Here is a 55351-nt window from a genome sequence, read left to right on the forward strand (position 1 = left end):
CCACCCCCGCCGACATCGACCGCATCACCGATGCCATCGACACCGCGCTGGCACGGGTGATGGGATAGGGCGGCGCGGTCTGCCGACCGAACCACTCCGGGAAAACCGCCTTCGGCCATGAAAAATCCCCGCGCGATGCGCGGGGATCAGGGATTGTGCCAAGAACCGTCTTACGTCCGGTCACGATCCAGATCGGTCCTTCCCGAAAGATCGGTCCGGTTGAGGTCGGTCCGGTCGTCCTCAACCTCCACCTCGGTGCGGCGCACGGTGTCCGAGATCGTCTCGCGGTGGGTGTCGCTGGTCTTGCGCAGGCCGATTTCCTCGACCACGCGGGCTTCCTTCTGGACCACGGCTTCCTCGCGATACTCCTCGGCCTCCAGCGTGCGGTCCTGGAAGGCCACGTCCCCCGCATCGACGGCGCGGTCCACCGGGCGGCGCTCGATCTCGACGCGCTCCTCGCGCAGTTCGACGCTTTCGTTGACCGGCTGCTCGACCGTATAGGCCCGGACGCGGACCCGGCCATGGGCGGCTTCGCGCTTGCCGACCCGCAGGCGTTCCTCGATCACGGGGATCGTTTCCTCGGTGCCGGCACGGGCGGTGTCATAGTCGCGCGTGACATCGCCGCCCGTCTGCAGGCCCGCCCCTTCATAGCCCGCGGTCGTCGTGCCGCCGGCTTGGCCCACCCGGGTTGCATAGGAGCTTGCCTCGTAGCCGCCCCAGCCTTCGGAACGCCAGCTTTGCTCGCGCTCGTCAAGGTTGACGCTGCCTTCGTCGTCCAGGATGTCCAGGGCGGTCTCGTATTGCGAGGCGGCAAGGCCGGTCACTGTCACCAGATAGCCGCCGCGCGACAGGCCCTCGGCATAGGTATAGCGGTCCTCGTCGGGGAAGAAGAAGTCGCCAAGGCTGTCCCAGAAGCCCTTGTCACGATCTTCGGTGCCGACGCTCGTGGTGCCCGTGCCCGTGCCCGAGCCGCCCGCGACCATCCGGATGCTGGCCGAGGGGATGCCTGCCTGCACAAGCTGATCCACGGCACGCTGCGCATCTGCCTGGCTGTCAAAGAGAGCCGAAACGGAGGTCGTCCCCGCAGTGGTGCCGACTTCGTTGTCATAGGTCATCTTGATCGTCCTTGTTGTGGGATTGGGCCGGATCGGCATCTTCGCCCCGGGGCGGAAGACGGTCGATCTCGACGGTCTGGCGACGGGTGGTCGTCGGTATCTCGATGGTTTCCGTTTTCTCGACGCGGCGAACATGAACTTCCTCGCGAAGATACAGTTCCCGCGTCACGACAAGCCGTTCCTCCACCACGGGGATGATGGTCAGCTCTCCCTCGGTCCGGATCTCGGGCACCGCGTCGATCTTGCGACCGACCGGAACCCTGGCCACCTCCACGTCCACACTGGACAGCTGGGCGGGAAGGATCTGTTCGACGGATTCGGTCCGGGTGGCGATTCTCACCCGGCCGGTGGCGACCTTCTGGCTTGTCAGAGACACCGTCTCCTCGATGATCGGAAGGGTTTCCGTTTTCTGATCGTCGGGCATGTCGTCCCCCCGGTAGCCGGCAAGACACAACGGGATGCCCGCACCATCCGTTCCCTGACATCGGTGTTATCGGCAGATTGCGGGGCAACGGTCCTGACGCGCGGGCACCTGCAGGCGGCACGCCGCCAGCCGTCGCCGAGGGGAAAAGTTAGTGGCGGTTCGCTCGAAGCCCGGTTAGGAAACAAATACCTTCAAGTTTTCATCATGGATATGACGGACCCCGGAAAAGAGCCGATCTTGCAAGGCGGCGGAGAATGCGGTGCGCTGCTGCGCGGGCTCGACTGGGCCCGGAATCCGCTTGGACCTCCGTCGGCCTGGCCGGCCGAACTGGCCGCGCTGGTGGGGATCGCGCTGGCCTCGGCCCAGCCGATGCTGATCGTCTGGGGACCACAGCAGATCACGCTCTACAACGATGGCTATGCCGCCATGTGCGGGCAGCGCCATCCCGCCGCCCTTGGCCGGCCCTTCAAGGAGCTGTGGTTCGACATCTGGGACCAGGTCGGGCCGATCATCACCGCCGCCTATGAGGGCAAGAGCACCTCGATGGACGACATCGAGTTCACGATGCACCGCAACGGCTATCCCGAAAGGACGAACTTCGCCTTTTCCTATACGCCCGTGCGGGACCGCTCGGGCGCCGTCCTGGGCATGTTCTGCCCCTGCACCGAAACCACCCCGGTGGTCGCCCTTCGCGACGCGCAGCGGGTCGAGCGCAGCGGTTTCCTGCAGATCTTCGAGGTGGCGCTTGGCGCGGTCGCACTTCTCAGCGGGCCCGACCACATCTTCCGCTTCGCCAATACCGACTACCTCCGCCTTGTCGGCAATCGCGACGTCATCGGGAAACCCGTGCGCGCGGCCATGCCCGAGGTGGTGGCCCAGGGCTTCATCGACATCCTGGACCGGGTCTACCGGACGGGCGAATCGCATGTGGGCCGCCATGTCCCCGTCATCTTGCAAACCCACCCCCGCGCGGTCGCCAGGCAGCATTTCGTGGATTTCCTGTATCACCCGATCCGGGGCGACTCCGAGGCGATCAACGGCATCTTCGTGCAGGCCATCGATGTCACCGAACGGGTGGACGAGGACCAGCGGCGGCAGATGCTGCTGGGCGAGTTGAGCCACCGGATGAAGAACCAGCTGGCCATGATCCAGGCGATCGTCAACCAGACGCTGCGGTCCGCCGACGACCTCGCCTCTGCCGCCAAGGTGCTGAGCGAACGGATCCGGGTTCTCTCGGGCGCCCATGACATCCTGATGGAGGGACGCACCAACAGCACCACGGTGGATGAAATCGTCCACAGGACCCTCAGCCTGCACGACCATGGCAGCGAGACACGCTTCCGGATCGAGGGTCCCGCGCTGGCCATCGCGTCCCGCCCGGCCCTGTCCCTGGCACTGATCCTGCATGAGCTTTCGACCAATGCCGCCAAATATGGCGCGCTGTCCAATGACGCCGGGGTCGTCCGCATCGCCTGGAAAACCCTCAGATCGCCCCAGAAAGGTGAGCGGTTCGTCCTGACCTGGGCCGAGGAAGGAGGCCCCCTGATATCGCAGCCGGAAACCTTCGGATCGGGTTCGCGCCTGATCGGGGCCGGCCTGTCAGGGACCATCGATTGCGAGGTGGCGACCGACTATGCGCCCCAAGGCCTGCGCTGCGAGATCAACGCGGATCTGGAAAGCGTCCAGTCCTCGGATTGACCCCGGGGGTCCTTGGGCGGCACGCATCCCCGACGTGCCGCGTTGGGCCGTGACCAAGGACGGATGGGGCCGATGTGCAACCTGTATAACCTGACGACCAACCAGCAGGCAATCCGCGACATCGCGGGGGTCATGCGCGACAGCCTGGGCAATCTGGAACCCAGCCTGGACATCTATCCCGACCGAGAGGCGCCGGTCGTGCGCAACACGCCCGAAGGCTGCGAACTGGCCCGGCTGACCTGGGGGATGCCGACGCCGCCGCAATTCCTGAAGACGAAGGACGCGCCCGATACCGGCGTCACCAATATCCGCAACACCCGAAGCCCGCATTGGCGGCGCTGGCTGGGAGTCGAGAACCGCTGCCTGGTGCCCGCGACAGCCTTTTCGGAATACGGGCAAAAGCCCGACCCGGTCACGAAGCGCAAGCCGCTGTACTGGTTTGCAACGGACGAGACGCAGCCCTTGTTCTTCTTCGCCGGAATCTGGACCCCCTGGCACGGCACGCGGGGATCGATGAAGACCCCGCGCCCGGGCGAGCATCAGCTTTTCGCCTTTCTCACCTGCGAGCCGAATGCGGTCGTGAAGCCGATCCATCCCAAGGCCATGCCGGTGATCCTGACCAGCCCCGAGGATATCAAGACCTGGATGACCGCCGACTGGCCCGTCGCCCAGGCCTTGCAGCGTCCGCTGGCCGATGATGCCCTGACGTTGGTGGAACGGCCCCTTACTGCCTGATCGGCTGCGGGGGAAAGGGGCGGCTGAGGCCGGACGCACCGGCAAGGCCAAAACGCCAGGGCAGATCCTGCGCCCTGCTGATGCCGATCCGGGGGCCGACCAGCAGGTCGGGCCTGGCGGCGGACAGGGTGATGGACAGATCCGTCGTGTCGAAAGGGGCGCCGTCGTCCTCGGGGCGGATGCCAAGCGCCTGCGTCAGCCGCCCCGGTCCGCTGCACAAGGGGGCGCTGCCCCGCCGCATCTTCATCAGGTCGATGCCCGTCGTGGGGGCCAAGGCCCGGATCAGCACCGCCTCTCCGGGGCGGGCGACCACGTTGAAGCACAGGTGGATGCCATAGGACCGGTAGACATAGGCATGTCCTGCCGGTCCGAACATCGCGGCATTGCGCGCCGTGGGGCCGCGAAAGCTGTGGGATGCCGGATCGTCGCGGCCATAGGCCTCGGTTTCGATGATGGTTCCGCCCGTGCCGCGCACCAGAAGCCGCGCACCGACCAGGCGGCGCGCCAGATCCACGGCCCCCAGGCCCGAGATCTGTTCGGCGAAGGGCAGGCGGGTCATGGCATCACCTTCAAACCTCGGGGCGCGTCACCACAAAGGCGGCGATTGCGGTGCAGACCATCGCCTGCGTCGCCACCACCCACAGGGGCATCCCGGCGACCAGGCTGAAGCCCACGCCGCAGGCCATGGCCAAGGTCGCCCAGACTTTCGCCAGGCGGCCGATGGCGCCGCGTTCGCGCCAGGCCCGGACAGGGGGGCCATAGGTAGGATGGTTCATGATCCGCCGCTCCAGCCGGGGGCTGCTGCGGGCGAAGGCAGCGGCGGCGAGCAGCAGGAAAGGCACGGTCGGCACGACGGGCAGGGCGATCCCGATAATGCCCAGTGCCAGCGCAACCATGCCAAGGACATACCACAGCCGCCGCCGCATGGGTCAGGCCGCCAGTTCGCGAAGGATGGCGTTCAGCAGGGGCCTGCCGTCGCGAGTGGTGCGCAAGCGGCCGTCCCGGCATTCGACCATGCCCAGATCCGTCAGCCTTGCAATGGCGTCCCCGTCCAGCGGGCCGCCGGCCAGACGGGCATAACGGGCCAGATCCAGCCCCTCGGTCAGTCGCAAAGACATCAGCAGGTATTCGGTTGCCTGTTCATCCAGAGGGACCAACGCGCGCAGCGATTCCCCTGTTCCCTGCGCCTCGACGGCACGCAGCCATTCGCCGGGCGCGCGATGCGCCTCGGTGGCGTAACGCCCGGACGGCAGCGTGATCCGGCCATGCGCGCCGGGGCCGACCGCCACCCAATCGCCCTGCCGCCAATAGACCAGGTTGTGACGGCTTGCCGAACCGGGGCGGGCGTGGTTCGAGGTCTCGTATCCCGCCATCCCCGCCGCCTCGCAGAGGTCCTGGGTTTCCAGATACATATCGGCGGCCAGATCGTCGTCGGGCAGGTCGCGCAGTTTGCCCGCGGCCGCACGGGCGCCAAAGGCGGTGCCGGGCTCGATGGTCAGCTGGTAAAGCGACAGGTGATCCACGGCCATCGCCAGCGCCTCGGCCAGTTCCGCCCGCCAGGCCTCGGGCGTCTGGCCTTGGCGCGCATAGATCAGGTCGAAGCTGACCCGGTCGAACGAGGCACGCGCCACGTCGAAGGCCGCCCGCGCCTCGGCCACGGAATGCATCCGGCCAAGGCGGCGCAGGTCGGTGTCGTTCAGCGCCTGGATGCCCATGGACAGGCGGTTAACGCCGGCTTGGGCAAAGCCCTGGAAGCGGGTGCGTTCCACGCTGGTGGGATTCGCCTCCAGCGTGATCTCGATATCGTTGGTGAAACCCCAAGCGGCGCGGGCAGCGCGCAGCACGGCATCAACGGTTTCCGGCTCCATCAGCGACGGGGTGCCGCCGCCAAAGAAGATGCTGCCCAGGTGACGGCCGGGCAGTTCCTGTGCCAGCCGGGCGATCTCGGACGACAGCGCGGCGGCCCAGCGGGACTGGTCCACCCCCGCCACCACATGGCTGTTGAAGTCGCAATACGGGCACTTGGCCGCGCAGAAGGGCCAGTGGACGTAAAGGCCGAAGCCCCCCGCCCGCCAGTCCGCATCCACGAAGCTGTCCTGCCCCGGCATCATCATGCGCGCATCGCCGTGGCTTCGATCTCGACCTTCATCTCGGGCCGGATCAGGCCCGCGATGACCATGGTGGCGGCGGGGCAGATCTCGCCCAGGGCCTCGCCAAGGGCCGGGGTGATCGCCTCGACAAGGGCGGCGTCGGTGACGGTGTATTGCACCCGGACGATGTCGGCCGGCGCGAAGCCCGCCTGGGCCAAGGTAGCGAAGATCGTGCGGAAGCAATTCCTGGCCTGTTCGCAGGGATCGTCGGGCATCGTCATGGTGGCATAGTCGTATCCGGTGGTGCCGGACACGAAGCACCAGTCGCCCTTCACCACCGCGCGGCTGTAGCCCATGGTCGCCTCGAAGGGCGATCCGGTCGAGATCCTATGCAAAGCTGCCCCTTATCATCTGCTCCACCGCCCGCGCCCGGTGGCTGAGGCTGTTCTTCATGTCGGGGGACATCTCCCCAAGGGTCACATCGTGCCCGTCGGGCATGAAGATGGGGTCATAGCCATGGCCTTCAACCCCACGCGGGGGCCAGACGACCTGGCCGGGCAGGACTCCCTCGAAGACCTCGTCATGGCCGTCGGGCCACATCAGCACCAGCGTGCAACGGAACTCGGCGCTGCGGGGGGCGGGGGCGCCCTTCGCTTCCAGTTCGTCCCAGGTGCGCTGCATCGCCATCCGGAAGTCGCGGCCATTGCCGGTTTCCGCCCAGTCGGCGGTATGGACGCCCGGCGCGCCGTCCAGCGCATCGACGCAGATGCCGCTGTCGTCCGACAGGGCGGGCAGGCCGGTCGCCTCGACGGCGGCGCGGGCCTTGATGCGGGCGTTGCCGACAAAGGTGGTCTCGGTCTCCACCGGCTCGGCCAGGCCCGCCTCGGCGGCGCCCACGACCTCGACGCCGTAGGGGGCCAGCAGGGCGCGCATCTCGGCCAGCTTGCCGGCGTTGTGGGTGGCGACCAGCAGGCGCGTGCCGTCGAATTTCCTCATGCCACGGCGGCCTTTTGCGCAGTGACCAGGTCGGCCATGCCGGCCTCGGCCAGGTCCAGCAACTGGCCCATCTGGTCGCGCGAGAACGTCGCGCCTTCCGCCGACATCTGCACCTCGATCAGCCGGCCCGCGCCGGTCAGCACGAAATTGCCGTCCGTGCCGGCCTCGCTGTCCTCGGCATAGTCCAGATCCAGCACCGCCTGGCCCGCATAGATGCCGCAGGAAACGGCGGCCACGTGGTCCATGATCGGATCGGCGGTGATCGCGCCCGCCTTCAGCAGCTTGTTGACCGCCAGCCGCAGCGCGACCCATCCCCCGGTGATCGAGGCGCAGCGGGTGCCGCCATCGGCCTGGATCACGTCGCAGTCGATGGTGATCTGGCGTTCGCCCAGGGCGACCCGGTCCACGCCAGCGCGCAGGCTGCGCCCGATCAGGCGCTGGATTTCCTGGGTGCGGCCCGACTGCTTGCCCTGGGCCGCCTCGCGCCGGTTGCGGGTGTTCGTGGCGCGCGGCAGCATCCCGTATTCCGCCGTGACCCAGCCAAGGCCGGTGCCCTTCAGGAAGCGCGGCGGCGTTTCCTCCAGCGAAGCGGTGCACAGCACATGGGTATTGCCGACGCGGATCAGGCACGACCCTTCGGCATGGGCCATCACGCCGGTTTCGATTGAAATCGGACGCATTTGGCTTAGATTCCGGCCAGACGGGCGCATGGTCATTCCTTTTCGTGAAGATCGCAGCCCCATACCGCCCCAGCGGCCCATCACGCAACCCTTCGAGGGACATGGACCAGAACACGCTGCTGCAGGACCTGAACGACCGTTCGCGCGAAATCTTCCGCCGCGTGGTCGAAACCTATCTGGAAACAGGCGAACCGGTCGGCTCGCGCACGCTGACCCGCGCCTTGTCCGAAAAGCTGAGCGCGGCCACCGTGCGCAACGTCATGCAGGATCTGGAGCTGATGGGCCTTCTGGACAGCCCGCATGTCTCGGCCGGGCGGATGCCCTCGCAGCAGGGGTTGCGGCTGTTCGTGGACGCCATGATGGAGGTGGACACTGTCAACACGACCGACCGGGCGGCCATCGACCAGACGCTGGGCAATGACGATCCCGACACGGGCGTGTTGCTGGACCGGGTCAGCACGGCGCTTTCCTCGATCACGCGCGGCGCCTCGCTGGTGCTGATGCCCAAGCACGAGGCGCCGATCCGGCACATCGAGTTCGTGAGCCTCGGCGTCGATCGGGCGCTGGTGGTGCTGGTCTTTGCCGACGGCCATGTGGAAAACCGCCTGTTCACCCCGCCCGTGGGCCAGACCCCGTCTTCCATGCGAGAGGCCGGGAATTTCCTGAACGCCATGGCCGAGGGCAGGACCCTGTCCGAACTGCGCGGCCATATCGCGCGCGAGATCGCGGCCCGCCGGCAGGAACTGGACGTGCTGGCCGCCGAGCTGGTCCAGTCGGGCATGGCGCTGTGGGATACCGAATCCTCGGATCCGCGCCTGATCGTGCGGGGCCGCGCGAACCTTCTGGACCAGGAAGTCGCCGATCTGGACCGCATCCGGGTGCTGTTCGACGACTTGGAACGCAAGCGCGACATCGTCGAGTTCCTGGAACTGGCCGAAAAGGGCGACGGGGTGCGCATTTTCATCGGCTCCGAGAACAAGCTTTTTTCGCTTTCGGGTTCCGCTCTGGTCGTTTCCCCCTATATGAATGCCGACCGGAAGATTGTAGGCGCGGTGGGCGTCATCGGACCGACGCGGCTGAACTATGGCCGCATCGTGCCGATTGTCGATTACACGGCGCAGCTGGTCGGGCGCGTGCTGTCCGGCCGGAAAGGATGAAAACACGATGAACGATCAGAACGAACAGCCCCTTGACGACATCCTGGCGGATCCGCTGGCCGATCCCGCCGATGAGGTCGCGGCCCTCAAGGCCGAGCGCGACGAATTCCGCGACAAGTTCATGCGCGCCCTGGCCGATGCCGAAAACGCCCGCAAGCGCGCCGACAAGGACCGCCGCGATGCCGAGCAATATGGCGGATCGCGCCTGGCCCGCGACCTTCTGCCGGTCCATGACGCCCTGACCCGCGCCCTGGACGCCGCGGGCGAGGAACAGCGCGCCGCGGCCGCCGCCCTGATCGAGGGTGTCGAGCTGACGTTGCGCGAACTGTCCAACGTCTTTGCCAAGCACGGCATCAGCGTGATCACCCCCAAACCGGGCGACAAATTCGACCCCAGCGAACACGAGGCCATGTTCGAGGCCGCCGTCCCCGGCACCATCGCCGGAGAGATCATCCAGGTCATGGACAACGGCTTCCGCCTTCATGACCGGCTGCTGCGTCCCGCCAAGGTCGGCGTGTCCTCCACCCCCGCCAGTTGAGGGCTTTCGCTACAACCTTCCGCTGACTTGCCGAAAACTCCCGATGGCGCGACGTTGACAGGACGTTCGGTTCATCGGGAGGGAAGGACCATGGCCAGCACCGAGGGGGTGAAGATTCACCCCGCCGTGGATAACGGCATCAAGCAAGGAAATCCCAGTTTTGCGGGTGGGACATTGACCTGCAAATGCGCGACCAATCCGGTCAAGGTGCGGATCACCGCCCAGACCGCGCATAACCACGTTTGCGGCTGCACCAAGTGCTGGAAGCCCCAGGGCGCCATCTTCAGCCAGGTCGCGGTCGTGTCGCGCGACGCGGTCCAGGTCCTGGAGAATGGCGACAAGCTGCAAGTCGTCAACAAGGACGCGCCGATCCAGCGTTACGCCTGCACGGGTTGCGGCGTGCACATGTATGGCCGGATCGAGAACAAGGACCACCCATTCTACGGACTGGATTTCGTGCATACCGAATTGTCAAAGGACGAAGGCTGGTCGGCCCCCGAATTCGCCGCCTTTGTCAGCTCGGTCATCGAATCCGGTGTCGATCCGTCGCAGATGGACGGTATCAGGGCGCGTTTGCGCGAGCTTGGGCTGGAGCCCTATGATGCCCTGTCGCCGCCGCTGATGGATGCCATCGCGACCCATGTCGCCAAGCGATCGGGCGCGCTGGCCGCTTGACGGCGGCTGCGACCCTGAACATCAACCCGGGGGGCCGCCACGCGGCCCCTGTGGCTTTGACCGCCCCGACTGCTGACCGAACGTCCGAACGGATAGGAGATTGACGATGAAAACCCGTGCCGCCGTAGCCCTGGAGGCGGGCCGACCGCTGGAAGTGATGGAGGTCAACCTCGAAGGCCCGAAAGAGGGCGAGGTGATGATCGAGATCAAGGCCACCGGCATCTGCCACACCGACGAATTCACCCGCTCGGGCGACGATCCGGAAGGCCTGTTCCCGGCGATCCTGGGCCACGAGGGCGCGGGGGTCGTGGTCGAGGTCGGCCCGGGCGTCAAGTCGGTCAAGCCGGGGGATCACGTGATCCCGCTTTATACCCCGGAATGCCGCGAATGCCCGTCCTGCCTGTCGGGCAAGACCAACCTTTGCACCCGGATCCGCGCGACGCAGGGCCAGGGCCTGATGCCGGACGGCACCAGCCGCTTCTCGATGCCGGATGGCACGCCGATCCACCACTACATGGGCTGCTCGACCTTCTCGAACTACACCGTGCTGCCGGAAATCGCGGTGGCCAAGGTCCGCGAGGACGCGCCCTTCGACAAGATCTGCTATATCGGCTGCGGCGTGACCACCGGAATCGGCGCGGTGATCAACACCGCCAAGGTCGAGATCGGCGCCAAGGCGGTGGTCTTTGGCCTGGGCGGCATCGGGCTGAACGTGATCCAAGGCCTGCGGCTGGCGGGCGCCGACATGATCATCGGCGTGGACCTCAACAACGACAAGAAGGAGATGGCCGAGCGGTTCGGCATGACCCACTTCGTCAACCCGAAGGAAATCGACGGCTCCATCGTCCAGCACATCGTCGAGATGACCAAGACCCCCTTCGACCAGATCGGCGGCGCGGATTATTCCTTCGACGCGACCGGCAGCACCAAGGTGATGCGCGACGCGCTGGAATGCACCCATCGTGGCTGGGGCCAATCGGTCATCATCGGCGTGGCGGCGGCGGGCGCCGAGATCAGCACGCGGCCCTTCCAGCTGGTCACCGGCCGGGTCTGGAAAGGCACGGCCTTCGGCGGGGCGCGCGGGCGTACGGACGTTCCGAAGATCGTCGACTGGTACATGGACGGCAAGATCGAGATCGACCCGATGATCACCCACACCATGCCGCTGGAAGACATCAACAAGGGCTTCGACCTGATGCACAAGGGCGAAAGCATTCGGTCGGTCGTCCTTTACTGATCGTTCATCCCTGCATAGGTAAAAGAACGGCGGGGCCGCTGGTCCCGCCGTCACTATCTGAAACGAAGGAGCAGGCCGATGCGTCACCAGTGGCTGGACGATGACGACGACGACGAACCGGAAGAAGACGACCGGCGCCACGAGGGCGAGAAGGACGGCGGCCTGGGCCTTCCCGAAGGCGACAAGATCGGCAAGCTGTATTTCAAGTCGCGCACGGTGATCGTCGCGGGCACGATCAACGACAAGCTGGCGCAGCGCACGGTGGCCCATCTGCTGGCCCTGGCCGAGGATTCGGACCGCCCCATCAACATGCTGATCTCGTCCCCCGGCGGGCATGTGGAATCGGGCGACATGATCCATGACGTGATCAAGTTCATCCGCCCGACGGTCCGCACCATCGGGTCGGGCTGGGTGGCGTCCGCCGGCGCGCTGATCTTCGTGGCGGCCAAGAAGGAAAACCGCTTCTGCCTGCCCAACACGCGCTTCCTGATCCACCAGCCCTCGGGCGGGATTGGCGGCACCTCGACCGACATGATGATCCAGGCGGAGCAGGTGCGCCTGATGCGCGACCGGCTGAACCAGATTTTCGCCGACGCCACCGGCCAGCCGGTCGAGCGGATCGAGAAGGACACGCAGCGCGACTTCTGGCTGAACACGCAAGAGGCGCTGGATTACGGCCTTCTGGGCCGCGTGATCCGCAGCGTGGACGAACTGGCATGACAGGTGCCGGCGGGGTCACCATCCGCCCCGCCACCACCGCCGACCACGACGCCATCTGGGCGATCCTGGAGCCGGTCTATCGCGCGGGGGAAACCTATTGCATCCCGCGCGACATTTCCCAGGCGGACGCGCTGGCCGACTGGTTCGCGCCGCCCTTCGCCGCCTTTGTCGCCGAACGGGACGGCCGGGTCCTTGGCACCAGCCATGTCGGCGCGAATCGTCCCGGCGGCGGATCGCATGTGGCGAACGCCTCCTTCGCGACCCATCCCGAGGCACGCGGCAAGGGGATCGCGCGCGCCTTGGTGGAACACGCGAAATCCTGGGCCAGGGCGCAGGGCTTTGCGGCGATGCAGTTCAACTTCGTCGTCTCGACCAATGCCGATGCCCTCCATTTGTGGCAGAAGGCCGGATTTGCCATTGTCGGCCGGCTGCCGGGTGCGTTTCTTCACCCTCGGCTTGGGCCGGTCGATGGGCTGGTCATGTTTCAGAAACTGGAGGTGTCGGATGACGCTTGAAACCCTATCGGAAAACCGCAGCTTCGGCGGCACGCAGGGCGTTTATCGCCATCACTCGCAATCGACCGGCACCGACATGACCTTTGCGGTCTTCATGCCGGAACTGGTGGCGAACGAACGCGTGCCGGTGCTGTGGTACCTGTCCGGCCTGACCTGCACCCATGAAAACGCCATGACCAAGGCCGCCGCCCAGCAGTGGTGCGCCGAAGCCGGCATCGCCATCATCTTCCCCGACACATCGCCGCGCGGCGAGGGCGTGGCCGATGACGAGGCCTATGACCTGGGCAAGGGCGCGGGCTTCTATGTCAACGCGACCCAGGACCCCTGGGCCCCGCATTTCCAGATGTGGCAGTACATCGTCCACGAACTGCCCGAACTGGTGGGGAACAACTTCGCCATCGACCGCGACGCCATGGGCATCACCGGCCATTCCATGGGCGGTCATGGCGCGCTGACCATCGCCATGACCCATCCCGAACGCTACAAGTCGGTCTCGGCCTTCGCGCCCATTGCCAACCCGACGGAATCCGACTGGGGCCAGAAGCAGCTGACGGCCTATCTGGGCAATGACCGGTCCAGCTGGCGCGCCCATGACGCGACCATCCTGATGACCGAACGGGGCTATCCGGGCGAGGTGCTGATCGACCAGGGCAGCGCCGACCAGTTCCTGGACAAGCTGCGTCCCGAAGCCCTGGCCCAGGCCATGATGGCGCGGCGCCAGCCCGGGCAGTTCCGCATGCAGCAGGGCTATGACCACAGCTACTTCTTCGTGCAAAGCTTCATGGCCGATCATGTGATGTGGCACGCCGAAAGACTGCTGTAGGGCGCTTGCCGATCCTTCCCGACCGTTCTGGCATTTGACCCTAAGACTTTAGGGGTAATTGCCGGAACGGCAGATTGACGCAAAAGGGTGTCCGCCAAAGAGTAGCCTTCGGACGGCACGGGAGGAGGAACCCGTGGCCCGCTTCCAACAGCGGAGGAACACATCCATGAAAAGATTGCTGAACAGCACGGTCGCCGTGCTGCTTCTGACGGGCGCTGCGGGCTATGCCAACGACAGCGTGCTGGCCGAAACGGCCAAGCCGGAACAGTGGGCAATCCAGATGGGCAATTACGCGAATACGCGTTATTCCGAACTGGACCAGATCAACCGCGACAACGTGGGCGACCTGCGCGTTGCCTGGACCTTCTCGACCGGGGTGCTGCGCGGCCACGAGGGCGGACCCCTGGTGATCGGCGACGTGATGTATGTCCACACGCCCTTCCCCAACAACATCTTCGCGCTTGATCTGGCCAACGACGGCAAGATCCTCTGGCGCTACGAACCCCAGCAGGATCCGGAAGTCATCGCGGTCATGTGCTGCGACACCGTGTATCGCGGCGTGGCCTATGCCGACGGGCTGATCCTGTCCCACCAGGCCGACACCACGCTGGTCGCGCTGGACGCCAAGACCGGCGAGGTCAAGTGGCAGGTCAAGACCGGCGATCCGGCCATCGGCGAGACGAACACCGCGACCGTGCTGCCGGTCAAGGACAAGGTGATCGTGGGCGTCTCGGGCGGCGAATACGGCGTGCGCGGCCGCGTCACCGCCTATAGCCTGGCCGACGGCAAGGAGCTGTGGAAGGCCTATTCGACTGGCCCGGACGAGGAAATGCTGGTCGATCCCGAAAAGACCACCCATCTTGGCAAGCCGATCGGCAAGGACAGCAGCCTGAACAGCTGGGAAGGCGACCAGTGGAAGATCGGCGGGGGCACCACCTGGGGTTGGTATTCCTATGATCCGGACCTGAACCTGATCTATTACGGCACCGGCAACCCCTCGACCTGGAACCCGTCGCAGCGGCCGGGCGACAACAAGTGGTCGATGACCATCATGGCCCGCGACGCCGACACCGGCATGGCCAAGTGGTTCTATCAGATGACGCCCCATGACGAATGGGACTTCGACGGCGTCAACGAGATGATCCTGACCGACCAGGAGATCGACGGCCAGCCGCGCAAGCTGCTGACCCATTTCGACCGCAACGGCCTGGCCTATACGCTGGATCGCGAAAGCGGCGAACTGCTGGTGGCCGAGAAGTATGACCCGGCGGTGAACTGGACCACCGGCGTGGACATGGATCCGAATTCGGAAACCTATGGCCGACCGGCCGTGGTCGCCGAGTTCTCGACCGCGCAGAACGGCGAGGACGAGAACACCACCGGCATCTGCCCCGCGGCCCTTGGCACCAAGGACCAGCAGCCGGCGGCCTATTCGCCCAAGACGCAGACCTTCTACGTGCCGACGAACCACGTCTGCATGGACTATGAACCGTTCCGCGTCGCCTATACCGCGGGCCAGCCCTATGTCGGCGCCACCCTGTCGATGTATCCGGCGCCCGAAAGCCATGGCGGCATGGGCAACTTCATCGCCTGGGACAACGTCGAGGGCAAGATCAAGTGGTCCCTTCCCGAGAAGTTCTCGGTCTGGTCCGGTGCCCTGGCGACGGCTGGCGACGTGGTCTTCTATGGCACGCTTGAAGGCTTCCTAAAGGCGGTCGATGCCGAAACGGGCAAAGAACTCTACAAGTTCAAGACCCCGTCCGGGATCATCGGCAACGTGATGACCTATGTCCATGGCGGCAAGCAGTATATCGGCGTCCTGTCGGGCGTCGGCGGCTGGGCCGGCATCGGTCTGGCAGCCGGTCTGACCAACCCGAACGAAGGCCTGGGCGCCGTGGGCGGCTATGCCGCGCTGTCGGACTACACCGAACTGGGCGGCCAGCTGACCGTGTTCGAGCTGCCGGGCGAAGCCTCGGCCTCGGCCGAGCCGGAGGCTGAACCCGCACCTGCCGAAGGTGGCACCAGCGGCTAATACTTTCGGCCCGCTAACGCAAACTTGCTCTGTGAAACGGTCCCCCCGTGGTTAAGCTGCGGGGGGATTTCTACCTGCAGAGGACAGGTAATCGGAACTTTGGGAGGAATGACAGCATGAAAGCCATCACCAGCCTCACGGCGCTGGTCCTTGGTGCGTCCCTGGCCGCCACGGCCCTGGCGCAGGATACGACGACCCAGACCCCCCCTCCGGCCGAGGCAGGCGCCGGTGCGGCCGCCGCGGTGGAACCCGCGGCAACTCCCGGAGCGGCGGCTGGAAAAACCGACGCCCCTGTCGAGATGACCGAGGGGCAGACCACCCTTCCCAACGGCATGGACATCACCCCTGTCACGCAGGAAAACGGCCGCTGGTACAATGCCGAGGGCATTCCGACCTTCAAGATCGACGGCAAGGTCGTCGATTTCGCGACCTTCAACGGCTTCCGCCGCTATCATGCCGAATGCCATGTCTGCCACGGGCCGGATGGCGAGGGCTCGACCTATGCGCCCGCGCTGAAGAACTCGGTCCTGCGGATGGATTATTACCAGTTCCAGGAGGTCGTGGCCTCGGGTCGTCAGGGCACGAACTCGGTCATGCCGGCCTTCGGGACGAACAAGAACGTCTGGTGCTATGTGGACGACATCTATGTCTATCTGCTGGCTCATGGGACCGGAGAGATCGGTCGTGGGCGTCCCGCGGAACGCGGCGAGAAGACCGACGAATACAAGGCGCAGGAAGAATCCTGCATGTCGATGTAGGATGCGCAGGCTTTCAAAGCTGACGCTGATCCTGGCCCTGGCGGGTGCCATGCCCGCCGGGGCTCAGGTGGCCGACCTGCGGTCCACCACGCAGTTCCGTGTCTGCGCCGACCCGGCCAATGCGCCGATGTCGGTCCGCGACGGGTCGGGGTTCGAAAACAGGCTGGCCCAGGCCTTTGGTGAATGGCTGGGCCTGCCCGTGACCTATACCTGGTTTCCCTCGGGCATGGGCTTCATCGCCAAGACGCTGCGCGAGGGGAAATGCGATGTTGTCATGGGCTATGCCCAAGGCGACGAGCTGGTGCAGAACACCAACCACTACTACACTTCGGTCTACGGGATCGTGACCCGCAAGGACAGCGATCTGGCCGGGATCGACCACCTGTCCGACCCGGCGCTGAAGGATCATCCCATCGGCGTGGTCGCCGGCACGCCGCCCGCCACGGTGATGGCGCAGGCCGGGCTGGCCAAGGACATGCGCGGCGTCGACCTGTTCGTCGACCGCCGGGTCGAGGATCCGGTCGGAGAGTTGATCGCCGGCGTCAAGGATGGCACGCTGCATGCAGCCGTGGTGTGGGGTCCCCTGGCCGGGCCGCGGGTCAAGGACGATCCTGACCTGCAGTTCACGCCCCTGCTCAAGGAAACAGCCGGACCCAAGATGTTCTACCGCATCACCATGGGCGTCCGCTTGCCGGAACAGGAATGGAAGCGGGAGCTCAACAGCCTGATCCGCCGCCACCAGGACGAGATCAACGCCATCCTGCGCGATGCCGGCGTGCCCCTGGTCGATGACTATGGCAAGGAACTTGTCCAATGATCCGCGCGGTCCTGCTGGCGCTTTTGTTGGCCGGACCGGCAGCCGCCCAGGTCCCCGAGCCTGACGGCTATCGCGGAGAGCCGTATCGCGCCCCGGTTCCCGCGACCTTGCAGGGCGCGACCGTCATCGACGGCGCGCAGGCGGTCCGTCTGCACGCCGAGGGCGTGCCCTTCCTGGATGTGCTGCCCCGCAAGACCCGGCCCGAAGGATTGCCCGAGGGCACGATCTGGCGCGAGCCCCTGCACGAAACGATCCCCGGTGCGGTCTGGCTGTGGGACACCGGCTATGACAGGCTGGCCCCGGCCGAACAGGCGCGGCTGGAGCGCGGCCTCGCCGAGGCGTCAAAGGGCGATCCCGCCGCGCCGGTGGTGATCTTCTGCCGCAGCGATTGCTGGATGAGCTGGAATGCAGCCCGCCGTGCCGTGGCCCTGGGTTACACCGCCATCCACTGGTTTCCCGGTGGGATCGAGGGCTGGCAGGCCGCAGGGGGCGCCTCCCTGGTCAAGGCGACACCTGTCGTCCCGTGAACTGCCCGAAGGCGCGTGGGCCCGAGGGCATGTCGATTTCCGCCGTGATCGCCAGGCTTTCGGCATCGATGAGGACCAGCGTATCGGAATCCCAGTTGGCGACCGCAAGGGCGTCGCCGCCGGGCAGGGGGCTGATGCCCTCGGGATAGTCGCCGATGGGGATTTCGTCCAGGACGCGCAGGTCCTGGGGATCGAAGACCGTCAGGGTGCCCGCATACTGGTTCGTGACGAAACCCCGCCCCCCGGCAAAGGCCAGGGCATAGGGATGGCTGCCGGTCGGAATGCTGCCCATCAGCCTGCCCGTGACGGGATCGATCACGGAAACCGTGTCGCCCTGCACATCCGCCGTCCAGAACCGCCCGTCATGGAAGGTGATTCCGAAGGGGTGCGCGCCCGCCGTCTTGATGCGGTGCAGCAGCCCGCCCGTTTCGGCGTCGAAGATGCTGACCGCGTCGTCGTCGCGATCCGCCGTCGCCACCAGGCGGCTGTCGTCGCTGACGGCCACTCCGGCCGGCGCGGCCCCGGTCGGCACGTCCCAGACAGTCTGCAGCTCCCGGTCCAGGTGCAGCAGCCGCGCGCCGAACCAGTCGGTCACGAACAGCCCGCCCTGCGGCGCCGCCGCCAAGCCGAAGGCGCCTTCGCCCAGGTCCCGGCTGGCCGTCAGACCGCCCGCCTCGTCCAGAACATGAAGCCGCCCCGTTTCCGCCGCGACCACATAGGCGCGGCCCGTGGCGGGATCATAGGCCACTGGCGCGGGCTTGCCCGCGATCGGCGTCTGCGCCAGGACCTCCCCCGTGGAGGTGTCGACCAGCGTCACCATTTCGGCATTCTGGCTGGTCACGAACGCCAGGTCCCCCGCGAGGGCGGGGGATGCGGCCAGCAGGGTCGCCAGCGCCGCGCGTCTCACTCGGCCTTGCCGAAACGCTCGACCAGGGCGTCGAGACCCGCCTTGTAGACATCGTTCACCGCGGCCATGGCGGCATCGTCGTTCAACTCGGCCGGGGGATCGTTGTTCGGATAGCCGCGATAAAAGCCGCCCTTCCAGACCACCTCGGCCTTGCCCTCCTTGTCCTTGACCTGCAGGGTCGAGGAATAGTTCGTCACCGGCAGAACCTCGACCGCGACATCGGTGATCATGTATTTGTATTGCCGCTTCCCGAGGTCGAGCGACATCAGCTTTTCGGTCACGATCGGATCGCCGCTGTCCGCCTTGACATGCAGGATGCGGGTCGATTCCTCGGGCACGTCGGCGGGCGCGCCCGCGGGGGTGATTTCGGTGCTGGCGAAATAAGGGTGCCAGCTCATGTCGTCGAACTTGCCGATGACCTGCCACACCTCGTCGGGGGTGGCGTCCAGAACGACCGTCTGTTCGGTCTTCAGCCGCGCCGGTCCGTGCGCCTCGGCGCCCACGGCGAAGGCCAGCACCGCGGCGGCGGCCAGGCCCAGCATCCTGTGCATCATCTGCTTTCTTCCCTTCCAAGTCCCGGCCCGACCATGCGCCCGGCACGCGGCCCGCGTCCATAAGACCTAAGACTGATCCAAATCTTCCCGACCGGGGCGGGAACATAAACCGTCTTGCGGCAACCCGATCCGCGACCCAACATGCCGGCAGGGAGACGAAAAATGTTCAAGGCAATCATGGGACTTGTGGCTGGTGCTTGCGCACTGGCCGGGCCGGTCATGGGCCAGCAGCAGCCCGGGATGCAGCAAATCCGGACCGCAGTCCTGCGCGTGGACGCGCCGGGCCCGCCGCCGATTTCCCGGCTGGACTTGCCGGTCGCGGATCTGGGCTTTGCCGGCGCGCGGCTGGCGATTGACGACAATGACACCACCGGCCGCTTCATGGGCCAGGATTTCGAGGCCGTCGAGGTGACGGCAAGCCCCGAGACCGCCGCGGCGGAACTGGACAGGATCCTGGCCGACGGCATCCAGTTCGTCGTCGTTCTGGCCGATGACGCGACCACGCTGGCCCTGGCCGACCAGGCGGGCGACCGCGCCATGCTGCTGAACGCCCGGGCCCGGGGCGACAACCTGCGCGGGGCCGACTGCCGCGCGAATACCATCCATGTCGCGCCCAGCCATGCCATGCTGGCCGATGCCCTGGCGCAGTTCCTGATGTGGAAGAACTGGCCCGACTGGCTGCTTGTCCACGGCAGCCACCCCGAGGACGAGGCCCTTGCCGCCGCATACCGGCGCTCTGCCGCCAAGTTCGGCGCGACCATTGTCGAGGAGCGCGTGTTCGAGGATACCGGCGGCGCCCGCAGCACCGATTCGGGCCATGTCCAGGTCCAGGCGCAGATGCCGGTCTTCACGCAGCGGGCGCCGGAATACGACATCCTGATCGCCGCCGACGAAAGCGACATCTTTGCCCCCTATCTGCCCTATCTGACCTGGGATCCGCGTCCCGTGGCCGGATCTGCCGGTCTGGTGCCGCGCACCTGGCACCCGGCGATGGAGGCCTGGGGCGGCACCCAATACCAAAACCGCTTCGAGAAGATGGCCAACCGCCTGATCCGCGAGGAGGATTACCAGGCCTGGCTGGCCCTTCGGATCGTGGGCGAGGCCGCGACCCGGACCCGGTCCGCCGATCCGGCCACCTTGCGCGAATTCATCCTGTCGGACCAGTTCGACGTGGCGGGCTTCAAGGGCCAGAAGCTGACGGTGCGGGACTGGGACCACCAGGTCCGCCAGCCGATCCTGCTGACGACCGGCGTGCTGACAACCTCGGTCAGTCCCCAGGACCAGTATCTGCACCAGACCAGTGCGCTGGACACCCTGGGCATCGACCGTCCCGAAACCGAATGTTCCTTCCCGGAGGTTCCATGAAGCATCTTCTGACCCTCGCCCCCGCGCTGGCCCTTCTGGCGGCGGAGCCGGCGTTGGCCAACCGCGTCTTCGTCAGCAATGAAAAGGGCAACGATGTCACGGTCCTCGACAGCGAGACGCTGGAGGTCCTGGGCACCTATCCGGTCGGCAACCGCCCGCGCGGCATCACCATCTCGCCCGACGGGACCGAGCTTTACGTCTGCGCGTCCGACGACAATCTTGTCCGCGTCTTTGATCCGAACACGATGGAGGAGATGCACACGCTTCCTTCGGGTCCCGACCCGGAACTGTTCGTGCTGCATCCTTCGGGCAATCCGCTTTATATCGCGAACGAGGACGACAACCTGGTCACCGTGGTCGATGTGAAGACCAAGCAGGTCCTGGCCGAGATCCCCGTGGGGGTCGAGCCCGAGGGCATGGGCGTCAGCCCGGATGGCAAGATCGTCATCAACACCTCGGAAACGACCAACATGGCGCATTTCATCGACACCGAAACCTTCGAGATCGTCGCCAACGTGCTGGTCGATTCCCGCCCCCGCTTTGCCGAATACAACCACGACGGCACCAAGCTTTATGTCAGCGCCGAGATCGGCGGCACCGTCAGCGTGATCGATCCCGCCACCCAGCAGATCACCAGGAAGATCACCTTCGAGGTGCCGGGCGTGCTGCCCGAGGCGATCCAGCCGGTGGGCGTGCGCGTGACGAATGACGGCAAGAAGGTCTTCGTGGCGCTCGGCCCCTCGAACCGGGTGGCGGTGATCGACGGCGAGACGGACGAGGTCAAGGACTACCTGCTTGTCGGGCAGCGCGTCTGGCAGATGGCCTTCACCCCGGACGAGAAATACCTGTTCACCACCAATGGCAATTCGAACGACGTGTCGGTGATCGACGTCGCCGCCGAGGAAGTGGTCAAGTCCGTCCCCGTGGGCCAGCAGCCCTGGGGCGTCGTGGTCGCGCCCAACTGACGCAGCCCACCCGTTTCACAAGGAGAAATTTCATGACCCGACTGCTGACCATCCTGATGATCATGGCCGGCCTGTCCGTTCCCGCGGCCGCCCAGGACACCGCGACGACCGAAGGCGCCGCCGCGGCCGAGGCCGCGCCTGCCGGGGCGGCGGAGGAGGACGAGGAGGAGGAAGGCGAAGCGGGCGGCGAGGCTGCGGCGACCTATGACGCCAAGGGCAAGTTCGACTATGGCTTTTCCGGCATCATGGCGCGCGACAACCGCACGGATCTTGCGCCCCTGACGCTTGCCTCGGGCCAGCCGGTGGCGGGCGGGGCCTATACGCTGAAATCGGGCGGCTTCTACCGCATCGCCATCAATGCCGATGGCAGCCAGGAACTGGCGCTATCGGGCGGCGACTTCTTCCGCGCCATCTGGATCAACGAGATCGTCATCAACGATATCGAGATCCGCCCGATGGGCGTCCACAGCATCGAATTCGACAATGCGGGCACCGCGACCATCAGCTTCGTTGCCGTCACGCCCGGACGCTATACACTGTCGGTGCCCGGATCCTCGGGCGAAAGCCAGCAGGCCGTGTTCAACATCCAGTAAGGGGACCGATGCCCACACGAATCCTTCGCGGTTGCCACCGGTGCGGCGCTTGACGGACGCGATGCAGGGGCCGGGAAGCGGCCCGTCCTCTGCCGCGGACAGGGCGGATGCGCTGCGCATCACCGACCTGTCGCATCGTTTCGGCAGCGTGCAGGCCCTTTCGGATGTCTCGCTGTCGGTGCCGCGCGGTAGTTTCACCGCGCTCTTGGGCGTGAACGGCGCGGGCAAGACCACGCTGTTCTCATTGGTGACGCGGCTTTACAGCAACGTGTCGGGCCGGATCGAGGTCGCGGGACATGACCTGCGCCGCCAGCCCGCGCAGGCCATGGCGCGGCTGGGGGTGGTCTTCCAGAGCCGCGCCCTGGATGCGGACCTGACGGTCGCGCAGAACCTGGCCTATCACGCCGCGCTGCACGGGATCGGGCACAGGCAGGCGCGCGAGCGGACCCGGCAGGTGCTGGCGCAGGTGGGTCTGGACCAGCGGGCGGGCGACCGCGTCTCGGCCCTGTCGGGGGGGCAGCAACGCCGGGCCGAGATCGCCCGCGCCCTGATCCATCGCCCCGACCTGCTTCTGCTGGACGAGGCGACGGTGGGCCTGGACGTGAAATCGCGGGCCGAGGTTCTGGCCCTGACCCGCCGCCTGATCGCGGTTGAGGGCGTCTCGGCGCTCTGGGCCACGCATATCATGGATGAAATCCAGCCGGACGACGACCTGGTGATCCTGCACAAGGGCCGTGTGCTGAGCAGCGGCAAGGCCGCCTCCATCGCCGGGCCCTCCGGGCTGACGCAGACCTTCCTGTCCATGACCGGGGCGGCGGCATGATGGAACGCCGCTTTCCCGCGAACGCCTGGGCCACGGCCTTTCGCGGCATCGCCTGGCGCGAAACGCTGCGCTTTGTCCAGCAGCGCGGGCGCTTCCTGGCGGCGCTGGTGCGTCCGCTGGTCTGGCTGTTCATCTTCGCCGCGGGCTTCCGCGCCGTCCTGGGCCTGTCGATCACGCCGCCCTACCAGACCTATGTCCTGTACGAGGTCTACGTCACCCCCGGCCTGGTGGCGATGATCCAGCTGTTCAACGGGATGCAGTCGTCGCTGTCGATGGTCTATGACCGAGAGACCGGCGCAATGCGGACGCTGCTGGTCAGCCCCTTTCCCCGGTGGTTCCTGCTGGGATCGAAGCTGATGGCGGGGGTGATCGTGTCGATCATCCAGGCCTATGCCTTCCTGGCGATCGCCTGGTTCTGGGACATCCGTCCGCCGGCCTGGGGCTATGTGGCCGTTTTCCCGGCGCTGATCCTGTCGGGGCTGATGCTGGGGGCGCTGGGGCTGTTCCTGTCCTCGGCCATCCGCCAGCTGGAGAACTTCGCCGGAGTCATGAACTTCGTGATCTTCCCGATGTTCTTCGCCTCGTCGGCGCTTTACCCGCTGTGGCGGATGCAGGAAAGCTCGCCCCTGCTGCACGACATCTGCGCGGCGAACCCGTTCACCTATGCGGTCGAACTGATCCGCTTCGCGCTTTACCTGGAATGGAACGGGCAGGCCCTGGCGGTGGTAGCAGGATGCCTTGCCGCCTTCTTCGGCGCCGCCGTCTTCATGTATGATCCCGCCAAGGGCCTCTGGTCCCGCAGGAAGGAGAGGGGATGAGAACCATTGTCGCATTCGCGCTGATGCTGGCTGCCGGGCCGGCCCTGGCTGCCACGGGCGCCGATCCAACCTGGCCCTGCGTGCAGCGCAAGCAGCCGCATCTGTCGCTGGGCCAGCTCTGGACCGGGCCTGTGCCCGACGACCGCATTGCCGAGTTGGCCCGGGACCCGCAGATCGACGCCCTTGCGGCCCGCCTGGAACAGCGCCGCCTGCCGATGGAGCAGGCGGAAGCCGCCATAGCCGACTTCGCGGCCCAGGCCGACGACGCCCGGCTGACCGCGCTGATGGTGGCGATCTTCAACAAGATCGAGCCCGACCGATCCGCGCTGATCGCGGGCATCGCCCGCTATGGCCAGAGCCAGGTCGATCTGGCCCGCCGGATCGAGGAACGCCGCGCCGCCATGGCCGAACTCGAGGCTGCCGCCGATCCCGATTTCGACGCCATCGACGCGGCCGAGGAGGCGCTGGACTGGGAACAGCGCATCTTCACCGAACGCCAGCAGTCGCTGACCTATGTCTGCGAGACCCCGGTGATCCTGGAACAGCGCGCCTTTGCGCTTGGCCGGGCGATTGCCGGACATCTGGGGAACTGAGGCCCGACCTGCATCTGCCGCGCGAAACAACGGAACGTATGCGTTTCGCGCCCGCCGCACGGCGGTGCCGGCGGAAACGGTTCAACCGGTGACCGCCCCGCCCGGCGCATCCCAAGGGCGCAGGTCTGCCTCCATCCACGTGCCATGGGCGGCGTTCGGGAAGACGATCCAGTCCTCGCCAAAGCGGTCGGCGTGATCCTCGGCCAGCCTGTGCTGTTCATCCAGGGTCGCGCCCGCGAAGCAGCCGTGGAAATCGTGCAGCGTATCGCCCAGGTGCAGGATGATGCGGTGGTTCTTTTCGACGGCGGCGCGGCGTTCGGCTTTGGGCGGGCCGAAGAGCAGCACCCGGTCGGCATGGACCTGCGGCAGGCCAAGGCGCGACAGGGTGGCGATGGTCGCCAGCTTGTTTTCCTCGAACCGGTCCGAGACGTAGAAGATCGTCACCCCAAGCCGGTCGGCCAGATGGAAGAAGTCTGCCGCCCCGGGCAGCAGATGCGGCGTGCCCTCGCGTTCCCACAGCTTCCAGGTCTCGAACCCGTCCGATCCCTCGCCCAGGGACATCGCATGGGCCATGACGGCGGTGTTGTCCACGATCGTCTCGTCGATGTCGCTGACGACCGCCAGCCCCTTGCCGGTTCCGTTCGCCTCGACCGCCCCCTTCAGCCGCAGCGTGGCCAAGGCATAGCATTGACGTTGCAGCGCCTTCACCTCGGCCGAGCGTTGCTGATAGCGGATCGCGATGGCGCGCTCCGAAGGGTGATGGCGGGGCGGGGTTGTCATGGGCGAATCCTGTCCTTGCGGGACAGGAACACTAGAACCGCCGCCCCGCGCCGTCAAACCGCCTCGTCAAGCCGCCGCTGCCGCCACGGGCAGGCGGGCCGGGGCCTCGCGCACGGGCAGGTGGATCAGCGCGCTGAAGGCGCCGACACCCACGCCGACCCACCAGACCAGCGTATAGTCGCCATGGGCGTCATACAGCGATCCGCCCAGCCAGACGCCCAGGAAGGATCCGATCTGGTGGGACAGGAACACGAAGCCATAAAGCGTCCCCATGTAGCGCAGCCCATAGATATGGGCGACCAGCCCCGAGGTCAGCGGCACGGTCGCCAGCCACAGCGCGCCCATCACCAGCGAGAAGACGATGACGCTGGCGGGCGTGATCGGCAGCAGGATGAAGGCCGCCGCCGCAATGGTGCGCAGGGCATAGATCCCCGCCAGCAGGTATTTCTTGGTGTAGCGCTTGCCCAGCCAGCCCGACCAGATCGAGCCCGCGATATTGGCGAGGCCGATCAGGCTGATCGCCGCCGCGCCCAGGGCCGAGGTCGTGGTGATCCCGATCGCGGCCAGCGTCCCCATCGGGCTGATCGGGCCGCACATCTCGGTCACCATGGCGGGGAAATGGGCGGTGATGAAGCCAAGCTGGTAGCCGCAGGAAAAGAAGCCCGCGAAGATCATCAGGTAGGAGGGGTCACGGAAGGCGCGGTTCAGGACGCTGCCCAGGCTTTCCTCAAGCTCGTGCCGGGTGGCGGGCTTGCCGTCGCCCAGCATCGGCAGGAAAGCCATGCAGGCCAGCACCATCACGCCGAAGATCACGAACACCGTCTGCCAGGCATAGAAACCCAGCAGGACCTCGGCCAGGGGGGCGCCGAAGACCTGGCCGGCCGATCCGGCGGCGGTGGCGATGCCCAGGGCCAGGCTGCGGTTCTCGTCGCTGGCCGCGCGGCCCACGACCGCCAGGATCACGCCGAAGCCCGTGCCCGCAATGCCGAAGCCGACCATCACCTCCAGCAACTGCATCGTCGCGGGTGTTGTCGCGAAGGCCGTCAGGACCAGCCCCGCCGAATAAAGGATCGCCCCCAGGATGATCGCCCAGCGGTCGCCCCAGCGTTCGGCCAGCGCGCCGAAGATCGGCTGCCCGATGCCCCAGGCCAGGTTTTGGATGGCAATGGCCAGCGAGAAGTCCGCGCGCGGCCAGCCGAAATCCTCGGCCACCGGGATCTGGAAGACGCCGAAGCTGGCCCGCAGGGCAAAGTTGATCAGCAGGATCAGCGATCCGCCGATCAGGATGGGCGTGAACAGGCGGGAATGGGCGGACATGGCGGAACCTGCGCGGCGAAAGGTCGCAGGCAGCGTTGAACCGGTCCACCCTGAAGATCAAGCCCCGGCGGTGTGATGTGATCCATCAACCGCCGTGATGGAAACGCCCGCCGGAGCCGCTTGCCGCGATCAGTTGCGCCGCGCCATCTCGTTGTTGATCGAGAATTTAGACGCGGGGATCGAGCCGCCCTGGCGCATATCGCCCAGGATCACGGTGGTCTTCTGACCGCTGTCGTCGGTCACGACCCATTGGCGCAGCTGCGTCGGCCCGCCGGTGAAGACCATCTGGATATTTCCGTATTGCGGATTCTGAGGGTCCTGTGCCGTCACGACCGTGGCGTTCTTCGATTCGGTATGCGCCGTCACCATGTTGGCGCGGCCCAGGTTCACGTTGGCGTCCAGGATGATCGACAACGGCGTTTGCGACAGCGGATACTGCTGCGGCCCGCTGGATTTCGGATCGAATACCGCCACGTTCCCGCCCGATGCCATGACCAGGGTGTTGTCGTTGTTGTATTCAAATCGCACCCGCCCGGGACGGTGGATATAGACCGTGCCGGTCGAGATCGAGCCATCGGGATTGACCTGCGTGAACTCGGCCGTGGCCGTCTTCAGGCTGTTCAGATAGCGCGACAGTTCGTTCAGCGGAATCCGCTCGGCCAAGGCCGGGAAGGCAAGGGCAAGAACAAGGGCGGGCGCAAGGGCGAGTGATCTGATGTTCATGCGGGCGATCATATCCTTTCCGGGTCCGGATGCACATCACGTCTGGCGGATGGTGCCGCAGCGAACGCTCGCATCAGCGTGAGGGTTCCTGCCGCACGGCGGTTGAACGGAACACATCACGAACATATATTCGCCCCATGGCACCGCGAACCCTTCAGCAGAAGCTTGCGATCCTGTCGGACGCGGCGAAATACGACGCCTCCTGCGCCAGCAGCGGGACCACCCGCCGCGATGCGCGCGACGGCGGGATCGGATCATCAGGCGGCATGGGCATCTGCCATGCCTATACGCCCGACGGGCGCTGCATCAGCCTGCTGAAGATCCTGATGACGAATTTCTGCATCTACGACTGCGCCTATTGCATCAACCGCGTCAGCAGCAATGTCGAACGCGCCCGCTTCACGCCCGAGGAGGTCGTGACGCTGACCCTCGAATTCTATCGCCGCAACATGATCGAGGGGTTGTTCCTGTCATCGGGTATCATCCGCAGCCCGGACCAGACGATGGGCGACATGGTCCGCATCGCCCGGATGCTGCGTGTCGATCACGGCTTCAAGGGATACATCCACCTCAAGACCATCCCCGACGCATCCCCGGAACTGGTGGCCGAGGCCGGGCTTTACGCGGATCGGCTGTCGGTCAACATCGAACTGCCGCAGGACGCCAGCATTCGCGAACTGGCCCCCGAAAAGCGCCCCGAGACGATCCGCGCCGCCATGGCCGATGTCCGCCTGTCGCGAGAGGCCGCGAAGGAAAAGACCCATACCGGCAAGCGCCCCCCGCGTTTCGCGCCCGCGGGGCAGTCCACACAGATGATCATCGGCGCGGACGGGACGAGCGACCGCGACATCCTGAAGACCTCGGCCAATCTTTATTCCGGCTATGACCTGAAGCGGGTCTATTATTCGGCCTTCAGCCCGATCCCGGATGCATCCGCCGCCCTGCCGCTGATCAAGCCGCCCTTGATGCGCGAGCACCGGCTGTATCAAGCCGACTGGCTGATGCGCTTCTATGGCTTCGAGGCCGAGGAGATCGGCGCGGCCCACCCTTCCGGTTTCCTGGATCTGGCGATCGATCCCAAGCTTGCCTGGGCCTTGGCGAACCGGGCGCAGTTTCCGGTGGATGTGGCGAGGGCGTCAAAGGAAATGCTGCTGCGCGTCCCCGGCTTCGGCACCAAGACGGTGACGCGCATCCTGGCCGCGCGGCGCAACGGTCCGGTGCGATACGGCGACCTGCTGCGCATGGGGGCGATCATGTCCAAGGCGCAGCCCTTCGTGACGCTGCCCGACTGGCATCCGGGCGCGCTGACCGACAGCGCGAGCCTGCGCGCGCGCTTCGCGCCCAAGCCCGAACAGTTGCAACTGCTGTGATCCGCGCCGACCTGCCCCGCTTTGGCCGTTTCCAGGCTTGGCGCGAGGCCGCCCGGCAGCTCGCCAGCAACCGCGTGGCGGCGGGCGATGTGACCTGGGCCGATGAGGACACCCCCGCCGAACTGTTCGGCGCCCACCCCATGCCTCCTGCCGGCCCCCATCCGGTCACGGCCACCAAGGATTTCCTGAGCCTCGCCCAGACCGTCGCCAGCCATTCCGACCCGGAACGCTGGGCGCTGCTTTATGCCGCGCTGATGCGGCTGCAGGAAGACCGGGGCTTTGTCGCCAATCCCGCCGATCCACTGACCGACCGCCTGTCGCGCATGGCCAAATCCGTGCGCCGCGACATCCACAAGATGCACGCCTTCGTGCGCTTCCACGAACTGCCGGGAAGCGGCCCGCGCCGCAGCTTCGGCGCCTGGTTCGAGCCCGAGCATCCGATCCTGGAAGCAGCCACCCCCTTCTTCGCCAGGCGCTTCGCCGACATGGACTGGCTGATCGCCACGCCCGAGGGCATCGCCCGCTTTGACGGCGCCATCAGCTATGCGCCCCCCGCGCCGCGCCCGGATTTCCCGGCGGATGCCAGCCACACGCTGTGGCACATCTATTTCGCCAATATCTTCAACCCCGCCCGTATCAAGACCGATGCCATGCGGTCCGAGATGCCGCGCAAATACTGGAAGAACCTGCCCGAGACCGCGCTGATCCCCGAGATGCTGGCCGATGCGCCGCGCCGGGTCCAGGCCATGCGCGAGGCAGGCGCGACGGACGCCCCGGCCTTTGCCGCCCGCGTGACGGCGCGGATCCGGCAGATCCCCGACGACCGCCCGCCCGAGACGCTGGAAGCCGCGCGTGACCAGGCCATGCGCTGCACGCGCTGCGATCTGTGCCACGCCGCCACCCAGACCGTCTGGGGCGAGGGCGATGCCGCCGCCCCCCTGATGATCGTCGGCGAGGCGCCGGGCGATCACGAGGATCTGCAGGGCCGCCCCTTTGTCGGTCCGGCAGGCCAGTTGTTGCGCCAGACCATGGCCGCGGCGGGCCTTGATCCCGCACAGGCTTGGATGACCAATGCGGTGAAGCATTTCAAGTTCACTCCGCGCGGCAAGCGCCGCATCCACCAGAACCCGGCGGCGGGCGAAATCCGGCATTGCAAATGGTGGCTGGACCTTGAACGCCAGATGATCGCGCCGCGCCTGACCGTGGCGCTTGGCGCGACGGCGGCCTTTGCGCTGACCGGCAACCGCCTGCCGCTGACCCCCCGGCGCGGCGGGGTGGAAACGACCCTGGACGGCGGCCCGGTGCTGATCACCTGGCATCCCAGCCTGATTCTGCGCCTTGATCCCGGCCCGGCGGCCATGGCGCGCGAACAGTTCGCCGCCGACCTGTCCCAGGCCGCGCGTCTTGCGGCTGAAGCAGCCTAGAGCGCCTGTCCGGTCAGCAGACGCGGCATCGGATCGACCGACAGCCCCGCCGCCTGCCGCATGAAGCCGCGCCGCAGGGCCGGGGCCGCGCTGACAAGCCCCATGCCGATGCCACGCGCTGCCGACAGCAGCGGATTGTCGCTGGCAAAGGCCCGGTTAACTGCGTCCATGCCAAGCGCCAGCGATGTCGCGTCGAAGCGCCGCCAGCCCTGATAGCGTTCCAGGACCAGATCGGACCCGATATCCTCGCCCCGTCGCGCGGCATCGACCAGCACCTCGGCCAAGGCCGCCACGTCGCGCAGGCCCAGGTTCAACCCCTGGCCCGCGATCGGATGCACTCCGTGAGCCGCATCGCCCACCAGGGCGACGCGATCGGCCGCATAGCGGTCGGCCAGCGACAGGCTCAGCGGATAGGTGAAGCGTGCGCCTGCCAGTTCGATCCGGCCCAGGTAGTCGCCAAAGCGCGGGCGCAGCACGTCCAGGAAGGCATCGTCCGGCAGGGCGGCGATGGCACGGGCATTGTCGTGGGTTTCCGACCAGACGACGCTGCTGCGGTTGCCAGGCAGCGGCAGGATCGCCAGCGGGCCGGTCGCCATGAAATACTGCTGCGCGATGCCCTCGTGCGGACGTTCATGCGCGATGGCCGCGACCAGCGCCGTCTGGCCGTAGTCCCAACCCCGCCGGCGAATGCCCGCGCGCGCGGCCACCCCCGATCCGCGCCCGTCGGCGCCGACCAGCAGCCGGGCGCGCATCCGGCGGCCATCGGACAGCACCGCCTCGACCCCGCTGGCCGAAACCTCGTGCCCGGTGACTGAGAGGCCAGGCAGGTGCTGCACCCGGTCCTGCATGGCGGCCAGAAGGGCGCGATACAGGAACCGATCCTCCAGCATGTAGCCGACCGGACCTTCCTCGATTTCGGCGCTGTCGAAATGCAGGAAGAAAGGCGCGGCCCCTTCGCCCGGTTGGCCTTGGGACGCCTTGACCTGCCGGATCGGCTGGCTGTCGCCCGCCAGCCCGGCCCAGAGCCCGAGCGCCTTCAGCAGCCGTTGCGAGGCGATCGCCAGCGCATAGGCGCGCCCGTCGAAATTGTCGCCCGCGCGCGCATCGGCGGGGCGCGGATCGACCACGGCCACGCGCAGGCCGGCGCCCGCCAGCGCAAGGGCCAGCACCGGGCCATTCAGCCCGCCCCCGGCGATCAGGATATCGGTGTCATGTTCCATGGCCGCGATCATGCACGGGGGCAGGGGGAAGTCCATGCGGCGATCCGCCCGGCAAGGCGTTCTCGGCCGCCAGGATCGCCGCCAGCCCGGCGCGATAATCGGGATAGCGCAGCCTCACGCCCAAGTCTTCCTTGATGCGCCGGTTCGAGACCCGCTTGCTGTCGGTGTAGAAGGACCGCGCCATGGGCGTCATCTGGGCCTCGTCGAACGGGATTTCGGGCGGCGGCGGCAGGCCCAGCAGTTCCGCCGCATGGGCCAGCACGTCCTGAGGCGGGGCCGGGTCGTCGTCACAGACGTTGTAGGCGGTTCCCGGCGCCGGGTGGTCGATGGACGCCAGAAGAACCCGGGCGATGTCCTCGGCATGGATGCGGGAAAACACCTGCCCCGGCTTGATGATCCGCCGCGCGGTGCCGTTCCTGACCTTTTCGAACGGCCCGCGACCGGGGCCATAGATCCCGGCGAGGCGAAAGATGTGCAGGGGCAGCCCGGCCCCCTCGGCCAGGGCGCGCCAGTTCCCTTCGGCCCGGATGCGGGCCTGGCCGCGCGGGCCGGAGGCGTCCAGCGCGCTGTTCTCGTCCACCCAATCCCCGCCGCGGTCGCCGTAAACCCCGGTCGTGGACAGATAGCCCAGCCAGCGCGGCTTGGCGCGCGCCAGATCGTCGCGGAACGCCGCCAGCACCGGATCCCCTTCCGGCCCGGGAGCGATTGACAGAAGGATCGCATCGGCGGCCGCGATCTCGCCCTGCAGCCGCGCCTCCTCGCCGGGCCAGAGCAGCGGCACCGCACCCGCCGCCGCCACCCGGTCGGAACCCGCGCGGGTCGTGCCCGTGACCTGCCAGCCACGCTCCCGCAGCAGCGGGGTCAGGAAAGCGGCCGAATAGCCGTGACCGAAAACAAGCATCTTCATGACGCCAGCGTAACGGCGCATGGGCCGCAGCGCCAGACGCTTGCCTGCCGCGGGCCGGGCTGGCAGGGTCGGGGGAAAGCAAGGACAAGGACGATGGACACGGATTCCCGTTACCTGCCGGTCGAGACCCCCGACGCCCCGGGCCGCCAGCAATTCACCGATGCCGCCGCGGCCGTTGCGCGCCTGCAGGCCCTTTACACGCAGGCGACCGGCTTTCTGCTGGAACGCTTCACCAGGGCGCTGGAGGGCCACCGCCCCGTCGCCCGATATCGCGCCTTCTATCCCGAACTGCGCCTGACCGTGCCGACCCACCCCAAGGTCGATTCGCGCCTGTCCTTCGGCCATGTCGTGGCGCCGGGCAGCTATTCCGCGACCGTGACCCGGCCCGACCTGTTCGGCAACTACCTGACTGAACAGATCGGCCTTCTGATCCGCAACCACGGCGTGCCGGTGACGGTCGGCGTCAGCGACACGCCGATGCCCGTCCATTTCGCGGTCTCCGCCCAGAGCGACCTTGCGGTCCCGCAGGAGGGGGTGCTGGATTTCTCGCTCCGCGATGTCTTCGACGTTCCGGACCTGAACACCATGAACGACGACATCGTCAACGGCGTCGCGGGACCGATGCCCGACGGCTCGCTGCATCTGGCGGGCTTCACGGCGCAGCGGATCGACTATTCCCTGGCGCGGTTGCAGCACTATACGGCCACGGCAGCCGGCCATTTCCAGAATTTCGTGCTGTTCACCAACTATCAGTTCTATGTGGACGAGTTCGAGGCCTTCGCCCGCCGCGTCCTAGGCAACCCCAACCTGGGCTATGACAGCTTCGTGGCCCCCGGCAACCAGGAGATCTCGGACCCCGACGCCCCGCTGGCGACGCTGGCCAAGATGCCGCAGATGCCGACCTATCATCTCAAGCGCGCGAACGGGCAGGGGATCACGCTGGTCAATATCGGCGTCGGCCCGTCCAATGCGAAGACCGCCACCGACCACATCGCCGTGCTGCGGCCCCATGCCTGGCTGATGGTCGGTCATTGCGCGGGGCTGCGAAACAGCCAGTCGCTGGGCGACTTCGTCCTGGCCCATGCCTACCTGCGCGAGGATCACGTCCTGGACGACGACCTGCCGGTCTGGGTGCCGATCCCGCCCCTGGCCGAGGTGCAGGTCGCGCTTCAGGAAGCCGTGGCCGAGGTGACGCAGCTTGAGGGATATGAGCTGAAGCGCATCATGCGCACGGGGACAGTCGCGACCATCGACAACCGCAACTGGGAACTGCGCGACCAGTCCGGCCCGGTTCATCGGCTTTCGCTGTCGCGTGCCGTGGCCCTGGACATGGAAAGCGCCACCATCGCCGCCAACGGCTTTCGCTTCCGGGTGCCCTACGGCACGCTTCTTTGCGTCAGCGACAAGCCGCTGCATGGCGAACTGAAGCTGCCGGGCATGGCCACCGACTTCTACCGCACGCAGGTCGCCAACCACCTGCTGATCGGCATCCGGGCCATGGAAAAGCTGCGCGAGACACCGCTGGAGCGGATCCATTCGCGCAAGTTGCGGTCCTTCAACGAGACGGCCTTCCTTTGACCCTGCGTCAACCGGCCGGGCATCGCCTGCTTTCGCAAGAAGCGGCGAAAAAGGCTTGAACTGTTGGGAAAAACGGTGTGTAGCAGGCGATATGCCGCAAAAGGCGCTATCACTGTGCCCTGCAGAACCGGGCAAGAGGAGACAGATCCATGGCTACGCCATCCGCTAAACCGATGACCAAGACCCAGCTGGTGGCCACGCTGGCCGAGGAGATGGGTTCGGACAAGAAATCGGCAACGGCCGCGCTGGACGCGATCGCCGCCGTCGTGGCCCGCGAAGTCGCCGCCGGCGGCTCGGTCACGATCCCCGGCATCGGCAAGATCGCCTGCCGCGCCCGCCCCGAGCGCCAGGTCCGCAACCCGCAGACCCAGGAGATGATGACGAAGCCCGCCGACAAGCAGGTCAAGGTGACCGTCGCCAAGTCGCTGAAGGACAGCGTCAACAGCTGATCCCTGCGCCAAGGCAGATGAAGAGGCCGCGCCGATGGGCGCGGCCTTTGCCATTTTGGGCCTTTCTGCGGAAGGATTGCTCTGCTAGCCATTTCTGCATCATCTGCAAGCAGGGCCGGACATGGACATTCGCGCGATCGGGATGGGACTGGCCTTTGCGGTGATGTGGGCCTCGGCCTTCACCTCGACCCGGATGATCGTGACCGAGGTGCCGCCGCTGTTTGCCCTGGCGTTGCGCTTCACGCTGTCGGGGGTGCTTGGCATCCTTGTCGCGCTGATGATGGGCGAGACATGGCGCGCCCTGACCCGCGCTCAGTGGCGGGCGGTGGTGATCCTGGGGCTGTGCCAGAACGCGCTCTATCTGGGCCTCAACTGGGTCGCGATGCAGTGGATCGAGGCGGGGCTGGCCTCGATCATCGCTGCCACCATGCCGCTGATCGTGGCGGCCCTGGGCTGGACCCTGATGGGCGAAAGGCTGCGGCCGCTGGGGCTTGCGGGCCTGGCCTTGGGGTTGGCGGGGGTGGCGATCATCATGGGCGCGCGCCTGCAAGGCGGGGGCAGCAACCTGACGGGCATCCTGATGTGCTTTGCGGCCGCCCTGGCGCTGGCCGTCGCCACGCTGACGGTGCGCGGCGCAAGTTCGGGCGGCAACGTGATGATGATCGTGGGCCTGCAGATGCTGGTCGGCGCCGCGACGCTGTGGATCGTCGCGCCCGTGCTCGAGGACTGGCAGGTCACCCTGAATTCCCGCCTGATCGCGGCCTTTCTTTACACCGTGATCGTGCCGGGGCTGGTGGCCACCTGGGTCTGGTTCAAGCTGGTGGGCCGGATCGGCGCGGTCCGGGCCGCCACCTTTCATTTTCTGACGCCCTTCTTCGGCGTCGCCACCGGCGCGGCTCTGCTGGGCGAACAGCTGGCCGCGGGCGACGTGATCGGCGTCGGCGTCATCATGGCGGGCATCCTGGCGGTGCAGCTGTCCAAGGCGCCCGCCCCGGTCGCGCCGATCCGGCGCGCGCCGCCGGCCTAGTCCTTGGGCATCCTTTCTCCGCAGCGCGCCACCCAGTCCTTGACGGTTGGGGTCACCGGCATCCCCTCGCCAAAGAACAGGAAGGGCGAGGCGCAGAGCAGGTCGGCCGCCGAGAAATGCTGTCCCAGCAGGAAGGGTTCCTCCGCCAGCGCCTCCTCCAGCCGCTGCAGCATGGTGCCGTGATCGCGGAAGGTCGCCTGCAGGGCGGGGTGCTCGATCTTCAGGTAATGCAGCAGCGTCACGGGCTCGATCACGCCCTGGTAATAGAACAGCCAGGACAGATAGGCGCCACGCTGCGGGTGGCCCACCGGGCGGCCAAGGCCGCATTCCGGAAAGCGGTCGGTCAGATAGGCGATGATCGCGCCGCGCTCGCGGACATGGTCGTGGCCCGCGACCAGATAGGGCACCTTGCCCTCGGGGTGGGGGTTCCTCGGATCGACGCTGCCGCTGCCGTCCTGGCGCGGGATCGTGACCGTAGTGATTTCCACCTTGTCGCGAATGTCCATCAGGTCGATCAGCGTGACGATGCTGTCCGAGCGGCTTTGCGGGGCGTGATAAAGCGTCAGCATGGGCTTGTCTCCGTTGCGTGTCCGGCCACAGGATAGCGGGCAGTCCTGACAGAAGATGACAGCATGGCCCGAACCGACCGCCTGATGCGCCTGATGACCGCATTGCGCCGCCTGCCGGCCCCCGTCACTGCCGCGCGCCTGGCGCCCGAGACCGGCGTGTCACCGCGCCAGCTTTACCGCGACATCGCCACCCTGCGGGCGGGCGGGGCGCTGATCGACGGCGAGGCGGGCCTCGGCTATACCCTGACCGAGGATCCGGCCCTGCCGCCGCAGAGCTTTTCCCGGTTGGAGATCGAGGCCCTGCGCCTGGCCGTGGAATCGCTGGCCGGGATCGGCGACGAGGATCTGGTGCATGCCGGGCGCGATGCCCTGGCGCGGATCGTGGCGACGCTGCCGGAACGCCAGGCGCGCCAGGCCATGCACGCGATCACCCGGTGCTTTCTGCAAACCCCCGACAGGCCCGAGCCGAGCGTCGATCTGGCGCTGATCCGCGCGGCCTGCTGGGACGAACAGGCGGTGCTGATCGACTATACCGACCTGAACGGCCAGCCGACCCGAAGGGTGATCTGGCCCCTGGGCTTGTCCTATTCCGACCAGTCGCTGATGCTGCTTGCGCATTGCCGGCTGCGCATGGATTACCGGGTCTTTCACGTGAACCGCATCGCCATGGCAAGCCCGACGGGCGACAGCTTCCGTCCCCGCCGCGTGGCGCTGGTCCGCGACTATGCGCAGCGGCGCCGGGAACAGGGCGCGGGTCCGGGACGTTGATTTTCATGGAATGTTCACCATCTTCAAGCCCATGCGCGCCGATCAGATCCTGCACCCGACCGACGCCGGGCTTTACTGTCCCCCCGGTGATTTCTACATCGACCCGATCCGCCCGGTGCCCCGCGCGCTGATCACCCATGGGCATGGCGACCACGCCCGGTCGGGGCATGGCGCGGTCATGGCCACCCGCCAGACGCTGGAGATCATGGCGATCCGCTATGGTGAGGATTTCGCGGGCCAGCGGCAGGTGGCGGATGGCCCGGTCCGCATCGGCGACACGACCGTCAGCTTTCATCCGGCCGGCCATATCCTGGGATCGGCGCAGATCGCGGTGCAGCCCGACCATGGCCCGAAGATCGTCGTCTCGGGCGATTACTGCCGCCATCCGAACCCGGTCAGCGCGCCTTGGGAACCGGTTCCCTGCGACATCTTCGTGACCGAGGCGACCTTCGGCCTGCCGGTCTTCAGGCACCCCGACCCGGCCGGAGAGATGGTGCGCCTGCTGGCCAGCATGGCCGAATTCCCCGAACGCCATCACCTGATCGGCGCCTATGCCCTGGGAAAGGCGCAGCGGCTGATCATGCTGGCGCGGGCGGCGGGCATCGACGGCCCGATCGCCATCCACGGCGCCTTGCAGCGGCTTTGCGATTATCATGTGGAACAGGGGATCGACCTTGGCCCGCTGGTGCCCGCGACCGCCGACCAGGTCGAGGCGCAACTGGTGATCGCCCCGCCTTCGGCCTTTGCCTCGGCCTGGGTGCAGCGGTTCCGCGATCCGGTGATCGGGTTTGCCTCGGGCTGGATGGCGGTTCGCGCCCGCGCCCGGCAACGCGGGGTCGAACTGCCCCTGGTCATCAGCGACCACGTGGACTGGCCGCAGGTCACGCAGACCATCACGGAACTCGCCCCGCAGGAGGTCTGGATCACCCACGGGGCCGAGGACGGGTTGCTGCGCTGGTGCGAGTTGCAGGGCATCCCCGCCCGCCCCCTGCGGCTGGTTGGCTACGAGGACGAGCCGGAATGAGGGCCTTCGCGAATCTTCTGGAACGCCAGGCCTTCACGCCCGCGCGCAACGCCAAGCTGCGGCTGCTGCGGCATTACCTGGAAGCCACGCCCGACCCGGATCGCGGCTTTGCCCTGGCCGCGCTGACCGGCGATCTGAAGCTGCGCACCGTGACGCCGGGCCTTCTGCGCGGGCTGATGGTGGAACGCGTGGACGAGCAGCTTTTCGCGCTGTCCTATGACTTCGTGGGCGATCTCGCGGAAACCATCGCCCTGCTGTGGGACACCGACCGGGACGAGGATGTGCCCCTGCACCAGGCTGTGGCACTGCTGTCCGAGACGGGCAAGGCTGGCCTTCCCGCGGCCATCGCCGGGATGCTGGACCGGCTTGGCCCGTCGCAGCGGCTGGCCTTCCTGAAGCTGGCGACGGGCAACATGCGCATTGGCCTGTCCGCCCGCATGGCGCGCATGGCCCTGGCCGAGATGGGCGTCCCCGACGTGGCCCAGATCGAGGAGATCTGGCACGGGCTGACGCCGCCCTATCAGCCGCTCTTCGACTGGATCGCCGGCGGGACGCGGCCCGAACATGCGGCAAAGGCGCCGTTCCGTCCGGTGATGCTGTCCACGCCCGTCGATCTGGACCAGTTGCAGGCCTTTGATCCGGCCGACTACATCGCCGAATGGAAATGGGACGGCATCCGCGTCCAGGCCATCAACGACGGTGGCGTGCGGCGTCTGTATTCCCGGACCGGAGAAGACATCAGCGGCAGCTTCCCCGACCTGATCGAGGCGCTGGAATTCGATGGTGCTGTGGACGGCGAACTGCTGGTGCGCCGGGGCGACGACGTGGCGGTCTTCGGCGACCTGCAGAAACGCCTTGGCCGCAAGCAGGTGGGCAAGACCATTCTGGACAGCCACCCGGCCAGCCTGCGGGTCTATGACCTGATGATCTGGCAGGGCCGCGACCTGCGCGACCTGCCCCTTGTGGACCGCCGTGCTGTCCTGGAGGGCGCGGATTTCGGCAATGACCGCATCGACGTATCGCCCCTGCTGGATTTCACCACCTGGGACGATCTGGCGGCGCTGCGGGCCGAGCCCCCCGTTCCGGTGATCGAGGGGGTGATGATCAAGCGCCGCGACTCCGTCTATGTCGGCGGACGCCCGCGCGGGCCTTGGTTCAAATGGAAGCGCGACCCGCATGTGGTCGATGCCGTGCTGCTTTATGCGCAGCGCGGGCATGGCAAGCGGTCGGGCTTCTACAGCGACTTCACCTTCGGATTGTGGGACGCCGACCAGCTTGTGCCGGTGGGAAAAGCCTATTTCGGCTTCACGGACGAGGAACTGCGCGAACTGGACCGGTTCGTCAGGAACAACACCATCGAACGCTTTGGCCCCGTGCGGTCCATCGCGCCCAAGCTGGTGCTGGAGGTTGCCTTCGAAGGCCTGAACGCCTCCGGCCGCCACAAGTCGGGCGTGGCCATGCGCTTTCCCCGCATCAGCCGCATCCGCTGGGACAAGCCGGCCGTCGAGGCCGATCACCTGTCCACGCTGAAGGCGATGATCCTGTGACCCTGCCGCCCGAGTTCCAGGAGTGGTTCGCCCGCCAGGGCTGGCAGCCGCATCCGCATCAGCTTGACCTGCTGGAAGCCGATGGCGACACCCTGCTGATCGCGCCAACGGGGGGCGGCAAGACGCTGGCCGGGTTTCTGCCGTCGCTGGTCGATCTGAAGGACGGCCACAAGGGGCTGCACACGCTCTATGTCTCGCCCTTGAAGGCGCTGACGGCAGATATCGCGCGCAATCTTGCCCGCCCGGTGGCGGACCTGGACCTGCCGATCCGGGTCGAGGATCGGACCGGCGACACGCGCACTTCGCAGCGGGCGCGCCAGCGGGTGGATCCGCCGCAGATCCTGCTGACCACGCCGGAATCGCTGGCCCTGATGCTGTCCTATGAACAGGCCCCGCAGATCTTTGGCAGCCTGCGCCGGGTGGTGCTGGACGAGTTGCACGCGCTTGCGGAAAACAAGCGCGGCGACCAGTTGATGCTGTGCCTGGCGCGGCTGCGGACGCTGGCTCCGGGCGTGGCCACCACGGGCCTGTCCGCCACCGTCGAGGATCCGGCCGCCCTGGCCGGCTTCATGGGCGGCGCCCGGATCATCCAGGCCGATCCCGGCCCCGAGCCCGACATCGCCATGCTGGCGACCGCCCGCCCCGCGCCCTGGTCGGGCGGCGGAGGTCATTACGCCATCCCCGAGGTTCTTGCCGAGATCAAACAGGCCCGCACCACCATCATCTTCATCAATACCCGCGCCCAGGCCGAACTGTTCTTCCAGGCGCTCTGGGCCGCCAATGACGACAACCTGCCCATCGGGCTGCACCACGGCAGCCTGGCCCGCGAAGCCCGCCAGCGGGTCGAGGCGGCGATGGCGGCGGGCGAGTTGCGCGCCGTGGTGGCGACGGGCAGCCTGGATCTGGGGATCGACTGGGGCTCGGTGGATCTGGTGATCCAGATCGGTGCGCCCAAGAACGTCAAGCGGCTGGTCCAGCGGATCGGGCGGGCGAACCACCGCTACAACGCCCCTTCCCGCGCGCGCATCGTGCCCGCCAACCGCTTCGAGGTGATCGAATGCGTGGCCGCCCTTGAAGCCGTCCATGAACACGACCTTGACGGCGAGCCGCGCGGCCCCGGACCCCTGGACGTGCTCTGCCAGCATATCCTGCTGACCGCCTGCGCCGGTCCTTTCGACGCGGACGCGCTGTTCGCCGAAGTGCGGACCGCCGGACCCTATCGCGGCCTGACGCGCGCACAGTTCGACGATTGCCTGGATTTCGCGGCGACCGGCGGCTATGCGCTTCGGGCCTATGACCGCTGGCAGCGGCTGATGCTGCGGGACGGATTGTGGCGGCTTCGAGACCCCCGTGCGGTGCGCGAGCTGCGCATGAACGTGGGCACCATTGTCGAGGCCGAGATGCTGAAGGTCCGCCTGCGCGGCCGCGGCGGCAACCTGCTGGGCGAGGTCGAGGAAGGTTTCGCGGCCACCCTGGTGCCGGGCGACACCTTCCTGATCGGCGGCCAGACCGTGCGATACGACGCCATGCGCGAAATGACGGTCGAGGTCACGAGGCAGCCGACGCGCAAGCCCCGGATCGCGGTCTATTCGGGGCTGAAGCTGGCGACCTCGACCCAGCTTTCGCATCGGGTGCAGGCGCTGGTCGGCGATCCCGCGCGCCATTGGGTGCTGCCCCGCGATACCGCCGACTGGCTGGCGCTTCAGGCCCGGATCAGCACCCTGCCGCAGCCCGGGGTGCTGCTGAGCGAAACCTTCCCGCATCGCGGCCAGTGGCATTTCGCGCTTTACGGCTTTGCCGGGCGTCATGCCCTGCAGACGCTTGGCCTTCTGATGACCAAGACGATGGAGGATGCGGGGCTTGGCCCCCTGGGCTTCCTGGCCACCGACTATGCCCTCTGGATCTGGTCGCTGGATCCCGTGACCGATCCCGGACCCTTGCTGGATCGCGGCAGCTTGCGCGCGGGTCTGGGCGACTGGCTGGCGGGCAATGCCGTAATGAAGCGGACCTTCCGCAATGTCGCGATCATCGCCGGGCTGATCCAGCGCAACATGCCGGGGGGCCGGAAGTCGGGCAAGCAGGCGACCTTTTCCAGCGACATCCTTTACGATACCTTGCGCCGCTACGACCCCGACCACCTGCTGCTGCGCGTCACCGCCGAGGAGGCGCGCCGGGGCCTTGTCGATTTCGACCGGATCGAGGAGATGCTGGACCATTCCCCCCACCACGACCACCGGATGCTGGACCGCGTGACGCCGCTGGCCGCACCCCTGCTGCTGGAATTCGGCCGCGTCCCGATCGCGGGCCAGGGCCGCGAGCGCCTCGCCGAGGCCGAGGCCGCCGCCCTCATGGCCGAGGCGGGCCTGACGTGACCCATGCCTTCGACTTCGCGGGCCATGCGCTGGAGGCGCGGCCCTCCGGGGCGCTTTATTGGCCGGAACGCCGCTGGCTGGTCGTGGCCGACCTGCACCTGGGCAAGTCCGAGCGCATGGCCCGGCGCGGCGGATCGCTGTTGCCGCCCTACGAGGTTCTGGCGACGCTGGACCGGCTGGAGGCCGAGATCGTGGCGACCGATCCCGCCGCCGTTGTCAGCCTGGGCGACGGCTTCGACGACGATGCCGCGGCCCTGGCGCTGCCCGACATGCTTTGCGACCGGCTGCGCGGCATGGCCTGGGGGCGGCGCTGGATCTGGGTCAGCGGCAACCACGACCCGGCCCCCGTCTGTCCGCGCCTGCCGGGCGAGACAGTGGACGAACTGACCAACGGACTGGTCCTGCGCCACCAGGCGGGGCAGGGGCCGGATGTGTCCGGCCATTTCCACCCTTGTGTCCGGCTGGCGGGCGACCGGCGGCGCTGCTTCCTGGTCGGGCGCGACCACCTGATCCTGCCGGCCTTCGGGGCCTATACGGGCGGGCTTGCCATCGACAGTCCCGCCCTGTCGGCGCTGGTGCAGCAGGGCCTGGCCATTGCCTGCGGGGGCAGCCGCGCGCTTCCCTTGCCGGTGGGGGCCGTGCGCCAATCGGGGCGGCGGGCATGAAAAAGGCCGGGTCGCTGCGCGCCCGGCCCCTGCATTCTTTGGCCATCGGCCTCAGAAGCTGAAGTTCACGCCCAGCTTGACATGGTGATGCTCGGGTGTAGCGCGGCTGACGAGGCTGTTGGCGCCCTCTCCGAATTCGACATCGGTCTTGCCGAAATTGCGATACTGCCATTCGGCGAAAACCGACAGGTTGTCGCGCACCTTGCGTTCGACGCCTAGGCCCAGCGTATAGCCGGTCTCGTCGTAATTCACGGACTCGGACCCGGCCACCGTTTCCAGATCATAGTCGAAATCGCCGTAAACCGCACCCGCCGTGCCATAAACCAGCGTTTGCGGGTTCACGGCATAGCCCGTCTTGAACTGCAAGCCCACGGCATAGTTGAGCGAGGATTCAAGCTCGGCCTCTGTCCCGACCAGAGGGAAGCTGTCGCTGCCATCCACGCTGCCGCCCTCGACCCACAACTCGGGGCCGAAGACCCAGTTGTCGCGCTGCCAGCGATAGCCCGCATGAAGGCCCGCGGTCACGCCCTTGAGGTTGGCTTCGCCCAGATCGCTGTTCCGCTGGATCAGGGTATCGCCACGGTAAAGGTCAAGCCCGATCTCATCGTCGCCGGCAAAGGCATAGCCGATCGATCCGCCGGCATAGCCGCCGGCCCAATCGCCGACCGGCTCGACGGGGACGACGGGGGCAACAACAGGTTCGGCTACGGGGGCGACATAGCCGCCCGCCGATGCCGTCGAGGCAACAACAACAGCACCAAGCACACAGGTCGCAAACCGCGAGATGTGACGCATGACAGACTCCTTGAATAAAGAGCAGGCAATCGCGCTGCGAATCGCCATGAATTTCCCCGGGATAGCCAAAAACCGTTCTTGCGGCAATCGTTCTTGTCCGATGTTTCGCCGCAAGGCCCGCCTTGGGCCCCGGACGAGACAGATCTGCCACAGGTTGAATCAGGTATCCAGGTTCTCGACACTCAGTGCATTCTGCTGGATGAACTCGCGGCGCGGTTCGACCACATCGCCCATCAGCTTGGTGAACAGATCCTCGGCCTCGGCGACGTCCTCGATGCGGACCTGCAGCATGGTGCGCGCCCCGGGATCCAGCGTGGTTTCCCAAAGCTGGCCGGGATTCATCTCGCCCAGACCCTTGTAGCGTTGCAACGACAGGCCCTTCTCGCCTTCCAGGAAGATCGCCTGCAACAAGCCCAGCGGCCCGAAGATCGGCTGGTCGCGGTCCTTGCGCACCAGACGCGCGGGCCGGCTGTAGATGTCCTGCAGCGCCTTCGTCATCTCGCCCAGGCGGCGGCTTTCCCCGCTGCGCAGCATCTGCCCGTCGAGCGCCCGGTTCTCCTCGACGCCGCGCAGGGTGCGGGACAGGCGGAGGCCCGCGTCCTGGGTGGGACGGCCGGTCCAGCCGCGTTCGTATTCCTCGGCGATCATGTCAAGGCGCGCGGCAACGGCCGTCGCCGCCCCTTGGGCGTCCTGATCGATCCGGCCCGGCAGAAGGGCACCCGCGATGGCCGCCTGTTCGGTGATATGGGGCGGGTAATGGGTCGGATAGGCGCGCAGGATGCGCCGCGCGACCCGCGCCTCGTCCACCACGCGGGCCAGGTCGGCCCCCACGATCTCCTCGCCCGAGGCGAGCTTCAGGCTTGCCCCCTCGACCCCCTGCTGGATCAGATAGTCCTCCAGCGCGGCTTCGTCCTTCAGGTAAACCTCGGACCGTCCGCGCGTGACTTTATACAGCGGCGGCTGCGCGATATAGAGATGCCCCGCATCGATCAGTTCCGGCATCTGGCGGAAGAAGAAGGTCAGCAGCAGCGTGCGGATATGCGCGCCGTCCACGTCGGCATCGGTCATGATGACGATCTTGTGGTAGCGGAGCTTCGACAGGTTGAACTCGTCCCGCCCGATGCCGGTGCCAAGCGCGGTGATCATGGTGCCGATCATTTCCGACGACAGCATCCGGTCGAAGCGGGCCCGTTCGACGTTCAGGATCTTGCCGCGCAGGGGCAGGACCGCCTGGTTCTGTCGCGACCGGCCCTGCTTGGCGGACCCGCCCGCGCTGTCACCCTCGACGATGAACAGTTCGGACAGCGCCGGATCCTTTTCCTGGCAGTCGGCCAGCTTGCCGGGCAGGGAGGCCACGTCCATCGCGGTCTTGCGCCGCGTCAGTTCGCGGGCCTTGCGCGCGGCTTCGCGGGCAAGCGCCGCCTCGATGATCTTGCCGACGATGGCCTTGGCCTCGGCAGGGTTTTCCTCGAACCACTCGGCCAGCTTCTCGCCCACCAGGTTCTCGACCGCCGGACGAACCTCGGACGACACCAGCTTGTCCTTGGTCTGGCTGGAGAATTTCGGGTCCGGCACCTTGACCGACAGCACGCAGGTCAGCCCTTCGCGCGCGTCGTCGCCGGTAAAGTCGATTTTTTCCCTTTTCGCGATGCCGCTGTCCTGGGCGTATTTCGTGATCACGCGTGTCAGCGCGCCCCGGAAGCCCGCCAGATGCGTGCCCCCATCGCGCTGCGGGATGTTGTTGGTGAAGGGCAGCACCGTTTCGTGATAGCTGTCGTTCCACCACATCGCGACCTCGACCCCGATGCCGTTGCGCTCGCCGGTCATGAAGATCGGCTCGGGCATCACGACGGTCTTGGACCGGTCGAGGAACTTCACGAATTCCCGGACCCCGCCTTCATAGAAAAGCTCGGTCTTCTGGACCTCGGCGTGGCGTTCGTCCTCCAGGAGGATGCGGACGCCGCTGTTCAGGAAGGCCAGTTCCCGCAGGCGGTTTTCCAGCGTCTTGTAGACGTAATCCAGATTGCTGAACGTCCCGTTCGAATCGTTCGTCTTGGCCGAGGCGAGGAAGCGCACCTCGGTCCCCTTTTCGCCGGGCTCGGCATCGCCCACGACGCGCAGGTGTTCGGCGGTGTCGCCGCGCTCGAAGCGGGCGTAATGTTCCTTGCCGTTGCGCCAGATGCGCAGGTCCAGCCAGTCCGACAACGCGTTCACGACCGACACGCCCACCCCGTGCAAGCCGCCCGAAACCTTGTAGCTGTTCTGGTCGAACTTCCCGCCCGCGTGCAGCTGGGTCATGATCACCTCGGCCGCGGACACGCCCTCGGTCGGGTGCATGTCCACGGGAATGCCGCGGCCGTTGTCGCGGACCGAGACGCTGTTGTCGGCGTGGATCTTGACCTTCACATAATCGGCATGACCGGCCAGGGCCTCGTCGATGCCATTGTCCACGACCTCGTAGACCATGTGGTGCAGGCCCGATCCGTCGTCGGTATCGCCGATATACATGCCGGGCCGTTTCCTAACGGCTTCCAATCCCTTGAGAACCTTAATGGAATCGGCGCCGTATTCGGCGGTCTGCGCGGCGGGTGCGGTCATGGGTGAATCTGTCCTGTTCCTGTGAGCCCGATATAAGCATTCCGACAGGCAAAGTCACGGGAAAGGCGGGGTTTTTCCACGATTTTGGCAGGGTTTAGCGCGTGTCCCCGGATGCCTGCGACAGGCCGTCATCCTTTGTCACCGACAGGTGGCGCGCGCGGTCGCCGAAGGCCTCGAAAAGCTCGGGTCCGGTGCCGGTCAGCAGGCTTTGCGCCGGCAGCGCGGCGATGCGGTCGTAAAGCGCCGCGCGGCGGCCGGCGTCCAGATGGGCCGCGACTTCGTCCAGCAGCAGGACCACCGGCTGGTCCGACAGGGCGCGCGCATTGGCCAGGATCAGCGACAGCAGCAAGGCCTTCTGTTCCCCGGTGGACGACAGCGCCGCCGGCATGTCCTGCGGTCCCCAGTGGGCGCCCAGGTCGGCGCGGTGCGGGCCGGTCAGGCTGCGCCCGGCGGCCAGATCGCGCGGGCGCATGGCGGCCAGGCGCGCGGCGATGCTGGCTTCGTCGGGATCGTCGGCAGCGCCTTCGCCGGGCAGCAGCAGCAGGGTGGCGGCGGGAAAGTCGCCGCCGTCCTGCGCGGCCATGATGGCCTGCAGCGCGTCGCGGCGGTTGCGGGTCAGGGCGGCCCCTGCCTCGGCCATCTGCGCTTCCAGTGCGCGATACCAGCCGGGATCGTTGATCTGGTCCTTCAGCAGGCGGTTGCGTTCGCGCATCGCCTTGTCATAGGCCAGCGCCAGGTCGGCATGGTCGGGATGAAGGCTCAGCGTCACGCGGTCCAGGAAGCGGCGCCGCGCCTCGGGCGGGTCGGACCACAGCCGGTCCATGGCGGGCACCAGCCAGATGATCCGCAAAAGCCGCCCAAGCGCCGTCTGCGCCACCGGCTTGTCGTCGATCAGGACGCTGCGCGGCTGGCCGGGCAGAGCCCCGGTCTCGACCGCCCGGTCACCGACCAGGGCACGGATCCGCCAGCCTGCCTCAAGCCCCTGCCGGGCCTGCTCGGGCGCGGGCGCGTTCCGCAAGCCCCGGCCCGGCGCCAGCATCGACACGGCTTCCAGGATATTGGTCTTGCCCGATCCGTTCGGGCCAAAGATCGCCAGGGGCCGACCGTCCAGGTCCAGATCCAGCCGGGACCAGGACCGGAACTGCGCCAGCGAGACGTGGCGAAGCGTCACACCCGCATCGGCATGACGACATAAACCGCCGTCTGGTCGGAGCCTTCGCGGATCAGCGCCGCATCGCCCGAACCGTTGAACATGAAGACAGCATTGTCGCGATCCACCTGGCTTGCGATTTCCTGCAGGTATTTGGCGTTGAAGCCGATCTCCAGCGGATCGTCGGCATAGGCCACGATCAGCTCCTCCTCGGCCGCGCCCGCGTCGGGGGCGTTGACCGACAGGACGAGCCGGTCCTGGTCGAGCGCCAGCTTGACCGCGCGCGAACGTTCGCTGCTGACGGTGGCGACCCGGTCCACGGCGCGCGCGAAGTCGGCGGCGTCAACCTCCAGCTTGCGGGCGTTGTTCAGGGGGATCACGCGCGAATAATCCGGGAAGGTCCCGTCGATCACCTTCGACGTCAGCGTCAGCGTGGGCGTGGCGAATCGCACCTTGGTCTCGCTGACGGAAACCGCGATGTCGGTGTCGTCGTCGTCCAGCAGCTTGCGCAGTTCCGCGACCGTCTTGCGCGGCACGATCACGCCCGGCATCTCGTCCGCGCCGACCGGCAGCGGCGCGTCGATCCGCGCCAGGCGGTGCCCGTCAGTCGCCACGCAGCGCAGCATCGGCTGGCCGTCGGCCTGGGCCACATGCATGTAGACGCCGTTCAGGTAATAGCGCGTTTCCTCGGTCGAGATCGCGAACTTGGCCTTGTCGAACAGCCGCCGCAGCACATCGGCCTTGGCCTTGAAGTTGGCGCTGTATTCGCTGGAGGCCATGACCGGGAAATCCTCGCGCGGCAGCGTGGCCAGGCTGAAGGAGGACCGCCCCGCCTGCACCGAAAGGCGGCCTGCCGCGTCGTCGGAACTGATCTGCACCAGCGCGCCGTCGGGCAGCTTGCGCGCGATCTCGTTCAGCATGACCGCGCTGACGGTGGTGGCGCCGGGGCGTTCGACCTGGGCAGGGGCCTGGTCCACCACCTCGGTATCCAGGTCGGTCGCGCGGAAGCTGACGCCATCGGGGGTCGCCTCGATCAGGACATTGGCCAGGATCGGGATGGTGTTGCGACGTTCCACAACCGACTGTGCCTGAGAGACGGCTTTCACCAGAACGGCGCGCTCGATCGAGAATTTCATCGCTTTTCCCTGTGCCTGCGGCCATCCCGGCCCATTTGCGGACCTGATTTGTAACCAGCCCCGCGATGGCTCACAAGCGTTTCGTGGACGGATTGAATATAACCCCGGGACGCTTCCCGGGGTTACATCTTCGTTTCTGTCCTGTAGGATGGCTTTGTCTAGCGACGAACCTTGAAAAAGGTGGCCCCGTAACGTTGGCGCGTTGCGGGGCATTCTTCGCCCCCGGCAGCGGGAACAAAGCGTCTGGCCATCAGCATCAGATCAACGACCTAACGCCATGATCGCGACGAAAAGCTGCGCGATCATCAGGATCAGCATGGCGTCTTCATACGTCATCGCCTCTCCTTTCCGCACGCGTCTCTGGTTTCTGGCTCACTACCCTGCCTAGACCTTGAGAGGCTGCATTACCGATGGACTAAGCCACCTGCACCCCAAAGGGTAACCAGCCCCGCGATGGCTCACAAGCGTTTCATGCGCTCAGGCTTCCAGCAGGCGCCGGAGCATGTTCACATCCTCGGCCAGGGCGTGATCCTCGATGACCAGTTCCTCGATCTTGCGGATGCCGTGCATGATCGTGGTGTGGTCGCGCCCGCCGAAGCGGCGGCCGATTTCCGGCAGGCTGCGGCTGGTCAGCTGTTTCGACAGATACATGGCGATCTGGCGCGGCCGTGCGACGTTGCGGGCGCGCTTGGGCCCGACCATGTCGGCCAGGCGGATGTTGTAATGTTCCGCCACGCGGCGCTGGATGTCGTCGATCGAGATCTTGCGGTCGTTGGTGCGCAGGATGTCGGCCAGGCATTCCTGCGCGACCTCCAGCGTAATCTCGCGGCGCAGAAGGCTGGCATGGGCGAACAGGCGCTGCAGCGCGCCTTCCAGGACGCGGACGTTGGTGGTGATGCGATGCGCCAGGAATTCCAGCACGCCGGCGCCGATCTGCAGATCCGGCTGCTGGGCGCGGAAGCCCTCGGTCTTGGACTGCAGGATGCCGAGGCGCAGCTCGTAGGTTGTGGGATGCAGATCCACGATCAGCCCGCAGGACAGGCGCGACTTGATGCGTTCCTCAAGGCCCTTGATCTCGGCGGGGGCACGGTCGGCGGAAATGACGATCTGCTTGCCCTGGTCGACCAGGGCGTTGAAGGTATGGAAGAATTCTTCCTGCGTGCTGTCCTTGCCGGCGATGAACTGCACGTCATCGACCATCAGCATGTTCACGTTGCGGAACATGCCCTTGAAATCCATGATCGTGCTTTCGCGCAGCGCCTGCACGAAGCGGTACATGAACTGCTCGGCCGAAAGATACAGGACCTGCGCCATGGGGTGCCGCGTCTGGTAGTCATGGGCGATGGCATGCATCAGGTGCGTCTTGCCAAGCCCCACACCACCGTAAAGGAACAGGGGGTTGAAGCCCACCGGCCCGCCTTCGGCCACGCGGCGCGCGGCGGCATGGGCCAGTTCGTTGGGCTTGCCCACCACGAAATTGCCAAAGGTATAGCGCGGATCCAGCGGCGCTCCCAGATCGGCGCGGGCCACGCGGGCGGTCGCGGGCGCGGCAACGGACCCCACCGGGCGCGCGGGACTTGCCGGCACGGCAACGGGGCGGGCGCGGCCGGGCGCGGTCTGCGGGACCACGTCGAAGCGCAACCGCTCGACCGGCTGGCCGTGGCGGCTCAGCTCGCCCAGGATGTCCTTGGCGAAGTGCCGGTTCACCCAGTCCGAGATGAAGCGGGTGGGACTGGCGAAATGGGCGATGCCCCCGTCCAGTCCGGTCAGGCGCAAGGGCTTGATCCAATGGTTGAAGTTGTTCGGCCCCACGCTTGTTTCCAGCGCGGCGCATGCCTGACCCCAGATGTCTTCCATCGTCTTTGCCCTATCTATCCTGTCCCCAGCCTTCGCCGGTCGCCCGGCGAAACAGGATTCGCGACGCGCATCGGAACGGCGGAACCACAGACAACACCCCACCCTGCGCCCCGAACCGAGTCGCATGACGGGGCTTTCGCCCGATTCCAGATCCAAGACACAGGGTCCGCGCAGCCGGTGGCAGCCGTCTGCAGAAACCCGAGGGCATAAGGAAGTGCCTGTGCTTCCGTGCCCGACCTGCCATCCGCGGGTTCCGAAGAATCCCCTGCTGACCGGCCCGTCCCCAACACAGCGACGTGAATCGCCCCATCAGGTTAGCCATGGCGCCAAGGGGGCTGCAACCGAACTATGCGCTTGACAGAGCCTTTGCCGAACCGAATCTGCGAGAGCCTTGACTCAAAAGGAAAGAATCTGGAAGGCTTTGAAATGTAGGCATTTTTGCAACATTCGCAGGTGCAGAAACGCAAATCGGGCGCGGATTTTCATCCGCACCCGACAAGGGTCCTGGGCCCCCGGGGGCCGCTATTTCAACGGGCTTCGCGCCAAGGCCGATCCGCGGATCAGGCCGCCGACAGCGCCTTCACGCGCGCCGCCAAGCGCGAGATTTTCCGCGATGCAGTATTCTTGTGGACGACGCCCTTGGTCACGCCGCGCATCAGTTCGGGCTGGGCCGCCTGCAGCGCAGCCTTGGCCGCATCGGCATTGCCCGAGGCGATGGCTTCCTCGACCTTGCGGATGAAGGTGCGGATGCGCGAGCGGCGGGCCTTGTTGACATCGGTGCGGCGCTCGATCTGGCGGGCGCGCTTCTTGGACTGGGGCGTATTGGCCATGGGCTTATCCTATCGGTCTTTTCAGCGTTTCTGTCGCGCAAAAGACCCAAGCAACCGCCTTCGGGAAGGCGGTCATGATTCTTGCCTAAGCGGGCCCACGCGCATGTAAGCCGTGGCCTATAGGGCAAATCGCCCGGAAAGAAAAGCGCGAATTCAGCGGTCGCGGAACTGCGGCTCGCGCTTTTCCAGGAAGGCGGCCATGCCTTCCTTCTGGTCCTCGGTCGAGAACAGTGCCTGGAAGTTGCGCCGCTCGAACAGGATTCCTTCGGTCATGGTCGATTCGTAGGCGCGGTTGACGGCCTCCTTCGCGGCCTTGACCGAGACTTGCGATTTTTCCGCGATCTTGCGGGCGGCGGCCATGGCCTCGGGGATCAGCTTGGCGGCGGGCACGATGCGGCTGACAAGGCCGGACCGCTCGGCCTCGGCGGCGTCCATGAAGCGGCCGGTCAGGTGCATGTCCATGGCCTTGGACTTGCCCACGAAGCGGGTCAGGCGCTGCGTGCCGCCGATGCCCGCGATGACGCCCAGGTTGATTTCCGGCTGACCGAACTTGGCGGTGTCAGAGGCGATGATGAAGTCGCAGATCATCGCCAGCTCGCAGCCTCCGCCCAGGGCGTAGCCGCTGACGGCGGCGATGATCGGCTTGCGGATGCGCGTGATGGCGTCGATCTTCGCGCCGAACAGATCCTCGTCATAGACGTCCACGAAGCTCTTGGTCGACATCTCCTTGATGTCGGCCCCGGCGGCGAAGGCCTTTTCGCTGCCGGTCAGCACCACGCAGCGGATCTTGTCGTTGCGGTCGGCATCCGTCAGCGCCTGGCCCAGTTCGGTGATCAGCGCGGTGTTCAGCGCATTCAGCGCCTCGGGGCGGTTCAGCCGGATCAGGGCGACGCTGTCCTCGATCTCGACGATGATGGTTTGATAGGCCATGGGCGGCGTCCCCGTTGCGATGCTTTCGGGGCGGACCCTATCAAAGGCAGGGGCGAAAAGCCAAGCAGCCTAGCGCTGGCAGGCCGGGCAGAAGAAGCTGGACCGGCCCCCCTGCACGATGCGGCGGATGGTGCCCGCGCAGCCGGGGGTGGGGCAGGGCGCGCCCTCGCGGTCATAAACGCGGAAGCTGTGCTGGAAATAGCCCAGTTCCCCGGTCGCCTGCCGGTGGTCGCGAAGCGAAGACCCGCCCGCCGCGATGGCATCGGTCAGCACGTCGCGGATATGGCCGACCAGGGCCGCGACGCGGGCGGCGCCGATGCGCCCCGCCGCCCGGCGCGGGTCGATGCCCGCGCGGTGCAGGGCTTCGGATACATAGATGTTGCCAAGCCCCGCGATGATGCGTTGATCCAGCAGCGCCTGTTTCACAGGCACGCGCCGTCCCGCGAAGGCGGCGGCCAGATAGGCGGGCGTGAAGCCGTCGTCAAAGGGTTCGGGACCCAGGTGGTCCAGCAGCGGGTGGGCGGACCCCTCGCGGATCAGGTCCACCATGCCGAAGCGCCGGGCGTCGTTGAAGGTGATCGTGCTGCCCGCATCGGTCACCAGGACCACATGATCGTGGCGCGGAAGGATTGCCGGGTCACGGTGGAAATCACCAAGGCTGCCGCCTTGGACCAGCATCCGCCCCGACATGCCCAGATGCATCAGCAGCGTGCCGCCGCGGTCCAGATCGGCCAGCAGGTATTTCGACCGCCGCCGCAGCGCCGTGACCGTCGCCCCGGTCAGCACCTGGACCAGATCGACCGGCAGCGGCCAGCGCAAATCGGGGCGGCGAACCTCGGCGCGCGCGATGCGTTGGCCTTCCAGGTGCGGCAACAGGCCGCGGCGCACGGTTTCGACTTCGGGGAGTTCTGGCAATTACAGTCCTCTCGCTGCATTGTGCGCACGGCGCGTCGGGCTTATCTGGCGATGAAACAGGTGAACGGCAAGCGTATGAGCGACAAGAAGCAGACCCATTTCGGTTTCCGGACCGTGGACGAGGATGCCAAGGCCGGGATGGTCCACGGGGTTTTTTCATCCGTCGCGTCCCGATACGACCTGATGAACGACCTGATGAGCGCGGGCATCCACCGCGTCTGGAAGAATGCCATGATGGACTGGCTGGCCCCGCGAAACGGCCAGCATCTTCTGGATGTGGCGGGCGGGACGGGCGACATCGCCTTCCGCTTCCTGGAGCGCGCGCCGGGTGCCCGCGTGACCGTCTGCGACATGACCGAATCAATGCTGGTCGAGGGACGCAAGCGCGCCGATGCCGTGGAGAAAAGCGACCGGCTGGCCTGGGTCACGGGCGATGCGATGGCGCTGCCCTTTGCCGACAACAGCTTCGACCGCTATACGATCAGCTTCGGCATCCGCAACGTGACCCGCATCCCCGACGCCCTGGCCGAGGCTTACCGCGTGTTGAAACCCGGCGGGCGGCTGATGGTGCTGGAGTTCAGCCAGATCCCCGTGCCGGCGATGCAATGGGCCTATGACCGCTACAGCTTCAACGTCATCCCGGCCATGGGGCAGGCGGTGACGGGGGATCGCGACAGCTATCAGTATCTGGTCGAATCGATCCGCAAGTTCCCCGACCAGGATACATTCGCCGACATGATCCGCACGGCGGGCTTTGGCCGCGTGCAGTATCGCAACCTGTCGATGGGCATCGCCGCGCTGCACTCCGGCTGGAAGCTGTAGATGCGCGGCCCCCACAATCTGCTGCGCCTGATCCGCACGGGCGCCACCTTCGAGCGCACGGGCGCAATGCGCGCGGTTCTTGACGCGGTCGAGGCGCCGCCCCGGCTGCGCATTGCGGCGCGCATCATGGGCTGGCCCTGGCGCTGGCTGGGCTACAAGGGCGATCCGAACCTGCCGCCGATCACGCGGGCGATCACCGCGCTTGGCCCCGCCTACATCAAGTTCGGCCAGATCCTGTCGACCCGTGCCGACGTGGTGGGCGTGCAGATGGCCAACCAGCTGCGCATGCTGCAGGACCGCCTGCCGCCCTTCCCGACCGAGACGGCGAAGGACATCATCCTGGCCGACCTGCGCCAGCCGGTCGACGAGCTGTTTTCCGAATTCTCGGAACCGGTCGCCGCCGCGTCCATCGCGCAGGTGCATCGGGCACGGGTCCGCGCCACCGGCCGAGAGGTCGCCGTCAAGGTGCTGCGCCCCGGCATCGGCCCGGCCTTCCGCCGCGACATCGACGCCTTCCACTTCGCTGCCGGCATCATCGAGTTCCTGTCCCCCGGCAGCCGCCGCCTGCGCCCGCGCGACGTGGTGCGCCATTTCGAATCCACCGTGACCGCCGAACAGGACATGCGGCTGGAAGCGGCCAATGCCTCTGAATTCGCGGAAAACACCAAGGATGATGCCGATTTCAGGATCCCGGCGCCCCACTGGGAACTGTCGTCCCGGCGGGTGCTGACCTCGGACTGGGCGGAAGGCCTGCCGATGGGCGACCACGCCGGCCTGGTCGCCGCGGGCCATGACGTGGGTCGCATCGCCACGCGGGTGATCCAGCTGTTCCTGCAGCACGCGCTGCGCGACGGCTTCTTCCACGCCGACATGCATCACGGCAACCTCAAGGTGGCGGCGAATGGCGATGTCGTGGCCTATGACTTCGGGATCATGGGCGAGATCGACGACTATACCCGCCGCGTCTATGCCGAGATCCTTTATGGCTTCATCCAGCGCGACTATCGCCGCGTGGCCCGCGTGCATTTCGAGGCCGGCTATGTTCCGCGCGACCGCGACGAGGCCGCCTTCGCCCGCGCCCTGCGCGCTGTGGGCGAGCCGATCTTTGGCGCCAGCGCGAACCAGATCTCGATGGCGAACCTGCTGGCCTACCTGTTCGAGGTGACCGAGCGTTTCGGGATGCAGACCCAGACCCAGCTGATCCTGCTGCAGCGCACCATGGTCGTGGTCGAGGGCGTGGCCCGGTCGGTCGATCCGCAACTGAACATCTGGGACGCGGCCAAGCCCGTGGTGTCGGATTACATCCGGTCCAGCCTTGGTCCCAAGGCCCTGGCCGGCGACATGGTCAAGGTAGCCCAGACCGTCGGGCGCTATGGCCCGCTGCTGCCGCAAATCGTCGAACAGGCCCTGTGGGAACGCGCCCACCCCGAGGATGCCCGCCGGGTCCAGCCGGTCCTGCTGCGGCGCGGCGCGCCGGTCTGGCTGGCGGTGGTGCTGGCGCTTGGGACGGGGACGGCGATCGGGATGATGCTGGCCTAAGGGGCCCGCGCGCCCTTGGCCCTTGGCAGGCGCGTTGCCGCGCCCGCCCGGTCTGGCGGCCGGAGTGCAGATGTCCTGACGGACCCCTGATCCCTGCTTCAGAAACAGAGGATCTCGGCCTCGGCCTCGGCGCGCTTCAGCTTGGCCGCGACCTCGGTCATCTGGGCCATGCCGCGGAACATGCTGGCGCGGTCGCCCGTCACCTGCTGCATCCGCAGCACGGTCTCGGCCTCGACATAGTCGTCATAGGGCAGGACCTCGGCGATCTGGTCGATGGCGCAGGAACAGCGGTCCAGCATGTCGCGGCTTTGCCCATTCGTCGCCATGCAGGCAAAGACATATTCGGCCCGCGCGTTGGTCGGATAATCGTTGACCGCCTGGGCATGGGCTGCCCCGGCGCCAAGGGTCGCCGCCAGGACAAGCAGCCGCAGGATCATTGCAGCGCCATCCGGTTCACGTAACCAGGCCCCGCCCCCCGGGTTTCGGCCCGCATCTCGCGGATCGGCTGGCGGGGATCATCCAGCACGAAGGTCAGCGTCAGGGTCTGGAAGCCCGCCATCCGGCCAGCGTTCGGATCGTCTGCAAAGGGTTCAAAGCTTGCCACGGACTGGTCGCCCTGCCGGGTGATCTCGCCGCCCTTGAACACCGCGTCCTTGATGCGGTTGCGGATATAGAAGGGGCTTCCGCCGGTCAGCCCCGCCATGTCGCGTACGGTCTGCTCCAGAAAGAAGGTCAGCACCGGGTCCCCGCCCGAGATCGGAAAGGGCCCGATCTGCCGCGTCCGCGTGTCGGTCTTCTGCACCAGTTGCAGGACCGGCTGCTGGTCCGAGGGGTCCGTCACCTCGGTCAGCGTCAGGCTGCCCGCCTTGACCGGCAGGAAGCCC

General features: G+C 66.8%; 57 protein-coding genes and 1 pseudogene (1 of these 58 cut by a window edge). 31 read left to right on the top strand and 27 right to left on the bottom strand.

Annotation, left to right across the window (positions count from 1 at the left end; genetic code table 11):
• The 3 genes from OU682_RS10085 to OU682_RS10095 all read right to left on the bottom strand — a co-directional run.
• Positions 1–184: hypothetical protein (locus OU682_RS10085; RefSeq protein ID WP_268941979.1), on the bottom strand; the 184-nt coding region annotated here is incomplete at its 3' end.
• On the bottom strand, positions 171–1115 hold the full coding sequence (locus OU682_RS10090) for a YsnF/AvaK domain-containing protein (RefSeq protein ID WP_268941980.1): 945 nt from the start codon (positions 1113–1115) through the stop codon (positions 171–173). The genes OU682_RS10090 and OU682_RS10085, both read right to left, overlap by 14 nt.
• A complete protein-coding gene (locus OU682_RS10095; RefSeq protein ID WP_268941981.1) occupies positions 1105–1539 on the bottom strand; it encodes a YsnF/AvaK domain-containing protein in 435 nt (144 codons plus the stop codon). The genes OU682_RS10090 and OU682_RS10095 overlap by 11 nt, the downstream gene beginning before the upstream one ends.
• A 204-nt stretch (positions 1540–1743) precedes the next feature.
• Between OU682_RS10095 and OU682_RS10100 the strand changes: the two genes are divergently transcribed.
• Together OU682_RS10100 and OU682_RS10105 are read left to right on the top strand one after the other, a co-directional pair.
• Positions 1744–3237 (top strand): HWE histidine kinase domain-containing protein, encoded by a 1494-nt coding sequence (locus OU682_RS10100; RefSeq protein ID WP_268941982.1) that lies wholly within the window; start codon positions 1744–1746, stop codon positions 3235–3237.
• 72 nt (positions 3238–3309) lie between these two features.
• Positions 3310–3972 carry an SOS response-associated peptidase gene (locus OU682_RS10105; RefSeq protein WP_268941983.1) on the top strand — a complete coding sequence of 221 codons (663 nt, stop codon included), beginning with the start codon at positions 3310–3312 and terminating at the stop codon, positions 3970–3972.
• On the opposite strand, the gene OU682_RS10110 is transcribed toward OU682_RS10105, so the two are convergent.
• From OU682_RS10110 to rph, 6 genes are read right to left on the bottom strand one after another with little or no spacing between them, the layout of a single operon-like run.
• A complete protein-coding gene (locus OU682_RS10110; protein WP_268941984.1) occupies positions 3962–4531 on the bottom strand; it encodes a DNA-3-methyladenine glycosylase in 570 nt (189 codons plus the stop codon). The genes OU682_RS10105 and OU682_RS10110 overlap by 11 nt on opposite strands.
• A gap of 10 nt (positions 4532–4541) precedes the next feature.
• A complete protein-coding gene (locus OU682_RS10115) occupies positions 4542–4898 on the bottom strand; it encodes a YbaN family protein (RefSeq protein ID WP_268941985.1) in 357 nt (118 codons plus the stop codon).
• 3 nt (positions 4899–4901) lie between these two features.
• The gene (hemW, locus tag OU682_RS10120; RefSeq protein WP_371832230.1) at positions 4902–6086 is read right to left on the bottom strand and encodes a radical SAM family heme chaperone HemW; all 1185 of its coding nucleotides are present in this window, start codon (positions 6084–6086) and stop codon (positions 4902–4904) included.
• On the bottom strand, positions 6083–6457 hold the full coding sequence (locus OU682_RS10125; RefSeq protein ID WP_268941986.1) for a RidA family protein: 375 nt from the start codon (positions 6455–6457) through the stop codon (positions 6083–6085). Before OU682_RS10125 ends, hemW begins: the two co-directional genes overlap by 4 nt.
• On the bottom strand, positions 6450–7058 hold the full coding sequence (gene rdgB / locus OU682_RS10130; protein ID WP_268941987.1) for an RdgB/HAM1 family non-canonical purine NTP pyrophosphatase: 609 nt from the start codon (positions 7056–7058) through the stop codon (positions 6450–6452). The genes OU682_RS10125 and rdgB overlap by 8 nt, the downstream gene beginning before the upstream one ends.
• A complete protein-coding gene (gene rph, locus OU682_RS10135) occupies positions 7055–7768 on the bottom strand; it encodes a ribonuclease PH (protein ID WP_268941988.1) in 714 nt (237 codons plus the stop codon). Before rph ends, rdgB begins: the two co-directional genes overlap by 4 nt.
• Positions 7769–7839: 71 nt before the next feature.
• Between rph and hrcA the strand changes: the two genes are divergently transcribed.
• From hrcA to OU682_RS10190, 11 genes and pseudogenes are all read left to right on the top strand, one after another.
• Entirely contained in the window at positions 7840–8895 is a 1056-nt protein-coding gene (gene hrcA, locus OU682_RS10140) for a heat-inducible transcriptional repressor HrcA (protein WP_268941989.1), read from the top strand.
• A gap of 7 nt (positions 8896–8902) precedes the next feature.
• Positions 8903–9433, top strand: coding sequence for a nucleotide exchange factor GrpE (locus OU682_RS10145; RefSeq protein WP_268941990.1), 531 nt, complete (start codon positions 8903–8905; stop codon positions 9431–9433).
• Positions 9434–9523: 90 nt separating this feature from the next.
• The gene (gene gfa / locus OU682_RS10150; protein ID WP_268941992.1) at positions 9524–10108 is read left to right on the top strand and encodes an S-(hydroxymethyl)glutathione synthase; all 585 of its coding nucleotides are present in this window, start codon (positions 9524–9526) and stop codon (positions 10106–10108) included.
• A gap of 106 nt (positions 10109–10214) precedes the next feature.
• Positions 10215–11345 (top strand): S-(hydroxymethyl)glutathione dehydrogenase/class III alcohol dehydrogenase, encoded by a 1131-nt coding sequence (locus OU682_RS10155; RefSeq protein WP_268941993.1) that lies wholly within the window; start codon positions 10215–10217, stop codon positions 11343–11345.
• Positions 11346–11423: 78 nt separating this feature from the next.
• Complete coding sequence (locus OU682_RS10160) at positions 11424–12065, top strand: ATP-dependent Clp protease proteolytic subunit (RefSeq protein ID WP_268941995.1); 642 nt, start codon at positions 11424–11426, stop codon at positions 12063–12065.
• On the top strand, positions 12062–12580 hold the full coding sequence (locus OU682_RS10165; RefSeq protein WP_268941997.1) for a GNAT family N-acetyltransferase: 519 nt from the start codon (positions 12062–12064) through the stop codon (positions 12578–12580). The genes OU682_RS10160 and OU682_RS10165 overlap by 4 nt, the downstream gene beginning before the upstream one ends.
• On the top strand, positions 12570–13403 hold the full coding sequence (fghA, locus tag OU682_RS10170) for an S-formylglutathione hydrolase (protein ID WP_268941999.1): 834 nt from the start codon (positions 12570–12572) through the stop codon (positions 13401–13403). Before OU682_RS10165 ends, fghA begins: the two co-directional genes overlap by 11 nt.
• 166 nt (positions 13404–13569) lie before the next feature.
• Positions 13570–15366 (top strand): annotated as a pseudogene (locus OU682_RS10175) (methanol/ethanol family PQQ-dependent dehydrogenase); the annotation flags it as partial.
• Between the two features lie 185 nt (positions 15367–15551).
• Positions 15552–16193 (top strand): c-type cytochrome, methanol metabolism-related, encoded by a 642-nt coding sequence (locus tag OU682_RS10180; protein WP_268942001.1) that lies wholly within the window; start codon positions 15552–15554, stop codon positions 16191–16193.
• A 1-nt stretch (position 16194) separates the two neighbouring features.
• Positions 16195–17010, top strand: coding sequence for a substrate-binding domain-containing protein (locus OU682_RS10185; protein WP_268942002.1), 816 nt, complete (start codon positions 16195–16197; stop codon positions 17008–17010).
• Positions 17007–17537 (top strand): PQQ-dependent catabolism-associated CXXCW motif protein, encoded by a 531-nt coding sequence (locus OU682_RS10190; protein WP_268942003.1) that lies wholly within the window; start codon positions 17007–17009, stop codon positions 17535–17537. The genes OU682_RS10185 and OU682_RS10190 overlap by 4 nt, the downstream gene beginning before the upstream one ends.
• Here the strand turns inward: OU682_RS10190 and OU682_RS10195 are convergent.
• Together OU682_RS10195 and OU682_RS10200 are read right to left on the bottom strand one after the other, a co-directional pair.
• The gene (locus OU682_RS10195) at positions 17512–18444 is read right to left on the bottom strand and encodes a YncE family protein (protein WP_268942004.1); all 933 of its coding nucleotides are present in this window, start codon (positions 18442–18444) and stop codon (positions 17512–17514) included. The two genes, OU682_RS10190 and OU682_RS10195, sit on opposite strands and share 26 nt — an antisense overlap.
• Positions 18441–18995 (bottom strand): SRPBCC family protein, encoded by a 555-nt coding sequence (locus OU682_RS10200; protein ID WP_268942074.1) that lies wholly within the window; start codon positions 18993–18995, stop codon positions 18441–18443. Before OU682_RS10200 ends, OU682_RS10195 begins: the two co-directional genes overlap by 4 nt.
• Positions 18996–19217: 222 nt before the next feature.
• On the opposite strand from OU682_RS10200, the gene OU682_RS10205 reads away from it, so the two are divergent.
• The 6 genes from OU682_RS10205 (at position 19218) to OU682_RS10230 (ending at position 24155) form a co-directional block, all read left to right on the top strand.
• On the top strand, positions 19218–20363 hold the full coding sequence (locus tag OU682_RS10205; RefSeq protein ID WP_371832232.1) for a lanthanide ABC transporter ABC transporter substrate-binding protein PedA1: 1146 nt from the start codon (positions 19218–19220) through the stop codon (positions 20361–20363).
• Positions 20360–21328 carry a YVTN family beta-propeller repeat protein gene (locus OU682_RS10210; protein WP_268942006.1) on the top strand — a complete coding sequence of 323 codons (969 nt, stop codon included), beginning with the start codon at positions 20360–20362 and terminating at the stop codon, positions 21326–21328. The genes OU682_RS10205 and OU682_RS10210 overlap by 4 nt, the downstream gene beginning before the upstream one ends.
• Positions 21329–21360: 32 nt before the next feature.
• The gene (locus OU682_RS10215) at positions 21361–21921 is read left to right on the top strand and encodes a cupredoxin domain-containing protein (RefSeq protein ID WP_268942007.1); all 561 of its coding nucleotides are present in this window, start codon (positions 21361–21363) and stop codon (positions 21919–21921) included.
• Positions 21922–21982: 61 nt separating this feature from the next.
• Positions 21983–22744: a lanthanide ABC transporter ATP-binding protein PedB/LutE gene (locus OU682_RS10220; RefSeq protein WP_268942075.1), complete on the top strand. Its 762-nt coding sequence runs from the start codon at positions 21983–21985 to the stop codon at positions 22742–22744.
• The gene (locus tag OU682_RS10225) at positions 22744–23562 is read left to right on the top strand and encodes a lanthanide ABC transporter permease protein PedC (RefSeq protein ID WP_268942076.1); all 819 of its coding nucleotides are present in this window, start codon (positions 22744–22746) and stop codon (positions 23560–23562) included. The genes OU682_RS10220 and OU682_RS10225 overlap by 1 nt, the downstream gene beginning before the upstream one ends.
• A complete protein-coding gene (locus tag OU682_RS10230) occupies positions 23559–24155 on the top strand; it encodes a hypothetical protein (protein ID WP_268942008.1) in 597 nt (198 codons plus the stop codon). The genes OU682_RS10225 and OU682_RS10230 overlap by 4 nt, the downstream gene beginning before the upstream one ends.
• Positions 24156–24236: 81 nt before the next feature.
• Here OU682_RS10230 and OU682_RS10235 read toward each other — a convergent pair whose 3' ends face one another.
• The 3 genes from OU682_RS10235 to OU682_RS10245 all read right to left on the bottom strand — a co-directional run bounded on the left by OU682_RS10235 (position 24237) and on the right by OU682_RS10245 (position 26975).
• On the bottom strand, positions 24237–24935 hold the full coding sequence (locus OU682_RS10235) for an HAD family acid phosphatase (RefSeq protein ID WP_268942009.1): 699 nt from the start codon (positions 24933–24935) through the stop codon (positions 24237–24239).
• Between the two features lie 66 nt (positions 24936–25001).
• Complete coding sequence (locus OU682_RS10240) at positions 25002–26252, bottom strand: MFS transporter (RefSeq protein WP_268942010.1); 1251 nt, start codon at positions 26250–26252, stop codon at positions 25002–25004.
• Between the two features lie 129 nt (positions 26253–26381).
• Complete coding sequence (locus OU682_RS10245) at positions 26382–26975, bottom strand: LolA family protein (RefSeq protein WP_268942011.1); 594 nt, start codon at positions 26973–26975, stop codon at positions 26382–26384.
• A gap of 137 nt (positions 26976–27112) precedes the next feature.
• Here OU682_RS10245 and OU682_RS10250 point away from each other — a divergent pair, with 137 nt between their 5' ends.
• A complete protein-coding gene (locus tag OU682_RS10250) occupies positions 27113–28345 on the top strand; it encodes a putative DNA modification/repair radical SAM protein (RefSeq protein WP_268942012.1) in 1233 nt (410 codons plus the stop codon).
• Entirely contained in the window at positions 28345–29769 is a 1425-nt protein-coding gene (locus tag OU682_RS10255; RefSeq protein ID WP_268942077.1) for a UdgX family uracil-DNA binding protein, read from the top strand. Before OU682_RS10250 ends, OU682_RS10255 begins: the two co-directional genes overlap by 1 nt.
• On the opposite strand, the gene OU682_RS10260 is transcribed toward OU682_RS10255, so the two are convergent.
• Positions 29766–30989, bottom strand: a complete 1224-nt coding sequence (locus OU682_RS10260) for a UbiH/UbiF/VisC/COQ6 family ubiquinone biosynthesis hydroxylase (RefSeq protein ID WP_268942013.1) — start codon at positions 30987–30989, stop codon at positions 29766–29768. The two genes, OU682_RS10255 and OU682_RS10260, sit on opposite strands and share 4 nt — an antisense overlap.
• Positions 30979–31896, bottom strand: coding sequence for an SDR family oxidoreductase (locus OU682_RS10265; RefSeq protein ID WP_268942014.1), 918 nt, complete (start codon positions 31894–31896; stop codon positions 30979–30981). Before OU682_RS10265 ends, OU682_RS10260 begins: the two co-directional genes overlap by 11 nt.
• A 93-nt stretch (positions 31897–31989) precedes the next feature.
• Here OU682_RS10265 and OU682_RS10270 point away from each other — a divergent pair, with 93 nt between their 5' ends.
• The 3 genes from OU682_RS10270 to OU682_RS10280 all read left to right on the top strand — a co-directional run bounded on the left by OU682_RS10270 (position 31990) and on the right by OU682_RS10280 (position 34950).
• Positions 31990–33474 (top strand): AMP nucleosidase, encoded by a 1485-nt coding sequence (locus OU682_RS10270; protein WP_268942015.1) that lies wholly within the window; start codon positions 31990–31992, stop codon positions 33472–33474.
• Positions 33475–33623: 149 nt separating this feature from the next.
• Positions 33624–33923: an HU family DNA-binding protein gene (locus OU682_RS10275; RefSeq protein ID WP_207102658.1), complete on the top strand. Its 300-nt coding sequence runs from the start codon at positions 33624–33626 to the stop codon at positions 33921–33923.
• Between the two features lie 121 nt (positions 33924–34044).
• On the top strand, positions 34045–34950 hold the full coding sequence (locus OU682_RS10280) for a DMT family transporter (RefSeq protein ID WP_268942016.1): 906 nt from the start codon (positions 34045–34047) through the stop codon (positions 34948–34950).
• Here OU682_RS10280 and OU682_RS10285 read toward each other — a convergent pair.
• Positions 34947–35519 carry a glutathione S-transferase family protein gene (locus OU682_RS10285; protein WP_268942017.1) on the bottom strand — a complete coding sequence of 191 codons (573 nt, stop codon included), beginning with the start codon at positions 35517–35519 and terminating at the stop codon, positions 34947–34949. The genes OU682_RS10280 and OU682_RS10285 overlap by 4 nt on opposite strands.
• Positions 35520–35582: 63 nt before the next feature.
• Between OU682_RS10285 and OU682_RS10290 the strand changes: the two genes are divergently transcribed.
• From OU682_RS10290 to pdeM, 5 genes are read left to right on the top strand one after another with little or no spacing between them, the layout of a single operon-like run.
• A complete protein-coding gene (locus OU682_RS10290; protein WP_268942018.1) occupies positions 35583–36287 on the top strand; it encodes a helix-turn-helix transcriptional regulator in 705 nt (234 codons plus the stop codon).
• A gap of 31 nt (positions 36288–36318) precedes the next feature.
• Positions 36319–37311 carry a ligase-associated DNA damage response exonuclease gene (locus OU682_RS10295; protein ID WP_268942078.1) on the top strand — a complete coding sequence of 331 codons (993 nt, stop codon included), beginning with the start codon at positions 36319–36321 and terminating at the stop codon, positions 37309–37311.
• On the top strand, positions 37308–38858 hold the full coding sequence (locus OU682_RS10300; protein WP_268942019.1) for a cisplatin damage response ATP-dependent DNA ligase: 1551 nt from the start codon (positions 37308–37310) through the stop codon (positions 38856–38858). Before OU682_RS10295 ends, OU682_RS10300 begins: the two co-directional genes overlap by 4 nt.
• A complete protein-coding gene (locus OU682_RS10305) occupies positions 38855–41230 on the top strand; it encodes a ligase-associated DNA damage response DEXH box helicase (protein ID WP_268942020.1) in 2376 nt (791 codons plus the stop codon). Before OU682_RS10300 ends, OU682_RS10305 begins: the two co-directional genes overlap by 4 nt.
• Positions 41227–41895, top strand: a complete 669-nt coding sequence (gene pdeM, locus OU682_RS10310) for a ligase-associated DNA damage response endonuclease PdeM (protein WP_268942021.1) — start codon at positions 41227–41229, stop codon at positions 41893–41895. Before OU682_RS10305 ends, pdeM begins: the two co-directional genes overlap by 4 nt.
• 51 nt (positions 41896–41946) lie before the next feature.
• Here the strand turns inward: pdeM and OU682_RS10315 are convergent, their stop codons facing one another.
• The 8 genes from OU682_RS10315 to mutM all read right to left on the bottom strand — a co-directional run bounded on the left by OU682_RS10315 (position 41947) and on the right by mutM (position 52106).
• The gene (locus OU682_RS10315; protein WP_268942022.1) at positions 41947–42690 is read right to left on the bottom strand and encodes an outer membrane protein; all 744 of its coding nucleotides are present in this window, start codon (positions 42688–42690) and stop codon (positions 41947–41949) included.
• Between the two features lie 159 nt (positions 42691–42849).
• The gene (gene gyrB / locus OU682_RS10320; protein WP_268942024.1) at positions 42850–45288 is read right to left on the bottom strand and encodes a DNA topoisomerase (ATP-hydrolyzing) subunit B; all 2439 of its coding nucleotides are present in this window, start codon (positions 45286–45288) and stop codon (positions 42850–42852) included.
• A gap of 94 nt (positions 45289–45382) precedes the next feature.
• The gene (gene recF / locus OU682_RS10325; RefSeq protein ID WP_268942025.1) at positions 45383–46459 is read right to left on the bottom strand and encodes a DNA replication/repair protein RecF; all 1077 of its coding nucleotides are present in this window, start codon (positions 46457–46459) and stop codon (positions 45383–45385) included.
• Positions 46456–47574, bottom strand: coding sequence for a DNA polymerase III subunit beta (gene dnaN / locus OU682_RS10330; protein ID WP_268942026.1), 1119 nt, complete (start codon positions 47572–47574; stop codon positions 46456–46458). The genes recF and dnaN overlap by 4 nt, the downstream gene beginning before the upstream one ends.
• Positions 47575–48051: 477 nt before the next feature.
• Positions 48052–49431 carry a chromosomal replication initiator protein DnaA gene (dnaA, locus tag OU682_RS10335; protein WP_268942027.1) on the bottom strand — a complete coding sequence of 460 codons (1380 nt, stop codon included), beginning with the start codon at positions 49429–49431 and terminating at the stop codon, positions 48052–48054.
• 560 nt (positions 49432–49991) lie between these two features.
• Positions 49992–50261, bottom strand: coding sequence for a 30S ribosomal protein S20 (gene rpsT, locus OU682_RS10340; protein ID WP_207472085.1), 270 nt, complete (start codon positions 50259–50261; stop codon positions 49992–49994).
• A gap of 153 nt (positions 50262–50414) precedes the next feature.
• Complete coding sequence (locus OU682_RS10345) at positions 50415–51191, bottom strand: enoyl-CoA hydratase (protein ID WP_268942028.1); 777 nt, start codon at positions 51189–51191, stop codon at positions 50415–50417.
• 69 nt (positions 51192–51260) lie between these two features.
• Complete coding sequence (gene mutM, locus OU682_RS10350; protein ID WP_268942029.1) at positions 51261–52106, bottom strand: bifunctional DNA-formamidopyrimidine glycosylase/DNA-(apurinic or apyrimidinic site) lyase; 846 nt, start codon at positions 52104–52106, stop codon at positions 51261–51263.
• Between the two features lie 75 nt (positions 52107–52181).
• Here mutM and ubiE point away from each other — a divergent pair, with 75 nt between their 5' ends.
• Entirely contained in the window at positions 52182–52928 is a 747-nt protein-coding gene (gene ubiE, locus OU682_RS10355; protein WP_268942030.1) for a bifunctional demethylmenaquinone methyltransferase/2-methoxy-6-polyprenyl-1,4-benzoquinol methylase UbiE, read from the top strand.
• Positions 52929–54467 (top strand): 2-polyprenylphenol 6-hydroxylase, encoded by a 1539-nt coding sequence (gene ubiB / locus OU682_RS10360; protein WP_268942031.1) that lies wholly within the window; start codon positions 52929–52931, stop codon positions 54465–54467.
• Between the two features lie 98 nt (positions 54468–54565).
• On the opposite strand, the gene OU682_RS10365 is transcribed toward ubiB, so the two are convergent.
• Both OU682_RS10365 and OU682_RS10370 read right to left on the bottom strand, forming a co-directional pair.
• A complete protein-coding gene (locus OU682_RS10365) occupies positions 54566–54904 on the bottom strand; it encodes a hypothetical protein (protein WP_268942032.1) in 339 nt (112 codons plus the stop codon).
• On the bottom strand, positions 54901–55351 hold the 3' portion of the coding sequence (locus OU682_RS10370; RefSeq protein WP_268942033.1) for a hypothetical protein. The gene runs 164 nt beyond the window's last position; 451 of the gene's 615 nt are visible here — the last part of the coding sequence; the start codon falls outside the window, past its right edge — the gene reads right to left on this strand; the stop codon is at positions 54901–54903. Before OU682_RS10370 ends, OU682_RS10365 begins: the two co-directional genes overlap by 4 nt.

Source organism: Paracoccus benzoatiresistens, from assembly GCF_026913015.1.
In the GTDB taxonomy this organism is placed as follows: Bacteria; Pseudomonadota; Alphaproteobacteria; order Rhodobacterales; family Rhodobacteraceae; genus Paracoccus; species Paracoccus benzoatiresistens.

Coding starts and splice junctions, on each gene's coding strand:
- OU682_RS10090 (WP_268941980.1), bottom strand. CDS start 1,115: ATGACCTATGACAACGAAGTCGGCACCACTGCGGGGACGACCTCCGTT.
- OU682_RS10095 (WP_268941981.1), bottom strand. CDS start 1,539: ATGCCCGACGATCAGAAAACGGAAACCCTTCCGATCATCGAGGAGACG.
- OU682_RS10100 (WP_268941982.1), top strand. CDS start 1,744: ATGGATATGACGGACCCCGGAAAAGAGCCGATCTTGCAAGGCGGCGGA.
- OU682_RS10105 (WP_268941983.1), top strand. CDS start 3,310: ATGTGCAACCTGTATAACCTGACGACCAACCAGCAGGCAATCCGCGAC.
- OU682_RS10110 (WP_268941984.1), bottom strand. CDS start 4,531: ATGACCCGCCTGCCCTTCGCCGAACAGATCTCGGGCCTGGGGGCCGTG.
- OU682_RS10115 (WP_268941985.1), bottom strand. CDS start 4,898: ATGCGGCGGCGGCTGTGGTATGTCCTTGGCATGGTTGCGCTGGCACTG.
- hemW (WP_371832230.1), bottom strand. CDS start 6,086: ATGATGATGCCGGGGCAGGACAGCTTCGTGGATGCGGACTGGCGGGCG.
- rdgB (WP_268941987.1), bottom strand. CDS start 7,058: ATGAGGAAATTCGACGGCACGCGCCTGCTGGTCGCCACCCACAACGCC.
- rph (WP_268941988.1), bottom strand. CDS start 7,768: ATGCGCCCGTCTGGCCGGAATCTAAGCCAAATGCGTCCGATTTCAATC.
- hrcA (WP_268941989.1), top strand. CDS start 7,840: ATGGACCAGAACACGCTGCTGCAGGACCTGAACGACCGTTCGCGCGAA.
- OU682_RS10145 (WP_268941990.1), top strand. CDS start 8,903: ATGAACGATCAGAACGAACAGCCCCTTGACGACATCCTGGCGGATCCG.
- gfa (WP_268941992.1), top strand. CDS start 9,524: ATGGCCAGCACCGAGGGGGTGAAGATTCACCCCGCCGTGGATAACGGC.
- OU682_RS10155 (WP_268941993.1), top strand. CDS start 10,215: ATGAAAACCCGTGCCGCCGTAGCCCTGGAGGCGGGCCGACCGCTGGAA.
- OU682_RS10160 (WP_268941995.1), top strand. CDS start 11,424: ATGCGTCACCAGTGGCTGGACGATGACGACGACGACGAACCGGAAGAA.
- OU682_RS10165 (WP_268941997.1), top strand. CDS start 12,062: ATGACAGGTGCCGGCGGGGTCACCATCCGCCCCGCCACCACCGCCGAC.
- fghA (WP_268941999.1), top strand. CDS start 12,570: ATGACGCTTGAAACCCTATCGGAAAACCGCAGCTTCGGCGGCACGCAG.
- OU682_RS10180 (WP_268942001.1), top strand. CDS start 15,552: ATGAAAGCCATCACCAGCCTCACGGCGCTGGTCCTTGGTGCGTCCCTG.
- OU682_RS10185 (WP_268942002.1), top strand. CDS start 16,195: ATGCGCAGGCTTTCAAAGCTGACGCTGATCCTGGCCCTGGCGGGTGCC.
- OU682_RS10190 (WP_268942003.1), top strand. CDS start 17,007: ATGATCCGCGCGGTCCTGCTGGCGCTTTTGTTGGCCGGACCGGCAGCC.
- OU682_RS10200 (WP_268942074.1), bottom strand. CDS start 18,995: ATGCACAGGATGCTGGGCCTGGCCGCCGCCGCGGTGCTGGCCTTCGCC.
- OU682_RS10205 (WP_371832232.1), top strand. CDS start 19,218: ATGGGCCAGCAGCAGCCCGGGATGCAGCAAATCCGGACCGCAGTCCTG.
- OU682_RS10210 (WP_268942006.1), top strand. CDS start 20,360: ATGAAGCATCTTCTGACCCTCGCCCCCGCGCTGGCCCTTCTGGCGGCG.
- OU682_RS10215 (WP_268942007.1), top strand. CDS start 21,361: ATGACCCGACTGCTGACCATCCTGATGATCATGGCCGGCCTGTCCGTT.
- OU682_RS10220 (WP_268942075.1), top strand. CDS start 21,983: ATGCAGGGGCCGGGAAGCGGCCCGTCCTCTGCCGCGGACAGGGCGGAT.
- OU682_RS10225 (WP_268942076.1), top strand. CDS start 22,744: ATGGAACGCCGCTTTCCCGCGAACGCCTGGGCCACGGCCTTTCGCGGC.
- OU682_RS10230 (WP_268942008.1), top strand. CDS start 23,559: ATGAGAACCATTGTCGCATTCGCGCTGATGCTGGCTGCCGGGCCGGCC.
- OU682_RS10235 (WP_268942009.1), bottom strand. CDS start 24,935: ATGACAACCCCGCCCCGCCATCACCCTTCGGAGCGCGCCATCGCGATC.
- OU682_RS10240 (WP_268942010.1), bottom strand. CDS start 26,252: ATGTCCGCCCATTCCCGCCTGTTCACGCCCATCCTGATCGGCGGATCG.
- OU682_RS10245 (WP_268942011.1), bottom strand. CDS start 26,975: ATGAACATCAGATCACTCGCCCTTGCGCCCGCCCTTGTTCTTGCCCTT.
- OU682_RS10250 (WP_268942012.1), top strand. CDS start 27,113: ATGGCACCGCGAACCCTTCAGCAGAAGCTTGCGATCCTGTCGGACGCG.
- OU682_RS10260 (WP_268942013.1), bottom strand. CDS start 30,989: ATGGAACATGACACCGATATCCTGATCGCCGGGGGCGGGCTGAATGGC.
- OU682_RS10265 (WP_268942014.1), bottom strand. CDS start 31,896: ATGAAGATGCTTGTTTTCGGTCACGGCTATTCGGCCGCTTTCCTGACC.
- OU682_RS10270 (WP_268942015.1), top strand. CDS start 31,990: ATGGACACGGATTCCCGTTACCTGCCGGTCGAGACCCCCGACGCCCCG.
- OU682_RS10275 (WP_207102658.1), top strand. CDS start 33,624: ATGGCTACGCCATCCGCTAAACCGATGACCAAGACCCAGCTGGTGGCC.
- OU682_RS10280 (WP_268942016.1), top strand. CDS start 34,045: ATGGACATTCGCGCGATCGGGATGGGACTGGCCTTTGCGGTGATGTGG.
- OU682_RS10285 (WP_268942017.1), bottom strand. CDS start 35,519: ATGCTGACGCTTTATCACGCCCCGCAAAGCCGCTCGGACAGCATCGTC.
- OU682_RS10290 (WP_268942018.1), top strand. CDS start 35,583: ATGGCCCGAACCGACCGCCTGATGCGCCTGATGACCGCATTGCGCCGC.
- OU682_RS10295 (WP_268942078.1), top strand. CDS start 36,319: ATGCGCGCCGATCAGATCCTGCACCCGACCGACGCCGGGCTTTACTGT.
- OU682_RS10300 (WP_268942019.1), top strand. CDS start 37,308: ATGAGGGCCTTCGCGAATCTTCTGGAACGCCAGGCCTTCACGCCCGCG.
- OU682_RS10315 (WP_268942022.1), bottom strand. CDS start 42,690: ATGCGTCACATCTCGCGGTTTGCGACCTGTGTGCTTGGTGCTGTTGTT.
- gyrB (WP_268942024.1), bottom strand. CDS start 45,288: ATGACCGCACCCGCCGCGCAGACCGCCGAATACGGCGCCGATTCCATT.
- dnaN (WP_268942026.1), bottom strand. CDS start 47,574: ATGAAATTCTCGATCGAGCGCGCCGTTCTGGTGAAAGCCGTCTCTCAG.
- dnaA (WP_268942027.1), bottom strand. CDS start 49,431: ATGGAAGACATCTGGGGTCAGGCATGCGCCGCGCTGGAAACAAGCGTG.
- rpsT (WP_207472085.1), bottom strand. CDS start 50,261: ATGGCCAATACGCCCCAGTCCAAGAAGCGCGCCCGCCAGATCGAGCGC.
- OU682_RS10345 (WP_268942028.1), bottom strand. CDS start 51,191: ATGGCCTATCAAACCATCATCGTCGAGATCGAGGACAGCGTCGCCCTG.
- ubiE (WP_268942030.1), top strand. CDS start 52,182: ATGAGCGACAAGAAGCAGACCCATTTCGGTTTCCGGACCGTGGACGAG.
- ubiB (WP_268942031.1), top strand. CDS start 52,929: ATGCGCGGCCCCCACAATCTGCTGCGCCTGATCCGCACGGGCGCCACC.
- OU682_RS10365 (WP_268942032.1), bottom strand. CDS start 54,904: ATGATCCTGCGGCTGCTTGTCCTGGCGGCGACCCTTGGCGCCGGGGCA.